Origin of the sequence: Kandleria vitulina DSM 20405 (assembly GCF_000702065.1) — a bacterium.
In the GTDB taxonomy this organism is placed as follows: Bacteria; Bacillota_I; Bacilli_A; order Erysipelotrichales; family Coprobacillaceae; genus Kandleria; species Kandleria vitulina.
Window position 1 is genome coordinate 1 of the sequence record NZ_JNKN01000016.1, and the last position, 44,989, is coordinate 44,989.

50 protein-coding genes, 1 tRNA gene and 1 pseudogene are annotated in these 44,989 nt (G+C 35.7%); 38 read left to right on the plus strand and 14 right to left on the minus strand.

The window, feature by feature from the left end; all coding sequences use genetic code 11:
- The 3 genes and pseudogenes from T513_RS12490 to T513_RS0105280 form a co-directional block, all read right to left on the minus strand.
- A pseudogene (locus T513_RS12490) lies at positions 1–222 on the minus strand (transposase); the annotation flags it as partial.
- A 93-nt stretch (positions 223–315) separates the two neighbouring features.
- Positions 316–585, minus strand: coding sequence for an HPr family phosphocarrier protein (locus tag T513_RS0105275; protein WP_029070867.1), 270 nt, complete (start codon positions 583–585; stop codon positions 316–318).
- Between the two features lie 76 nt (positions 586–661).
- Positions 662–1,018 carry a rhodanese-like domain-containing protein gene (locus T513_RS0105280; protein WP_029070866.1) on the minus strand — a complete coding sequence of 119 codons (357 nt, stop codon included), beginning with the start codon at positions 1,016–1,018 and terminating at the stop codon, positions 662–664.
- A 102-nt stretch (positions 1,019–1,120) separates the two neighbouring features.
- Between T513_RS0105280 and T513_RS0105285 the strand changes: the two genes are divergently transcribed.
- The 4 genes from T513_RS0105285 to T513_RS0105300 all read left to right on the plus strand — a co-directional run bounded on the left by T513_RS0105285 (position 1,121) and on the right by T513_RS0105300 (position 4,015).
- A tRNA-Trp gene (locus tag T513_RS0105285) sits at positions 1,121–1,194 on the plus strand.
- Between the two features lie 435 nt (positions 1,195–1,629).
- On the plus strand, positions 1,630–2,406 hold the full coding sequence (locus T513_RS0105290) for an HAD family hydrolase (protein ID WP_029070865.1): 777 nt from the start codon (positions 1,630–1,632) through the stop codon (positions 2,404–2,406).
- A 3-nt stretch (positions 2,407–2,409) separates the two neighbouring features.
- Positions 2,410–2,655, plus strand: coding sequence for a hypothetical protein (locus T513_RS0105295; RefSeq protein ID WP_029070864.1), 246 nt, complete (start codon positions 2,410–2,412; stop codon positions 2,653–2,655).
- 313 nt (positions 2,656–2,968) lie between these two features.
- Complete coding sequence (locus T513_RS0105300) at positions 2,969–4,015, plus strand: transglutaminase domain-containing protein (RefSeq protein WP_031589281.1); 1,047 nt, start codon at positions 2,969–2,971, stop codon at positions 4,013–4,015.
- Between the two features lie 12 nt (positions 4,016–4,027).
- Here T513_RS0105300 and T513_RS0105305 read toward each other — a convergent pair whose 3' ends face one another.
- The 6 genes from T513_RS0105305 to T513_RS0105330 form a co-directional block, all read right to left on the minus strand.
- Positions 4,028–4,294, minus strand: a complete 267-nt coding sequence (locus T513_RS0105305; RefSeq protein ID WP_031589282.1) for a DUF1294 domain-containing protein — start codon at positions 4,292–4,294, stop codon at positions 4,028–4,030.
- Positions 4,276–4,704, minus strand: coding sequence for a hypothetical protein (locus T513_RS0105310; RefSeq protein ID WP_029070861.1), 429 nt, complete (start codon positions 4,702–4,704; stop codon positions 4,276–4,278). The genes T513_RS0105305 and T513_RS0105310 overlap by 19 nt, the downstream gene beginning before the upstream one ends.
- Positions 4,704–6,023 carry a M18 family aminopeptidase gene (locus tag T513_RS0105315; protein WP_029070860.1) on the minus strand — a complete coding sequence of 440 codons (1,320 nt, stop codon included), beginning with the start codon at positions 6,021–6,023 and terminating at the stop codon, positions 4,704–4,706. The genes T513_RS0105310 and T513_RS0105315 overlap by 1 nt, the downstream gene beginning before the upstream one ends.
- 73 nt (positions 6,024–6,096) lie before the next feature.
- Positions 6,097–7,524 carry an amino acid permease gene (locus tag T513_RS0105320; protein ID WP_031589284.1) on the minus strand — a complete coding sequence of 476 codons (1,428 nt, stop codon included), beginning with the start codon at positions 7,522–7,524 and terminating at the stop codon, positions 6,097–6,099.
- 222 nt (positions 7,525–7,746) lie between these two features.
- Entirely contained in the window at positions 7,747–8,460 is a 714-nt protein-coding gene (locus T513_RS0105325; protein WP_031589285.1) for an alpha/beta hydrolase, read from the minus strand.
- An 8-nt stretch (positions 8,461–8,468) separates the two neighbouring features.
- Positions 8,469–9,179: a GGDEF domain-containing protein gene (locus T513_RS0105330; RefSeq protein ID WP_031589287.1), complete on the minus strand. Its 711-nt coding sequence runs from the start codon at positions 9,177–9,179 to the stop codon at positions 8,469–8,471.
- Between the two features lie 157 nt (positions 9,180–9,336).
- On the opposite strand from T513_RS0105330, the gene T513_RS0105335 reads away from it, so the two are divergent.
- The 15 genes from T513_RS0105335 to T513_RS0105405 all read left to right on the plus strand — a co-directional run bounded on the left by T513_RS0105335 (position 9,337) and on the right by T513_RS0105405 (position 22,271).
- Entirely contained in the window at positions 9,337–9,744 is a 408-nt protein-coding gene (locus T513_RS0105335) for a hypothetical protein (RefSeq protein WP_029070856.1), read from the plus strand.
- A gap of 3 nt (positions 9,745–9,747) precedes the next feature.
- Positions 9,748–10,203 carry a YcxB family protein gene (locus T513_RS0105340; protein WP_031589288.1) on the plus strand — a complete coding sequence of 152 codons (456 nt, stop codon included), beginning with the start codon at positions 9,748–9,750 and terminating at the stop codon, positions 10,201–10,203.
- A 95-nt stretch (positions 10,204–10,298) separates the two neighbouring features.
- The gene (locus T513_RS11720) at positions 10,299–10,670 is read left to right on the plus strand and encodes a tetratricopeptide repeat protein (RefSeq protein ID WP_051551150.1); all 372 of its coding nucleotides are present in this window, start codon (positions 10,299–10,301) and stop codon (positions 10,668–10,670) included.
- Positions 10,670–11,254, plus strand: a complete 585-nt coding sequence (locus T513_RS0105350; protein ID WP_029070854.1) for a hypothetical protein — start codon at positions 10,670–10,672, stop codon at positions 11,252–11,254. Before T513_RS11720 ends, T513_RS0105350 begins: the two co-directional genes overlap by 1 nt.
- A gap of 35 nt (positions 11,255–11,289) precedes the next feature.
- Positions 11,290–12,249, plus strand: a complete 960-nt coding sequence (gene pfkA / locus T513_RS0105355; RefSeq protein WP_031589292.1) for a 6-phosphofructokinase — start codon at positions 11,290–11,292, stop codon at positions 12,247–12,249.
- Positions 12,250–12,357: 108 nt separating this feature from the next.
- Positions 12,358–13,995, plus strand: coding sequence for a Na/Pi cotransporter family protein (locus T513_RS0105360; protein WP_031589295.1), 1,638 nt, complete (start codon positions 12,358–12,360; stop codon positions 13,993–13,995).
- A gap of 86 nt (positions 13,996–14,081) precedes the next feature.
- The gene (locus T513_RS0105365; RefSeq protein WP_031589296.1) at positions 14,082–14,861 is read left to right on the plus strand and encodes an HAD-IIB family hydrolase; all 780 of its coding nucleotides are present in this window, start codon (positions 14,082–14,084) and stop codon (positions 14,859–14,861) included.
- 161 nt (positions 14,862–15,022) lie between these two features.
- Positions 15,023–16,327, plus strand: a complete 1,305-nt coding sequence (locus tag T513_RS0105370) for a fused HPr family phosphocarrier protein/2-hydroxyacid dehydrogenase (protein ID WP_029070850.1) — start codon at positions 15,023–15,025, stop codon at positions 16,325–16,327.
- A 218-nt stretch (positions 16,328–16,545) separates the two neighbouring features.
- Positions 16,546–17,322: an NlpC/P60 family protein gene (locus T513_RS11725; RefSeq protein ID WP_051654402.1), complete on the plus strand. Its 777-nt coding sequence runs from the start codon at positions 16,546–16,548 to the stop codon at positions 17,320–17,322.
- Positions 17,323–17,461: 139 nt separating this feature from the next.
- Positions 17,462–18,160: a C40 family peptidase gene (locus tag T513_RS11730; protein ID WP_051550733.1), complete on the plus strand. Its 699-nt coding sequence runs from the start codon at positions 17,462–17,464 to the stop codon at positions 18,158–18,160.
- 68 nt (positions 18,161–18,228) lie between these two features.
- Entirely contained in the window at positions 18,229–18,618 is a 390-nt protein-coding gene (locus T513_RS0105385) for a hypothetical protein (RefSeq protein ID WP_031589299.1), read from the plus strand.
- A gap of 163 nt (positions 18,619–18,781) precedes the next feature.
- Positions 18,782–19,351, plus strand: a complete 570-nt coding sequence (locus T513_RS0105390) for a BRCT domain-containing protein (RefSeq protein WP_029070848.1) — start codon at positions 18,782–18,784, stop codon at positions 19,349–19,351.
- 47 nt (positions 19,352–19,398) lie between these two features.
- Entirely contained in the window at positions 19,399–20,280 is an 882-nt protein-coding gene (locus T513_RS0105395) for a DUF1002 domain-containing protein (protein ID WP_031589301.1), read from the plus strand.
- 53 nt (positions 20,281–20,333) lie between these two features.
- The gene (locus T513_RS0105400; protein WP_080703119.1) at positions 20,334–21,530 is read left to right on the plus strand and encodes a ribokinase; all 1,197 of its coding nucleotides are present in this window, start codon (positions 20,334–20,336) and stop codon (positions 21,528–21,530) included.
- 3 nt (positions 21,531–21,533) lie between these two features.
- Positions 21,534–22,271, plus strand: coding sequence for an NAD-dependent protein deacylase (locus tag T513_RS0105405; RefSeq protein WP_029073030.1), 738 nt, complete (start codon positions 21,534–21,536; stop codon positions 22,269–22,271).
- On the opposite strand, the gene T513_RS11735 is transcribed toward T513_RS0105405, so the two are convergent.
- Positions 22,266–24,704, minus strand: a complete 2,439-nt coding sequence (locus tag T513_RS11735) for a YfhO family protein (RefSeq protein ID WP_051654403.1) — start codon at positions 24,702–24,704, stop codon at positions 22,266–22,268. The two genes, T513_RS0105405 and T513_RS11735, sit on opposite strands and share 6 nt — an antisense overlap.
- Positions 24,705–25,001: 297 nt before the next feature.
- Between T513_RS11735 and T513_RS12355 the strand changes: the two genes are divergently transcribed.
- The 4 genes from T513_RS12355 (at position 25,002) to T513_RS0105430 (ending at position 28,064) form a co-directional block, all read left to right on the plus strand.
- The gene (locus T513_RS12355) at positions 25,002–25,157 is read left to right on the plus strand and encodes a hypothetical protein (protein WP_164474015.1); all 156 of its coding nucleotides are present in this window, start codon (positions 25,002–25,004) and stop codon (positions 25,155–25,157) included.
- Between the two features lie 18 nt (positions 25,158–25,175).
- Entirely contained in the window at positions 25,176–25,589 is a 414-nt protein-coding gene (gene tnpA, locus T513_RS0105420) for an IS200/IS605 family transposase (RefSeq protein WP_031589306.1), read from the plus strand.
- Positions 25,540–27,192, plus strand: a complete 1,653-nt coding sequence (locus tag T513_RS0105425; RefSeq protein WP_202961736.1) for a hypothetical protein — start codon at positions 25,540–25,542, stop codon at positions 27,190–27,192. The genes tnpA and T513_RS0105425 overlap by 50 nt, the downstream gene beginning before the upstream one ends.
- A gap of 230 nt (positions 27,193–27,422) precedes the next feature.
- Entirely contained in the window at positions 27,423–28,064 is a 642-nt protein-coding gene (locus tag T513_RS0105430; RefSeq protein WP_031589308.1) for an HAD-IA family hydrolase, read from the plus strand.
- A 12-nt stretch (positions 28,065–28,076) separates the two neighbouring features.
- Here the strand turns inward: T513_RS0105430 and T513_RS0105435 are convergent, their stop codons facing one another.
- The 3 genes from T513_RS0105435 to T513_RS0105445 all read right to left on the minus strand — a co-directional run bounded on the left by T513_RS0105435 (position 28,077) and on the right by T513_RS0105445 (position 30,563).
- Positions 28,077–28,337 carry a hypothetical protein gene (locus T513_RS0105435; RefSeq protein ID WP_029071197.1) on the minus strand — a complete coding sequence of 87 codons (261 nt, stop codon included), beginning with the start codon at positions 28,335–28,337 and terminating at the stop codon, positions 28,077–28,079.
- A gap of 12 nt (positions 28,338–28,349) precedes the next feature.
- Positions 28,350–29,651 carry a fibronectin type III domain-containing protein gene (locus T513_RS11740; protein WP_031589309.1) on the minus strand — a complete coding sequence of 434 codons (1,302 nt, stop codon included), beginning with the start codon at positions 29,649–29,651 and terminating at the stop codon, positions 28,350–28,352.
- A gap of 123 nt (positions 29,652–29,774) precedes the next feature.
- A complete protein-coding gene (locus T513_RS0105445; RefSeq protein WP_029071199.1) occupies positions 29,775–30,563 on the minus strand; it encodes a Cof-type HAD-IIB family hydrolase in 789 nt (262 codons plus the stop codon).
- A gap of 118 nt (positions 30,564–30,681) precedes the next feature.
- Here T513_RS0105445 and T513_RS0105450 point away from each other — a divergent pair, with 118 nt between their 5' ends.
- The 15 genes from T513_RS0105450 (at position 30,682) to T513_RS0105520 (ending at position 44,639) form a co-directional block, all read left to right on the plus strand.
- The gene (locus T513_RS0105450) at positions 30,682–31,533 is read left to right on the plus strand and encodes a sulfide/dihydroorotate dehydrogenase-like FAD/NAD-binding protein (RefSeq protein WP_031589310.1); all 852 of its coding nucleotides are present in this window, start codon (positions 30,682–30,684) and stop codon (positions 31,531–31,533) included.
- Position 31,534: 1 nt separating this feature from the next.
- A complete protein-coding gene (gene gltA / locus T513_RS0105455; RefSeq protein ID WP_031589311.1) occupies positions 31,535–32,929 on the plus strand; it encodes an NADPH-dependent glutamate synthase in 1,395 nt (464 codons plus the stop codon).
- Between the two features lie 100 nt (positions 32,930–33,029).
- Positions 33,030–33,689 carry a helix-turn-helix transcriptional regulator gene (locus T513_RS0105460; protein ID WP_029071202.1) on the plus strand — a complete coding sequence of 220 codons (660 nt, stop codon included), beginning with the start codon at positions 33,030–33,032 and terminating at the stop codon, positions 33,687–33,689.
- A gap of 9 nt (positions 33,690–33,698) precedes the next feature.
- The gene (locus tag T513_RS0105465; RefSeq protein ID WP_029071203.1) at positions 33,699–35,336 is read left to right on the plus strand and encodes a putative manganese-dependent inorganic diphosphatase; all 1,638 of its coding nucleotides are present in this window, start codon (positions 33,699–33,701) and stop codon (positions 35,334–35,336) included.
- Positions 35,337–35,422: 86 nt separating this feature from the next.
- Complete coding sequence (locus T513_RS0105470) at positions 35,423–35,686, plus strand: RNA-binding S4 domain-containing protein (protein ID WP_029071204.1); 264 nt, start codon at positions 35,423–35,425, stop codon at positions 35,684–35,686.
- A 53-nt stretch (positions 35,687–35,739) separates the two neighbouring features.
- Complete coding sequence (locus T513_RS0105475) at positions 35,740–36,042, plus strand: FtsB family cell division protein (protein WP_031589312.1); 303 nt, start codon at positions 35,740–35,742, stop codon at positions 36,040–36,042.
- A gap of 35 nt (positions 36,043–36,077) precedes the next feature.
- Positions 36,078–36,857 (plus strand): alpha/beta hydrolase, encoded by a 780-nt coding sequence (locus tag T513_RS0105480; RefSeq protein ID WP_051654404.1) that lies wholly within the window; start codon positions 36,078–36,080, stop codon positions 36,855–36,857.
- Complete coding sequence (locus T513_RS0105485) at positions 36,850–37,656, plus strand: Cof-type HAD-IIB family hydrolase (protein WP_031589315.1); 807 nt, start codon at positions 36,850–36,852, stop codon at positions 37,654–37,656. The genes T513_RS0105480 and T513_RS0105485 overlap by 8 nt, the downstream gene beginning before the upstream one ends.
- An 11-nt stretch (positions 37,657–37,667) precedes the next feature.
- Positions 37,668–38,501 (plus strand): Cof-type HAD-IIB family hydrolase, encoded by an 834-nt coding sequence (locus T513_RS0105490; RefSeq protein ID WP_029071208.1) that lies wholly within the window; start codon positions 37,668–37,670, stop codon positions 38,499–38,501.
- Complete coding sequence (locus tag T513_RS0105495; protein WP_031589316.1) at positions 38,488–39,141, plus strand: uracil-DNA glycosylase; 654 nt, start codon at positions 38,488–38,490, stop codon at positions 39,139–39,141. Before T513_RS0105490 ends, T513_RS0105495 begins: the two co-directional genes overlap by 14 nt.
- Positions 39,141–40,343 (plus strand): bifunctional folylpolyglutamate synthase/dihydrofolate synthase, encoded by a 1,203-nt coding sequence (locus T513_RS0105500; RefSeq protein WP_029071210.1) that lies wholly within the window; start codon positions 39,141–39,143, stop codon positions 40,341–40,343. Before T513_RS0105495 ends, T513_RS0105500 begins: the two co-directional genes overlap by 1 nt.
- 141 nt (positions 40,344–40,484) lie before the next feature.
- Positions 40,485–41,615 carry a glucose-1-phosphate adenylyltransferase gene (locus T513_RS0105505; protein ID WP_029071211.1) on the plus strand — a complete coding sequence of 377 codons (1,131 nt, stop codon included), beginning with the start codon at positions 40,485–40,487 and terminating at the stop codon, positions 41,613–41,615.
- A gap of 5 nt (positions 41,616–41,620) precedes the next feature.
- Positions 41,621–42,730 carry a glucose-1-phosphate adenylyltransferase subunit GlgD gene (gene glgD / locus T513_RS0105510; RefSeq protein WP_029071212.1) on the plus strand — a complete coding sequence of 370 codons (1,110 nt, stop codon included), beginning with the start codon at positions 41,621–41,623 and terminating at the stop codon, positions 42,728–42,730.
- On the plus strand, positions 42,730–44,160 hold the full coding sequence (glgA, locus tag T513_RS0105515; protein WP_031589318.1) for a glycogen synthase GlgA: 1,431 nt from the start codon (positions 42,730–42,732) through the stop codon (positions 44,158–44,160). Before glgD ends, glgA begins: the two co-directional genes overlap by 1 nt.
- Positions 44,161–44,204: 44 nt before the next feature.
- On the plus strand, positions 44,205–44,639 hold the full coding sequence (locus T513_RS0105520) for an LURP-one-related family protein (protein WP_029072793.1): 435 nt from the start codon (positions 44,205–44,207) through the stop codon (positions 44,637–44,639).
- A 189-nt stretch (positions 44,640–44,828) separates the two neighbouring features.
- Here the strand turns inward: T513_RS0105520 and T513_RS12565 are convergent, their stop codons facing one another.
- Positions 44,829–44,987, minus strand: coding sequence for a transposase (locus T513_RS12565; protein ID WP_338010440.1), 159 nt, complete (start codon positions 44,985–44,987; stop codon positions 44,829–44,831).
- Positions 44,988–44,989: the final 2 nt, after the last annotated feature.

The following is a 44,989-nucleotide window of genomic DNA, read 5'->3' on the forward strand; positions in this document are numbered from 1 at the left end:
ACCGAGCAGGATGCACCTCAGAAGCTTCATTGCATCATGCCCATGCAATCTGCGACTGCTGAGATCAACATACTTTCCAATGTTCATCCTTTCCGTAATCTCAATGACAGTACGTGCAATATCGTCACTAGGCACATCATTCTCAAAATTAATGTTAAAATCCAGTAGCGCATAGGTCTGAAATGCGCTATAATTTTTTTGGTATAATGTTGTGGTTTTCATAATTACATTATACCAAAAAATGCGTCGGAATTATCCGGCGCATTTTATTTTTGAAAACTAATCCAGATTATCTATCCGGGTCAGCCCCTTTATTTATTGTATCACTTTTAACGCTCTAAGCTGTTTTTCAAATTCACGAATTGCCTTGTTTTCATCATATCCATCAGCTGTGATTGTGATATCAGCTTTATTTGGAATTCCCAATGATACAACCCCCATAAAAGATTTAAAATTTACAGTTCTCCCTCCATATGAGATGGAGATATCGCTGTTGAAGTCACCAGCAAATTTGATTAATTTCTCAACCAAACCTGCATATAGACCATCGGGGTGAATAATTCTATAAGTAACTGCTTTTGACATACAACGACCTCCTTTTCAATATTTATATTATATCAAAAGGAAATCGTTAAGTAAATTTTCATTATATGAAAATTTACTATTTTTTTCTTTTTCTTCTATTTTTCTTGTGAAATCCTTCTTCAGGTCCTCTAAAAGGAATAGAAGATCCTAAATCATAAGCATCATATCCTAATTTTACAAGCTTCTTAGCAGCAGTATATGATGTACCTTTTCTTAGTGCATAGACATAATACTTTAAATCTTTATCAAGCATTTTCTTTGCTTCATCTTCAATGATGCGTAGTGGAAAACATTGTGCACCTACAGGATGACATTCATCAAATGTAACCTGTTCATCAACACATAATAAAATGATGCTTGTATCCTCTTCAAATTCTTTGTATGCCTCATTAATCTCCTTGCTTTTAATGATATCTTTCTTGCCAAATAACATAGTTTCACCTCTTTATATGTATTTTAACATTGAGTAGAATATACGTCAAAATAGTGTTGCATTCAATTTACGTTTATGCTATTATAAACAAGTACTTGAGATAGGGGCTTGGTTCAATGGTAGAGCATCGGTCTCCAAAACCGTTGATGCGGGTTCGATTCCTGCAGCCCCTGCCAGTCTAATTATTACTCTAGCGTATGCTAGAGTTTTTTTATAAGTAAAGAATGTGGAAACATTATTGGGGAAGATGAGAAAACATGTCACTTTTGTGGCTGTCCAGTAAAGAAAGATTGGTTTGGATCGAAAAGAAATAAGCTTATTATTTAATGGTGCTTGTACTTTTTGTAGGGGCAGCAGTAGGAATTGGAAAAAGAGAATAGAAGCACAAAAAATTGCGGCCTATATCAATTAAGATATTCATTGTTAATGAGAAACATTTGTGGTATATTAACCATGGCGTTAAACCTTATGTAAACGCTATTTACTATAGGTGGCTATTTTGCATTTTGTTTATAAATTGTTTCTTTGTATAAGAAACAGAAGACGGACTTTGAATCCGTCTTTTTTTCTTTTTGTCATGATGCTATAATGAACGAAATAAGGAGGTAAGCATGAATAAAATCTTTTGTTTTGACATAGATGGAACTCTTCGAGATAATGTCAATCATGAAGTTTCCTCTTCTACAAAGCTAGCGTTGGATACCTTAAAAGAAATGGGATATAAGTTGATTATTTCAACAGGTAGAGCCTATGATTCATTAAAGCGTACGAAGATCAATGAACTCATTGATTGGGATGGGTTTGTATTAAATAATGGACAACTTCTCCTTGATCATAATGAAAATGTGATTGAAGAGAAAGCTTTCGATCCTTCAACTGTTATTGAGGTAATCAAAAGAGCGGATGAGCTTAATTATGCGGTCACTTTAAAGAAAGAAAAGAGAACGATTACCAAGGAACCTGATGAATATGTTAAAACAACACAAGCCTATTTTAATAATGTCATTGGACCAGTAGAAAAATATGATGGACATGAAGATGTATGGGCTATGATTATTTATGGACCAATGGGATATGATTATGCACCATTCCTTGATATTGAAGGATGTAATGTGCTCCCTGGAATGAGTTGTTATGCGGATGTCAGCATCAAGGGGGTATCAAAAGCAAAAGGATGCCAGTATTTTGTGGATCATTTTCAATCAGAAGGATATGTTGCATTTGGAGATTCTCAAAATGATCTTGAGATGTTCAAGTACGCAGATATTTCAATATGTATGGGCAATGGCGATGAGCAGGCAAAGAAACGCGCTGACTATATTACAGATGATATTAACAATGATGGGATATTGCACGCCCTTCAACATTTTAATTGGATTAAGGAGTAGATTATGACTAAAGAAGAAGCAATGAAAAGCGGTAGAGAACTTGATGTCTACCTAGATAGTGAAATGGCTGATGAAAAGACAGGAGCTTTGGATGATTTATGGCAGTCCATCTATGATGTTGTTCAGCTTTGTACTGGTGGCATTATGGAATCTGATCCAAGGGAAATTGAAGCTGCGCTTCAATGGCTGAAAGAAGTACAGCCACTTACAAAAGACTATAAAACATTATCTTTAGACTTCGATAATTAAACAATTTTAATTTTCATGACTATTATTTTACTTTTTGTTCTAGAAGTATTTACATGACAAAAGAAAAGAACTATAATATGGCTGTAGTGAGATTTGCACGAATCATAATAATAATGTGTATCACTGCAGATATAGATCTTTAGGTGAGGGATCTATATTTATTATGGGGCAGGATTTTCTAGATTGAGATGAATGGTGGACATCTGTTTCTAGGAAATCCATTTTTTTTGCATTTTTGGTCAAAAAATAGTCAAAAACACTTGGAGATATGTGACGGGAATGTTATACTTTAAGTGAAAAAGGAGGTGTGATTATGAATCCTAGAAAAATGACGCGAAAGAAAATTATTATGATAATTACAGCGTTTTCTATCGCATTATCTTGCTTTGGAACTTCAATTAAATTCCTTGAAGGTAAAGTAAGATACGTAAAAGCTCTTCGCATTTCACAAGGTAGCAGATACAACTTCAAGATAACTGGTTTAAAGAAGAAACAAAAGAAAAAACTTTCATATTCAAGTTCTTCTTCACGCATTGCACATGTTACAAAGAAGGGAAATCTTACTGCTTCACGTGTAGGAAAGGTCAAGATTATCGGTAAGGTCGGTAAAAAGAAATATGTCACTTCGGTAGCTGTTATTGCTAAAGCTACAACAGTAAAAAAACAGATCAGATTTACCAACCAGGTTGTGAGCAGTGGCCGTGATATTAAGATTAATGCTAATTCAGCAGTGGATGCCTATAAGCAGATTGGTAAAGCAATGGCCAATCGCTATACGCGAATTGAAGTTCATGCACCAGGATTTGGTACATCAATCAATGGTGCTAAGATGAGAGAAAGCTTATTTGATCCTAAAGCAAATTATGTATCAGATTATGATTATCTTTCATATAATGCATGCAGCTATGCTATTAGCACGAATAAGCTTATTCTGACATTTACATATCGCACATCCTACAATAATGAAGTAGCACTTACAAATAAAATTCGTTCTGCACTATCATCTATGTCCGGTAGTGGGGAAACAAAAATTAAAAAGATTCATGATTATATCGTAAACAATACAGAATATGTATCAGGTGGCTATTCAGCCTACAATGCCTTGATTGATGGTGGAGCTGTCTGTCAGGGATATGCAATGCTGTTCTACAAGATGTGTGAGATGGCAGGTATTAACTGTCGTGTCATGACTGGTACAGCATACGGAAGTTCTGGAGCTGGAAACCATGCATGGAACTATGTCAATGGTAAATACATTGATGTAACTTGGGATGATACAACACGTTCTACAAATTATTATCTAAGCAGATCTCCACTTAAGAATCACTACTTAGATCATCGTTCAAGTCTTGTTGTATAAAAAGAAGAGGATTCACAGTAATTGTGAATTCTCTTTTAATATTATGAGTATAATCCAGATCATAAGAATAAAGGGAATACCGTATTTAAAGCTATTATGCTTTGTCTTATGATGGAAAACATGCATACCAAGAAGGGCACCTAAACCACCACCGATGATAGCTAATAAAAATAGCGTATTCTCACGAATACGCCATTTGTGATGTACGGCTTTATATTTATCAATACCAAATGTGATAAAAGCAATGATATTGATAAGTATTATGAATTCTTTTTCCATTCCTTGTTAGCCATCCCTTTTGAAACAAAGAGACAGATCACTAGTACAAGACCAGCGATATCGGCTGATTTAAGGCTTAACATCGTAATGATTGATGCTGCGATAATACCGCCAATAGTGATCATGAATGGTCTTTTAGAAATGGATGTAGACTCATAGAATTTATATTGATAACGAAGCTGCATAATGCTGAAGATTAGACATACAAGAGCAACAGCGCTATCGATATAGAAATTGACAAAGTAACGTTTGCTGAAATAGGCCTTGATAAAAAGTAGAACAATATAATATCCCATAGTTGAAGAGACAAGGGATATCATATATTTATTTTGTTCCTGTTCACCTAGTGCAACATTAACTTGATGCTGATGACTTCTTACTTCGTGTCTTTTAGGTCTTTTAGTAGCCATTATTTTGTAATCTTGATATTGTGACTATCAATTTCTTCAATATGAGAGTTATAAAGTTCAGTCATAACCTGAATCATGTAGTATGTATCTTTAATACCAGCAGTTTCATATGAAGAATGCATAGCAAGCTGTGGAAGACCGATATCTACTGAATTTAATGAGATATGAGACTGAGAGATATTACCTAATGTAGAACCACCGTTCTTATCACTTCTGTTAGCGAAGAACTGTACTGGTACATTTGCTTTTTTAGCAAAATCTTTAAAGATAGCAATAGAAACACCATCACTGCAGTATTTCTGTCCAGCATGTGATTTGATGACAACCCCTTCATTCATATAGACACAATTGTTTACATCTGTATGTTCAGGATGGTTTGGATGAACAGCATGAGCATTATCAGCAGAAAGCATGAAACTTGATGCGATAGCTCTATGTAGATCTTCATCATTAAATCCTAATGCAGCATTTAATCTTGATAATGTATCAGCTAAGAAAGTAGAATCAGCACCCTGTTTAGTTAATGAACCAACTTCTTCATTATCAAAGATAGCCATAACATTAATAGATCGATCATTTCCACCAGCAAGTAAAGCTTCCATAGCACTAAATGAACACTGTAGATCATCAAGATGACCAGCAGAAATGAATTCATTATTAGCACCCCAGATAGAAGCAGGCTGTCTGTTGTATAAGAATAAGTCGCTACCAAGAATAGCTTCTTCTTCAACGTTTAATTCTTTCGCAATCAATGCCTTAAAATCACCAGGTTTTGAATCTTTACCACCAAATAATGGCAATAGGTCAACCTGTCTATTATATTTATAGCCATCATTGACTGATCTGTTCATATGGATAGCTACATTAGGAATCATAAGTAGATCTCTATCAATATTGATTAAACGAGTTACAAACTGATCTCCCTGTTTTACAAGTACACGACCAGCAACACTTAAAGGTCTATCGAACCAAGTGTTATCGATCATTCCACCGTATCCTTCAGTATTTAATTTGAGATACTGGTTGTTTACCTGAATATCACAGTTTTCCTTGATCTTATATGTAGGAGAATCACTGTGAGCTGCAATGATATTGTATGAATAGTTATCAAGCTGATTACCGATGTTAAAAGCAATGATACTTGAGTTGTTTCTTGTTACAAAATACTTTTTCCCTTTTTCAAGCTGCCATGAAGAACCTTCGTTAAGTTCTACATAGTCATTTTCAAGAAGTCTGTTTCTGATGTTATCAACAGCATGAAATGCGGTTGGAGACTTCTGAAGAAATTGTAATAATTTTTCTGATACTTCTCTATACATGAAAGTATTCCTCCTTCAAATTGAATTATAAACAATAATATCCTTTTGGTAAACCCAAAAGGATATTAACGCATTATGCTTCTTTTTTCTGTTCTAATTTAGCGATTGCAGGCATGATTAACCCTAAAGCTAATAATACTAATGGAGTAGCGATCTTTAAGATCATAGTAAATTTATCAGTATCATACATACCTAAAATATCGCAGGCAGCAGTAACAGCGAAACACCAGATACCAGCTACTTTAGCTACAAACTGGTTCTTGAATGCACGATATTCTGCAGGGAATTTTTTGTAGTTGACAGCAGTTCTTAAAGCAATATAAGCTGCGAATACCCATAAGTAACGCATTGTCATGGCAACTGAGTTAAGTTTAGTTAACTGAGTTAATACCGCATCTGCACCAGGAACAAATGACTGGATTAAGATGATTGAACCAGCTAATACAACGATTAACCAGATACCGTTGATATAAGAACCATATTTGTTTTTCTTTAATAAACCACTTGGGATGAACTGTCTTGCATTTTCATTATCTAACAACATTCTTAATGGTGCATCAATACTTAATACTAAAGTAGAGAACTGACCAATTGTATTACATACGGCATAGATAATCATTAATAAATCACCCATATGATAGTACTGTCCTAATTTCTGGAATGCCCAGTATGCTCCATTGGCATTGTAAGCATCAAAGTTCTTTACAATTTCCTTTGGATCAAACATTAATCCCATTGCAACAGTACCAAGGATAGCGCAGATCATAACCATAATAGCTAAAGCAATCATACCCTTAGGGAATCCTCTTTCAGGATCTTCTACTTTATTAACATATGGAGAGATCTTTTCACATCCACCAACTGCGAATACTAAGATTGAAAGACTTGTAAAATACTGAACGTTGAACTGGGGAACTAAGTTCTTCCAGCTAAAGTCTAATGAGACGAAATGTGCATGTGGATTGATTGCTGGTGCAGCGAACATCATGATGATGTATAAGATTGACATGACGAACATAGAAGAACCAGCGATAGCTGTTAAGCTCTTTAATGGAGTTAAACCTCTAGAAGCAACCCAGCAGAAGAATAAGAATACTACAAGTGTAGCTAACTGAATCTGAAGAGTTGAGAATGATGCAAATTTTTCTGCATTTCTAAAGATTACCCAGCTTAATGCTTTTAACCCACCGCTTCCTTTAGAAGCAATGTAAGTAATGTGACATGCCCAATAAGTAAATCCTGCATAGTAGGCTAATTTAGGACCCATAGTTTCATGAATCCATGAGCTGACTCCTCCGCCAGCGTTTTTGAATGCTGAACCAAGTTCACCAACCATAAGTGCGTATGGTACGAAATAAAGAGCGAACATTAAAATCCAGCTGAAGATAACCTGAATACCATTGAAGTAAATGAATCCGTTTAATACGTTACCAAAACCCCAAACAGTAGAGAATGCCATGAAGGCCAGGTTATGCCATTTGATTTTTTTGCTATTATCCATAGAATTCCTCCGTTAAAATTAAGCGACATTTTATAGAATTGTTCCCCTTATTCTTAATAAAATGAGGCGCCGGTAAGTAATTATATCACTTTCGATAAATTAGTCATCAAAAACTTTGCTATTTTGGGTGTTTTTTTCAATTTTATATGCAAAAACACTATTTTTAACATCAATATTAATATTATTCCTTAAAATTTTTACTAAAAAATATAAAAAGAGCAATCAAAAAACGGAACTGATTGCTCTTGCAGTCTGTGCTTGCTGCTCATTGTAGCTGATGCTTGCCTTGTGGTCTCCTTTTTGAAAACCATAGTTTCCAAACTGACTATGGTTGCCACCTTGAATGACAATTTCTTTTGTGCTCTGAGGAAGGTTGTGATGATACTTTTTATATGATTTACGATTAAGCACCTGATCTTGACTTCCATATAAAGAGAGACATTTCATATGATTAGGAAGCTTGCTAGTGGAATAGCTTGCTAATAGAAATAAGCCCTCAAAATCTTTATGACTAGAAAGGTATCGCGCAGCCATGGCTCCACCAAGTGAGTGTCCACCCAAATACCATCGTTTAATTTTAGGATTATCTTTTTTGATATCGTTAGCTCTATTGAGCCCAAACATCGCAAGATGCAGGGGCATTTTTGCAAGCATGACAGCGTATCCTTCTTTTGCAAGCAGTCGCATTAAAGGGGCGTAGGATCTTTCATCGACTTTGCCTCCAGGATAAAAAATGATGCCTGCTTTCACATCTTTCCCTTTAAAAAGAAAATAGCTATCACGATTATATACTTTAATCACATTATCACTTCTTATTGCCTCTAAGGCATTGTGGTTTGGCTTATAGTAGTCAGAAACATAGATGCCAAATCCGATTGCTATCATCATGAAAAAAGCAACAAGGGTGATAAGAATTTTCTTTAATAATTTTTTCATAAACCCTCTCACTTGATAATTAAGGCATTTTCAGATTGTTTAGCTTCATATAGGGCATCATCACAAGTATCAATAAGATTAGCGACAATATCATTACGATATGCGCCCCCAATACTGACAGTAAGCTTTAAATCAGGATATTGCGTATTTGTATAAGCCTGTACAATATTGTGAATATCCTTTAATCTTTCAATAAATGCAAGTTCATCTAAGTGATAGAAAACAAGCATGAAATCATTGGTACCATAGCGAATGCCAACATCATCTGGACCAAGTCTAATACGAATAACCTGTGAAATAAATGCTATCGTCTCATCGCCCACAAGACGACCGTATTTCTTATTGATCGAACGCAAGTGATCAATATTCAAAAAAGCAAGCCCGGTACATGGGTACTTCTTTACCTGCTCATGATAATAGCGTCTATTATATAGACCAGTCTCATAATTTGTATAGCGGGCAACACTATTAGGACCATCGTCTATAACCTGATGCTTTACCTTCTCGTTAATCTTGTACCCAAATTCCAATAAACGCGGTTCACCATCAATGAGCACATGTTTTCTACATACAAAATAAGAAACGTGATCTTTAACTTCAATAGAAGATACTTCGTGCTCAATATTGTCCTTATCGAAGATATCTTCTTTAAGAATAGTGTAGTCAAAGACTTCATTCATTTTGTCGAGAAAAGCTTGTGTAATAACATAGTTCTCCATAAATATCATCCTTTAATTCTAATATAACTGTATTTTATCGATTTTATGACGTAAATTCAATCTCAAGAATAAAACGAGACGATTTTTATTGCTAAGTGTATTTTGCATTACAATACGTAATGAAGTATAATATTTTAAGAATAAAAGGAGATTAGGCATGCAAATCAAGAAGATTAAGATCTATACGAATATTGAAAAAATGAATACGGATAATAATCCTCAACTTGAAGTTGAACAGAAACTCACTTTGACAAGCGATGGGAAAGTACAGTTTTTCTCAAGTCTCTATGGTCATGGATATGGACATTATAAAAAAGGACGTAAGGTTGAAACAAATGTAGATGCAGCCATCATGAAAGAATTATTTGATGAAATAGAACATACATTTGCTGATCAGGCGACCTACAATATCATTCCTGGCTTTGGGATGTGGGAACTGACAGTTGTAGAGAAGAATAATAGAAACCATCATTATTATGGTGCTACAAGTGGTGTATACAATGCGCTCACTTCATTTATTGCGCATCGTCTTCCTATTGAGCACTTAATGACATTTGGAGAATAATCAATGTTTATAAATCAATACAGAATAGATAAGGATACATTTAAGGAGTACGCCTACAAGATTGTCTGTCGCCCTTTCTATATAAGAGGAGGATTGCTAGATCTATTTGCGATTGTTATGTGCATTATTGGCATTATGCATGGACATTACATCATTGCCGCAATAGAAGGCATTGCAGCGCTGTTATTATTAATAAGCATCATTTACTCTCCTTATCTTGTAAATGCTCATTTATCTACAGGAGAAGAAGTGTCCATTCATTTCAGTGAATATATCGAAGTCATAAAAAATAATGAGAAGATGAGTGTGGAATATCGTCAGATTCAAAAAATCATCCCTTTAAAGAACGGTATTATTCTTTCATTAGGTGAAGGGAAAATCATACTAGTAAAAAGAGATGCCTTTGTTAAAGGGGATTATGAACAATTTGAAACATTTATTTATAATCAAATCAAATAAAGCTGTTTTTCATCACAGCTTTTTTTTCATATTATATCAATATGATGTGAAAGTTACTTTTTCATGGTATTATATTAATAATAGGATGTGAGAATATGGATATTGAAACATTAAGAAAAGAGGTTACACAAGGGAATATGCAGGCGTTGTTTTCGCTTGCACAGAAGTATTGGCAAGGAGAAGGCGTAAAAAAGAGCAAGAAGAAAGCACTTGAATTATGGAATGAGGGCGCTTTAAAAGGTGATGGTGTATGTGCTTTTCATCTAGGAACGCTCTATGAGAAAGGTCTGATTGTCAAGAAGGACTATAATCAGGCAAGATATTATTACTTGATTGCCTATCGAAATCATCATAAAGAAGGAACACTAAGACTCGCTTATTTCTATGAACATGGATTAGGATTATATAAAGATATAGAGAAAGCGAAAGAATTGTATTGTGAAGTAGAAGAATGGAGTGAAAAGTGATGAATACATCCTTGAATGAATTAAAATCCTTTGTAAATAAGAGTACCGAAAAGCTTAAAGATGAAGCTAAAGAATATATGAATGAACTGCAGGATAAAAACAAGCTATCCTTATTAAGAACACATCGACAGCAGGCTTTATTGAAGCTGTTTGATCCAACTCATACAGTGGCAAACTTGCGAGTAGATGTCGATCATCAGTTATTAAGCTTTAGCATTCATAGTGATATTAAAAATGAAGGACATCGTAAGCGTATCTATGCCTTTGAAGATCTTTTAGGCTATGAGCTTAGAAGAGATGGAGAACTGATCATGGTGGGAGGTTTTCAGGAAGCAACTGAGAAGAATGCCTTATGTACGTATTTTCCCCATGATGATGTAAAAAGGCTTGATCTTAAAATATTTTTTAATGACATGGATCTACCAGAAATAGATATTATCTATATTGATCATATTGTAACAATTGATGATGAAAGCTATGTTAAAGCACTCTCTTTAGCTAAAATCACCATTGAAGCCATGGATGTTATTTTAAGAAATAATGAGAAGAAAAAGATACTAAAAGCGTTGAGAGATGTCGATTAGGACATCTCTTTTTTATAAAGAAAAGAGGAAGAAACATGAGAAGAATTGGAATATTGACATCCGGTGGTGACGCCCCAGGAATGAATGCGGCGATTAGAGCTGCTATTCGTACGGCCTTAAAGAACGATCTGGAGATCTATGGTATTGAAGATGGCTACTTAGGACTAGTTCAAGGAAAAATATTTCCTTTACGTTATAAGGATGCCTCAGAAATATTAACAAAAGGAGGAACTTTCTTAGGTTCTTCACGTTATCCTGAATTCAAGGAAGATGCTATTCAAGAAAAAGCCGTTGAACAGCTTAGAAAAAGAGGTATTGAAGGATTAGTTGTGATCGGAGGGGATGGAAGCTACCGTGGAGCTCAGGCTTTAATGAAAAAAGGCGTTCTTTGTGTGGGAATACCTGCTACCATTGATAATGATGTAAAAGGAACAGATAAGACAATTGGATTCTCTACTGCTCTCAATACCATCTGTGAATCAGTCAATAAGCTAAGAGACACATCTAGTTCTCATCATCGCTGTTTTATTGTGGAAGTAATGGGAAACAAGTGTGGCAAGCTAGCATTGTGGAGTGCGATAACCTGCGGTGCTGAAATATTGATCAATAGGGAAATTGGTTTTAATGAGCATCAGGTGATGGCTGAACTTGCAGTACATGATCAATTTCGCAAGAAGCGTCATGCTTTGATTATTGCAAGCGAGAAGCTGCTGGATATAGAAGCGCTCGCAAAAAAGATTTCATTAGAAACAAGTTTTTCTGGTCGTGCAATCTCTTTAGGACATATTCAGCGAGGAGGAAGTCCGACTCCTGAAGATCGCCTTCTTGGTTCCATGATGGGAAGAGAAGCCGTAGAAGTATTGATGAAAAATGAAAACAATAAGTGCATCTGTGTAAAAAATGATCAGATTCTCGCAAGAGATATCGATGAAGCACTTAATGAAAAAGATGATAGCTATGCACAAATGTATGCATTATTTAGGGATATGGTCTAATGTTAAGATTGTGTAAAATATCCGTAACATGCTAATAATTTATTGAGATTACAGAATCAGTTTTGATATACTGTAAAAGTAGAATAAAAAAAGGATAGGATTAATAGTATGGATATAGTCAATATCATTAATCTTGCAGGCGGCTTAGGACTCTTCCTTTTTGGGATGAGATATATGAGCGATGGAATCAACCAGGTTGCTGGTACATCTCTCAAGCGTCTGCTTGAAAAACTCACAAATAATCGCTTTAAAGGATTCTTGTTAGGACTTCTCGTAACAACAATTATCCAGTCATCATCAGCTACGACAGTAATGCTGATGGGGTTCTTGAACGCAGGAATCATGACATTGCTGCAGGCATCGGCTGTTATTCTTGGCGCTCATATCGGTACAACCATTACCGCTGTCTTGATCGCAATTGACGTATCGGCAATTGCTCCAATCTGTATTTTCATCGGTATTGTTATGATCATGTTCTGTAAAAAGAGCACAAAAAGAAATATCGGACAGATTATTTTAGGTTTTGGTATCTTGTTCTTTGGTCTTAAATACATGAGCGGCGATAGCGCTATGGGTGTATTAAAGACAAGTGCCGCTTTTAAATCATTTATTATGAAAGCCAACAACCCACTTGTGGGACTTCTTGTTGGGGGATTGATGTGTGCGATTCTTCAGTCATCATCAGCTTCTATCGGGGTATTACAGGCGTTAGCTTTACAGGGACTTATGCCAATGAACTTTGCTATTTACCTTATTATTGGGGTAAACGTTGGTAGTGCTATGCCACTATTGCTTTCTTCAATTGGGGCTAAGACAAATGCTAAGCGAGCAGCGTTTATCTACTTTATCTTTGATGTAGTAGGTATGCTGATCTTTACACCTCTTGCTATTTTGACACCATATACATCATTCTTGACAAATCTTTCAGCTAATGGTTCTGTTCAAGTAGCAAGTGGACATATTATCTTTAAGGTTGTTACAGCTATTATCTTATTGCCATTTGTCAAGTATATTGTTAAGTTATCTGAAACAGTCATCAAGAGAAAAGAACATGATTCAGATTTCAGATTCTTATATATCGATCCATTGCATGTAGGCAATACAACATCATCAGTGGCTCAGGTTTCAAGCGAAATTGTAAGAATGGCAGGAATCGTAAGAGAAAATCTAGAGTTATCTATTCAGGCATTCAACAATGGAACATTGGAACATGCACATCTTATTCGTGAAAATGAAGAAAAGATCAACTGGTTAAACTCTAATATTTCTGACTTTGCGATTACCTTGACAGCGCAACCGCTTAGTCCACATAGCTCAGAGTATGTTGGGAAACTGTTCCATGTGTTAATCGACCTTGAACGTATTGGTGATCATGCTATGAATATTCTAGAAAGAACAGAACGTACAATTGAAGATAATCTGGCTTTCTCTGAGTATGGTATGGCAGATGTACGTAAGATCTATGATGTTGTTATCAAGATCTACGATCTTTCTATTGATGCGTTCTTCAAAGAAGATCTTACTGCTAGTCAGAAAACAGAAGTACAGGGACTTATTAAAGAAACTCAGGATATGATCACAAAAGCATTGGATGATCATGTTGTAAGATTACGTAAAGGCATCTGTCATACAGCACAGGGTGTCATCTTCACGAAATTGCTTCAGGATTTAGATCGTACTGGAGATCACTCTTACAATATCGCCAAATTGGCTAAAAAGGATACAGAACTTATTTCACAGTTATAATTACGAAGGATTGCTTAATTTTAAAGCAATCCTTTTTGTTTATCTTGTAATATATCTTTCATATAATAAGGATAAGAGGTGATGGAATGAAGAAGTATATATTCTTTGATATCGATGGGACCTTGACTAGCCTTAAGACAGGCGCGTTTGTTGAGAGTGCCCTTGAGAGTATTCAGCGTCTTCAAGACGAAGGGCACTTTGTCGCTATTGCGACAGGACGCGCCTACTATAAGGCCAAGGATGCGATGAAGCAGGCGGGTATTCATCATATGGTCTGCAATGGTGGAGCAGGGATTGTCATCAATGATGAGCTGGTAGATAATCGACCTTTAGATAAAGAGAAGGCTCTTCTTATTATTAAGGAAGCAAGAAGTAAAGGATACGGTGTCCTTGTAGCCTGTGATGATAGTGTTGATGTCTATATGAAAGATGATCTATTTATAAGACAGGTAGGAGAAAGAAAAGAACCAACAAACTATATTCTTGATGAGAATCTATCTTTTGATGACTTGCCTCATATATATAAGATCTATATTGCGATTAGTGAAGAGGAAGAAAGAAATCTTCAACATTTAGATTTACTTGGACATATGCGCTTTGTTAAAGATTATCTTATGTATCAGCATGATGAGAAGCATCTTGGTATTAAGAGAATGATTCAGCATGTTCATGGCAGCTTGGATGATGTTGTTGTCTTTGGAGATGGAGAAAATGATATAATCATGTTCCAAGATCAGTTTTATAAGATTGCAATGGGGAATGGTTATCCGGATTTATTAAAGAAGGCAGATGAAATTACTGATCCACCTGAAGAAAATGGAATTAAGAATGCCTGTATAAGACATAAATGGATTAAGAATTTCTAAATGGGTAAATAAGATATTTCATATATATATCAAAGACGTAAAATTTTTACACAATAATGGACGGATAAGAAATTTTTTAAACAAATCTAATATTTTATAAGGTAAATAAAAAGGGTTTGTGCTATTATAGTTGTATATTAATTAGGAGGATTATAGAGAAAATGAAGAAATTTAGTTATGTAGTTGATAATCCAATGGGCGTACATGCTCGTCCTGCTGCTTTATTAGCTCAGTTATGCGTTAATTTAAAAAGTGCTGTTGTAGTAGAATGTAATGGGAAAACAGCAAGTGGGAATAACGTATTACAGATTCTTGCTTTAGGCGCTAAGAAAGGTGATACTTTAAACGTTAGTGCTGAAGGTGACGATGAAGAAGCTGCAATTTCACAGATTGAAGAATTATTCAACGGTGAATTTACAGAAAAAGAAGAATATGATGTTCTTAAGGTAGCATTCTTTGGAACAAAGGATTATGACAGAACTTTCTTTAGTGAATTAACTAAGGATAAAGGTCCTGGAACATATAACTGCGATATCAAATATTTCAGCGTACGTTTAACTCCTGAAACTGCTTCTTTAGCAAAAGGTTATGATGCTGTTTGTATCTTCGTAAATGATGAAGCACCAAGACAGGTTGTAGAAGAATTAGCTGCAGGTGGCGTTAAGTTAATCTTATTACGTTGTGCTGGTTTCAACAACGTAGATTTACAGGCTGCAAAAGAATGCAACATCAAGGTTGCTCGTGTTCCAGCATACTCTCCATATGCAGTAGCTGAACATGCTATGGCTATCATCCAGGAAGCAAACAGAAGATTAGGTAAAGCTTATAACAAAGTAAGAGATAACAACTTCGCTTTATCTGGTTTATTAGGTGTAGACTTACATAATAAAGTCTGCGGTGTTATGGGTACTGGTAAAATTGGTCAGTGCTTCGCTAGAATCGCTAAAGGTTACGGTATGACTGTAATTGGTTGGGATGCTTATCCAAATCAGGCTTTAGTAGATGAAGGATTATTAACTTATGTTTCTAAAGACGAATTATTAGAAAAAGCTGATTTAATTTCATTACATGCACCATTAATCATGGGTGAAGGTGGAACTTACCACTTAATCGATGCTGATGCAATCAGCAAAATGAAAGATAACGTTATGCTTGTAAACTCAGCTCGTGGACCATTAATCGATGCAGAAGCATTAATCGCTGCATTAAAACAGGGTAAATTCCACGCTGTAGCATTAGACGTATATGAAGGAGAAGATGCTAACGTTTATACTGATAGATCTGATGAAGCATTACATAGCTCTATCACTGCACGTTTACAGATGTTCCCTAACTTAGTATTAACATCTCATCAGGCATTCTTCACTCGTGAAGCATTACAGGCTATCGCTGTTGTTACTATGGAAAATGCTCGTAACTTCAACGAAGGTAATGATTTAGGTTTTGCTGAATGTAAAGCTCAGTAATCCAAAATATTTTGAACATTAGAGGAAATTCTTATGAATTTCCTCTTTTTTTTAAAATTGAAAAATGTGAAAATATCCCCTTATAAAGGGAAATAAATGGTGTTTCTTAAAAAAATCTTAAGAAAAAGTGATAAAATTCTTAATTTTGGGTGGAAATTCTTAAAAAAATGTTTATAATTATAAACAGTAACAATAAAAATGTAATGAGGAGATTATTTATGAATACCCACCAATTTATCAAGAAACATAGAAAGTTAATTATGATTATCGCTGCAATCGCATTGATGATTGTCCCTGTATCAGCTGCAAAGAATGCAATGGAAGTAGATGCGTCTACATCAAAAATTGTAAGCTTAGCTTATTCTAAATTGGGAAGTAAATATATTTATGGTGCAAGCCATTCTATGAGTGCTTTAAGAAATAAAAAACAGAGAGCTTTCGACTGTTCCGGTTTTGTGAGCTGGGTGTATTACCAGTCAGGTCACAATATTGGTGTTCGTACAACTAGTTCATTAAGATCAGTTGGTAAACGTGTATCATGGGCTAACAGACAGAAAGGTGATATCTTATTATTCGGTTCTCATACAGGAATCTATATTGGTAATAATAAGATGATTCATGCTCCAAATAGCAGATCACGTGTAAAAGTAGAAAATTTATCTGGTCATTGGAGAAGTAGACTTAAACAGATAAGAAGAGTTGTTTCTTCATCTGATAAGGCTGCTGTAGAAAAAACTATCTCTAAGGCTACAAAAGCAGTAAATGCTGCTAATACAAATACATCTTCTTCAAAATATACAACTGGTAATTGGAAAATTACTGTATCTTCTAATGTAAGAGCTAAAGCAACTGCTTCTTCTAAGAAATTAAGTAGATTGAAGAAAGGTTCAGTTGTTACTGTTAAATCTATCAAGTATGGTAGATGGGCAAAAATCTCTTTCAAAGGAAAGACAGGATGGGTATCTCTAAGAGGTGCTCATGCAGTTAGAGCTTAGTGAGAAATGTCTTAGGACATTTCTTTTTTTATGTCAAATCTTAAGAAAATCTTAAGCAAACCTTAAGAATTTCTTAAGAAAGTATTTACAAATGAATATTCTTAATGCATAATAGTGCTTGTATGAAGGAGGAGATAAAATGAATACCCACATATTCAAGAAGAGTAAGAAGCTAGTTATTACTATTGTATTATTATTCGCTGTTGTTTTTGGTTTAGTTACAAATGCGATGAGTGCAGATGCGGCTTCTTCTAGGATAGTGAGTAAAGCATATTCACGATTAGGAAGTACATATGTGTATGGGGCAGGACATTCTATGGGAGCCCTAAGAAACAAGAGACAAAGAAAGTTCGACTGCTCAAGCCTTGTCAGCTGGGTGTATTATCAATCTGGTATTAATATTGGCGTAAGAACGACAAGTTCTCTTCGCTCAGTAGGAAAACGTGTATCATGGAAAAATAGACAGAAAGGCGATATTCTATTATTTGGTTCACACACTGGAATCTATATTGGAAACAATAAAATGATTCATGCACCAAGTTCTGGAAAGAAGATTCAGATTACTTCTTTATCAGGACGCTATAGACGTCGTCTTAAGCAGATTCGTCGTGTTGTAGGTGTTAAAACTTCAAGCAAGAAGAAATCCTACAAGGCCGGTCGTTATGTCTTAAAACATTGGATGTACGTGCGTACGAAAGCCAGCGTTCACTCTAAAAGAGTTGGTAAGATCTACAAGAGAACAGTTATTCGTGTAGTATCAACTAAAGGATCTTGGGGACGTTTTAAATATAAAGGTCACTATAGATATGTGAAGCTTACTAAAGCAAGAAGGGTATAATTTGTGCCCTTCTTTTTACGTTGCACTTTTTATATTTTTGCGTTATATTCATGAAAGAGGTGAAGCGAATGGCCAAGTTATCAATGAATAAAAAGTTCTACAAGAGAGAATATAAAAAAGCGGCTTCTAAAGCTGCTACTAAGACAAGTGATTTTACACGTAGACATGAAACAAGAAAGAGTGCTAAAAAAGAAAGTTTTCATTTGTCCAAGAATATGCAAAAGTCTCTTTATACACATAAAGATAAACCAAAAACAAAACAGAAAGAATATCATGTTTCTCACCCTGATAATAAGAAAGAAGCCCCAGTTTTTGATTTACATTTCTTTTATCTTCTGACATTGGTTATTGGCATTTCTGGCATAGTGATTTCATTTATTGTGAAAACGCGCCTTACTTGCTTCTTATTTATTTTAACAACGATTGTATCGTTTATTAATTATCGTAAAACAAAATAAAAACACAGAAAAACCGGATGGGACGTCCGGTTCTTCTGTGTTTAGGAATAATTTCTTTTGAAGGGAAATTTGTGAATTGTAGTTCTCACTACAACTATAGTATAAACAACGGACGTCTTACTAACGTCAAAAAATAAAGGATTTTAAATAAAAAGGAGAAAAAATGTATAGCGTAAGAGGTCTTCTTAATGAGTATGTTATTTTGAAGAAAGAAATAAATTGTTTTCATGTGATCAAGGTGAATGAGACAGTCAGTGAGAAACAGTTTGATTCATTGGAAGATGTCTATCACTATTGTGATGGGCTATTTCTTGTAACTATGTATTTTAGTGAATTGGAAGCTTATCCTGGTGGTGTATGTCTGCTAGATGATTTTATTAAGGCTCTTAAATGGCACCATGAAGGTAGAAGTGTACATGATGATCATTTGGTTTATGAGAAGATTAAAGCTTATTTAAGAGAAGAAGGTATTGGATTAGATGAACTTTTCTTAATCAGCTTAAAAGGGGCTAAGATTGTCTTTACTGGACGTTTATCACGATATACGAGAGCTATTGCATCAAGGAAAGCACAAGCGTGTGGAGCGTATGTACAATCTTATGTCAATAAGGAAACGACATATCTTATTAAGGGGACCAATCATCATATCTCCAATAAATATAGATGTGCTGAAAGATTAAATATTCCTATTATTGAAGAAGAACAATTTTATCGTATGGTCAGTGATATTTGATTTTTTATGAGGAAGTGCTATCATAAACTTATTCAAGGAGGAATAAAATGAAAAAATTACGTTATCTACTTATAAGTGTATTAACATGTGCAATGATGATTCCGGTAATGAGTGTACAAGTTTTTGCGGATAGCGAGAAATATCTTGTCTTAGGAAAAGACCTTACTACTAGTGAAAAGAAGAAAGTTCTTGATTATTTAGGAGTTGATGATATTAATGATTATCAGGTTTCCTATGTTACTAACAGTGAAGAACATCAGTATCTTGGAAAATACTTATCAAGCAGTGTTATTGGTAAGCGTGCATTATCTTCAGTAGTTATGGAGAGTGCTGAAAAGGATGCTGGTATTTCAGTTACAACTAAGAACATTTCTTACTGTAGTGAATCAATGTATCAGAATGCGTTAATTACTGCAGGTGTTAAGGATGTTAAGCTTACAGTTGCAGGACCATTCTCAATTTCAGGTACTGCTGCTCTTGTCGCAGCGACTAAGTCTTATGAAATCATGACTGGTAAACAGCTTGATGAAGTTAAAGTAAAAGCTGCCAACAATGAAATTGCGGTTACTCAGGAATTAGGTAAAGAAACAAATCAGAAAGATGCGGCTGAAATGGTAGCTTCATTAAAACAGAAAGTCGCAGAAATGGGCGATGATTATACGCGAGAAGATGGACAGAAGGCGCTTAAGGAACTTGAAAAGGAAATGAATGTGTCATTATCTTCTTCTACTGAAGACAAGATTCTTGATTTAATGGATAATCTTAAGAATGCGGATCTTGATGTAGATACAATTAAGACGCAGGCTAAGGATCTTTATGAAAATATTAAAGATTATGCCAACAAGCTTACTGAAGATGGAGGATTCCTTTCACAGCTTGGTCAGAAGATTAAAGGATTTATTAAGAAGATTGTAGATTTCTTTAAATAAAACAAGTCGCAAGACTTGTTTTTCTTTATAATAAGAATGAGGAGATGAAGAAAATGAGAGTCCTATGTTTTGGCTCATTGAATTATGATCATGTCTATGATGTTGATCATTTTGTAAAGCCTGAAGAGACATTAAAATCAAGAGGATATAAGCTTAATTATGGTGGAAAAGGTTTAAATCAGAGTATCGCCTGTCATAAGGCTGGGTTGGATGTCTATCATGCCGGAGCCATCGGAAACGATGGAGAGGCCCTGCGTTCATATTTAAGCAAGCATAATATTAATTGTGATTATATATTGAATAAAGAAGAACCTACTGGTCATGCGATTATCCAGGTGGCCAATGGACAAAACAATATTATTATTTATCAGGGAGCGAATGCGTGCATTGATCATTCAGACATAAAAGAAGTGCTATCGCACTTCTGGGCTAATGATCTCTTGTTAATTCAAAATGAAGTATCCAATCTCTCAGAATTGATACATGAAGCACATGCTAGACATATGCGTATTGTATTGAATCTTGCACCGATGGATCAGAGTGCAAAGGATTATCCATTAGAGAAAGTAGATACGCTTATTGTAAATGAGATAGAAGCTATGGAACTTGTTGAGGCAAGTGAAGATATAGATGATATTCTTTCAAGATTAAAAGAGCAGTTCTATGATCAGGAAGTCATTATGACTGTTGGAGAAAAGGGAAGCTACCATCTTTATCAGGGAGAATGTTTCCATGTAGACGCGTATGATACGGATGTAGTTGATACAACGGCAGCAGGTGATACCTTTATTGGCTATTATTTGGCGATGAGAGAACGTTTTTCTATTGTTGAAGCAATGCGTATTGCGTCTCTTGCTTCAAGCATGACATGTCAAAAAAGTGGAGCAGCACAATCCATCCCTGAATGTGATGAAGTATTAAGCAGCTATTATTTATTAAAGACCAAGAATCTTGTCAGCTTGACTGATCATGATGTGACATGGAAACAAGGTCCATTCAAGAAGATTCCTGTTTTCTATGATAATACAAAAGAGTGGACATATCAGTTCTATAAGCATCATCTTTTAGATGAAGATTATAAATTGCATTATGAAATGATTAAAGATAAGGAAATAGAAAGCCTATCAGTTAATGAAGCACTTACCATGATTACTTATTATATTAGAGAAGAACGTACACATACGGGAGTTATGGCACATGCTTTACAAGAAGGTGTGCTTCATCAGCTTGATCAGCTTATAAGAGGTTAAGTTATGGATAAGTATGAACAACTAGAAGAAATCATTAAGACATCTTCACATATAGTCTTCTTTGGAGGTGCTGGGGTATCTACTGAAAGTGGTATTCCGGACTTCCGTAGTGCTGATGGTTTATATAATACTAAAGATGTACAGTTTGAAGGCTATGCACCAGAATACCTTTTAAGTCATGATTGTTTGTTCAATGAAAGCAAGGTATTCTTTGAATATTATCGACAAAAATTAGATACCAGAAATATTAAGCCTAATAAGGCACATAGTGTTTTAGCACTGATGGAAAAGAAAGGTAAACTAGATGGCATTATTACCCAGAATATTGATGGTCTACATCAAAAGGCAGGATCACATAAGGTATGGGAAATACATGGTTCAACACTTAATAATTACTGTTCAAGATGTGGAAAGACATATCCTTCTGATTATATCTTTAACACTTCGGGCCTTCCTATTTGTGGGTGTGGTGGGCTAATAAGACCAGATGTCACAATGTATGGAGAAGCTCTTCCTGAAGATGCCTGGACTCAAGCTATTAGGTTAATCAAGCAGGCAGATTGTCTTATTGTAGGCGGAACATCATTAAGTGTCTATCCAGCAGCTAATCTTGTTACTTATTTTAAAGGAAAACATTTAGTGATGATCAATCGTGATCAAACGCCTTATGATTATAAAGCAGATCTTGTGATCCATGATAGCATTGGAAAAGTATTTGGAGAAATTGAAAAGAGCCTATAGGCTCTTTTTATACATAAGATATAAGATGATCAATCCGATGATTGTAGTGATAATGGACAATTTGGCATATTTGACATGGTATGTCATCCTGATAACATTATGTCCTTTTTTAACCGGAATAGAATAGAAGCAGTCTCCTAATTTTGTATAGGAGGCTTTTTTATTGTTAAGGGTGATATCCCATCCTTGATCATAAGGAATGGAGATAAGAATGTTTTCATCTTGAGTGTTGTTATGTTTAACAAGGACTTCGCCATTTTTTAATGAAAGAGAAGAAACCTTATTGTTCTTTAGATAATCTGTCATTTCTTTTAAGACATCTAGATTTAAGGCATAGAACTGTCCCTTGTGAAGCTTCTTTCTTCCAGTAATAGTTATATGAACATTTTTCTTTTGGACTGGAATAGGGAAGAGGGATGGGGATAGCCATCCACCGTATCTGGTTTTGTAGTTTTCTATTTGAAGAAGACCACGATAACGCTTGATGATTGGGAAATGTCCATAGTATAGATAATGTCCCTGAGGAAGTGTTAAATCATATTCTGATTTCTTATAGGCTGATTGTCTATAGGTATAAGAAATAGGCTCATAAATATTCTTTTTGATGCCAGTTAGTGACTGATAGAGATTATTTAGATAATCAAATGGCTGATCAGCTTTCTTAAGGGCATGTGGTTTATAGCAGTATGATAACGGTAAAGCATAAGGGTTTTCATAAAGCGTGAATGCACCAGAAGAAATAGGCAGTTTCTTATAGTAAGCAAGTTCTCTTGTCGAGGAAATATACTTTACTCCTAAAAGACTGTCTGAGGCAAGGATGCTTTCATTCACAACATTGAGGTTTTCGCCATTTAAACGATATCCAATATGATCCAAGAATTCTCTTGTATTATCATCTGGAGATGATGTGTATGTCGCAACGGGCATAAGATGGAAAGCTAATCCTTCATTGTATTTTGCACGAATAGTGTTGTACTGAAGATTAAAGCAGTAATTCTGATTAATACGATATAAGCTCTTATCATAGCGTGAAAGTTTATCCCACTGTTTTTCATAGTTGATCTGGTAAGCAGGGAAGCTGGCTAAATCATGAGTAGAATGGTAATCTAACTGAAGATATACACCGTATGATGTTTCTATCAAGAAGAAGATAGAAAGACAAATAATTGTTTTCTTATGAGTAAGAAATCTTAATAAGATAGCCGTGATAAAGATGCTAATAATAAAAATATAAAGTGATGATGTATAACTACGTGAAATGGTACTTAATATAAATAAGATGAAAGTATAAATAAAAGCATAGTGAATGCTCTTTTTATAATTATCATGAAGATAGTAATCAGCACTGATGAAAACAACTGATAAGATAGCGACATAAGAGTAGCGATACCAGTATGAGGATACATATTTAAGAAGTGAAAAGATGAAATATAAAGGGTGGAAATAGAATAACAGATTAACTGTGAATAAGAAAATGAATGTAATCATTCTTTTTCTCTTAGAGAATGTGCCCGACAGCAAAGCACCTACACACCCGATTGCCGGCAATGTTCCGCAATAGAGAGTAGCGTGCCCCAAGACACTTCTTTCACCTGGTAGAGAGGCAGTGATTGTCTCTAGAGGATTATTGTAGAGTGTTAAATGGAAGAGTCGATTTAGTTCAAGAGAACCACGGGTAGAATTTGTCATTGCACCGATGGTAGGAAGAAATAAAATACTGCTCAATAAGACACCAGTAAATAGACAAAGTCCAAAATGTATTAATGAATAGAAAAATTTTTTAAGGTGAATATCTTCTTTTAATAAAGAAAGGTATAAAAAGAACATGATAGAAAACAAACAGTTGATACCACCGGTATACCAGTTAAAAAGAATAGAACATCCAGTAGAAATACATAGGAAAATACCTTTTTTATCATTTACAAGATAAGCGACACCTAAAAGCATCAATGGCAGCATGTAGACACCATCTAGCCACAATATGTTGCTGGCTTGAGCAATGCTGTATTGTCCTAAAGCATAACAAGTCGATAAAGGAATGATGATCTTTCTTGTTGACTTATAATAATGCGTAAGCAAGATACTTGCGGTGATGCTTGCAAGAGTTACCTTCAATAAGACAAGAAGATGATAGAAACTGACAAGCTGAGATTTCTTAAAAAATACGACAAGAAGATTAAGTGGACTGCTTAGATAGTAACTGAAAACACCTATCATAGGTCCACCCAACCCTTTGCTAAAGGAATAGCTGATATTATTATGGTGAGTTAATAGATCCTTAAAATATGAAAAAAAGTCAAGATATTGAAGCTTGGCATCGTGAATAACACATGAATTTGTACCAGCTGGAATAAATCGTTCAAAGTAGAAAAGAAAGGCGAGAATCAGGAATGTAAGGCATCCTGAAAGTAATGTGATGTGAGTTTTTTTCATAATAAATACCCCTTTGTAAAACTGGTCATATTATATCATCAACAAAATGTTATAAAAAGAGAAACTATGTTATAAATTGCGGCGTAAAACCCACAGGCTTGCCTGTGGGATGAAAGCCGCTTTTTTATGTAAGACTACATTTATGCTACTCGACATATACATAGACTTGATTTATAATTTATGTATAAATCAATAAAAGTTTCAGCTTATGAGGATATAAACATGCATGAATCATATAAGACAATACCTTTCACAATAACAACGCATCATGATGAAAGCATGAAGGGATTATAAACAATGGCACGTTCTAAAAGCAATAACGTACAAATCAATATTTCTATTCCGTCTGAATGGAAGACCCAGCTTGAGAACCTTGCGCGCATCTATTCTGTCGAGGAAGGTGAAACCATTACATTTCTTGACCTGATGCGCAGAGGGATTCAGGAAAAATAGCAATTAGGAGAAAAGACAGTGAGCGAGGAACAATATCATAGTGCTTCGCATTGTAAATATCTGACGCAGTATCATATCATCTGGTGCCCTAAGTTCAGATTCTCTGTCTTGCAGAAAGGCGCTGACGATAAACTAAAAAACATCCTTGCTGGCATCTGCGATCAATACGGATATGAAATCAAAGCATTGGAAGTGATGCCAGACCATATACATATATTCGTGGATTGCTCGCAGACAGTTGCTCCCTGTGATATAGCAAGGACGCTTAAAAGCATCAGTGCTGTTGAAATGTTTAAGGCTTTCCCGCAGGTGAAGCAGTTTTACTCCCGTCGTGGAGCATTATGGTCAAGGGGATATTTTGTATCAACGGCAGGACATATAAGTGAAGCTACAGTTAAGAAATATATCGAGGAACAGAAAAACCATGACTGATGAAGAATACAAGAAAACCTTGAAGCAATTTCATAAACTTTCTGATAGGCATATCTTGGTTGTCGAAACCGATATGCCTTATTCTGATGTCTTAAAGATTGTCACTCTTTCTGATAAGATACGCAAAGCAGGAAATGAACTTGTCGGGCTTATGAGAAAGAATTATGACCAGTTACTGCGTACGAAAAGATACCGTAAACTGCTTAAATTATATGGCAATACTCAAGACAAAGATAAACGTAGGGTTTTGGCAAAACAGCTTAATGAAATGCAGTCTGAATACAACGTCACATGGAATTTTTGCAGAAAGTCCATGATTCCGATAGGCAAGAAATATGGCATAGATGCCATATTCGCCCTCACCAAAGCTGAGGATGTATGGCGTGGTATCAAGAAATGCCTTTACGATAACGGCAAAATGATCCATTTTTCAAAGTATGGGGAGTTACCCTGTATAAGAGCAAAACAGATAAATCGCGGCATTCCTATCTCTGTCAAGGGTGACAAGCTGCAGTTCAGAATCGGCAAGAATATCTTTGGAATACAAATTAATGATAGATTTCAACAAGATGAAGTGGACGCAGTTCTATCTTATCATGCTGACTCTGAAATGATAGATGATAAAGCAGTCTATAGATTTGTAGAAGACGCATATTGCATTGATACATACAGACCATGCTATGCCACCCTTGTCCCCAAGCTGATAAGAGGCAAATACAGACTGTATCTACATCTGACCATCGAAGGAAAAGCGATGCCTAAATATGACAAGCACGGTAATCCCCGTCACATATACGGCAATGGCACGATAGGCGCTGATATCGGAACGCAGACGGTTGCATATACATCAAATACCGAGGTTGGCTTAAAGAATCTTTCGGAGCGTGGCAACAGCATTCAGACATCCGAGAGAAAGGAACGACTCCTTTACCGCGCCATGGACAGATCGAGACGGGCAACGAATCCACAGAATTATAACGATGATGGCACGATCAGGAAAGGCCGTAAGACCTGGAAATATTCAAATCATTATAAGAAGCTGAAAGCTAAGCACTCTGAATTGTGCCGTATCAACGCAGTCAACAGGCAGCTTGCAATAAACGAAGATGCCAACCACTTACGAAGTCTCGGAGACGTATTTGTGACAGAGCCTAAAAATGCAGGCAAGCTGATGAAGAGGGCTAAGGAGACTACTAAAAATAGTAAAGGTAAATTCAACAAGAAAAAGCGCTTTGGAAAATCCATAAAGAACAGATGTCCTTCTGGATTCCAGACTGCGGTAGAAAGGAAATTCAAGGCCACGGGTGGTACATACATAGAGGTTCCTAATAATTACAGGGCAAGCCAGTACGACCATACGGCTGATGATTACATCAAAAAGAAAATGTCTGACAGATTGTATAAACTTTTGGATGGTACTGAAGTACAAAGAGACTGGTATTCATCATTTCTGCTTTACTGCTACGATTTCAGAACTGAGGATATAGACAAAGACAAATGCAATGCAGAATTTGAAAGATGCTACAGCAAAGAAAAAGGTCTAATTACATGGATTAAAACAAATAAAATTAAAATACTGAACAGTGGAATAAAGATTGCTTAACAATTTATCATCAGGGAGATTGACTGTACTTCCTTGCCGCAAGGCAGAAATTTACCGCTAATGTGGTCGTTGGACTGCTTGGTAATGAAAGTCCTGATTCAAACAGATTTACACTTGTAACTCCAAAGCCTGAAAATGGTGTACGATTACAAGCTACACTTGGCAATCAGAACCCCACGGGCTTGCCCATGGGAGCAGTCAGACTATCTATTTGTAAAAGGAGAAAGAATATGAAATCAGTATTATTTGATTTAGATGGTACATTAACAGATTCAAGTGAAGGCATTACTAAGTGTGCACAGCTGGCCTTAACACATTTCGGTATGCCGCAATATACAACTGAGCAGCTTAAAGTGTTTATTGGTCCACCTCTTCAGGATACATTCCCTAAATTCGGGGTACCAAAAGAAAAAGTAGAAGAAGCAATTTCAGTATTTAGAAGTAGATATAATACCGTCGGTAAATTTGAAAATAGACCTTTTGATGGTATTGAAGATATGTTAAAGAAATTAAAGAATGATGGTTATCATCTTTTTGTAGCAACATCAAAGCCAGAAAGAACAGCGATTGAAATCATGAAGCATTTCCAGATTGATCATTATTTTGATTTAATATGCGGTGCCTCATTTGATCATAGCAGAGAAACAAAATCGCAGGTGATTGCCTATCTTTTAGAGCAAGTGGATACTCATCAGTCAGTGATGATTGGTGATACAGTCTATGATGTAAAAGGAGCCAATCATTTCGAAATACCGACTATCGGTGTATCCTGGGGATTTGGCAAGAATGAAGACCTTATTAAAGAAGGGGCAATTATGATTGCTCATAGCCCAGATGAACTTTATAGAGACATAAAAAGAAGCTGCCAATAAGCAGCTTCTTTTCTATTTGATTGGATGAAAATCAAGATAGTAGGCATAATCTACAATGTACATATTGTCAGAATAGCCAAGACCAATAGGTAAGGCATGATGTGGTACATCATAGGCAATATGATTATAGATTGTTTCTACATCATAATGACCATTACCGATATTGCTATAATCGATGACATAACAGAAGAAGTCATCGTAATAGCATTCGATCATGTAATAATCGTTATCCTGTTCATCATAGTAATGTGAAACTTGTACTTTTTTCTTCATGATAATCTCTCTTTATGCAATATGTGCTGTAATAGTTTTTGAATAAGAACCATATGCATCATTTTTATAGGCTCTTACTTTGATCTGATAATCTCCGGGAACAGTTAATGTGTAAGATAAATCATCAGTCTTTTTAGTCTGCCAATTATCTTCACCAGATTTTTTATAGGCGATTTCATAAGATGGGGATCCAGCTACTTTACTGAATGATACAGTATTGTTTGAAATGGAAAGATTGCTTACTTTATCAGGAAGAACATAGTAGACAATCTTCTTTTCTCCATCATAATCATTTGTCCCATAGATTGTAACAGCGTATTTTCCAATATCAACACTGTCTTCATATTCAACATTGTAGTTAGCGCCAATATGCAAGATTTCACGATCATATCTTACTAAAGCACCCGGTGTCTGTAGATTGCCATCGTATTTGAACTTAGTAGAAGATAGAGTGACATCCGCATTGTTGATATCACGGTTCTTGATCTTAAAAGATTTCGTAATCTTTCCACAGTAATTATTGATACCGTGAATGATAATCTTGTAGTTTCCTGCCTTGATACGATCTCCTTCATATTCAAGAGTGTAATCCTGACCTTCTGTAAGGATCTTATCTTTATACATGATTGTAGCAGTAGGTCTCTTTTCAGTACCATCGTAGATGTATGAAGCATCATTTAATGTAGCATAGGCATTAATAAGATTTGTCTTGCCTTTATTTTTAAGATCCTCTACATGAGATACATACCAGTAGCTTGCAAAGTTCTGGATTGTAACTTTTCGAGCATACTTGATTGGCATTTCTTTCTTAGTCTTCTTGCTGGCAGGATCGCCACAGTAGAAGACACCGTCTTCATAGCGTGTCAGCAAGATACAGTGATTACCCTGATGGAATCCATTGTAGCCATCTCTTGCATAGATTGCTAATCCTTCAGGGTGCTGATTAAGAAGGCTGATGACCTTCTCTTTCTTTTGCGCCATTGTCATGCCAGAGTTCATATCAAAGTTCTTATGTGTGATTGTGTAGGCATAACGAGAAGTACGATATGTAAATTTATGAGAAAGACCTGCGCCCCATCCAATTTTTCTCATTGATTCTTCAGTGATGGATGACCATTGAGGATCTTCAGCGAGAAGAGCTTTACGACGTACTGCCATCGTTGCAGATGCAAGCGTACAGGTTACTGATGTCTGCTGTGTTAAAAAAACATTCGAGTCACCAAGGTTAGTGGCACTTACGATTTCTGGAATAAATGTGAAACCGCCCAATCCTAAGAGGATCGCTAAGCCGACTGCGATAAGCTGTCTTTTCATAGTTTCTCCTTCCAATTCTTAAGAAATTCTTAACATACAAGCTTTATAATACTCTATAACACCTTTCGCCGTCAACCAATTTTCATAGTCAAAAAATGCAAAAAAACTGCAGATTATGCAGTTTTAGAAAAGTTCGAAATGTTTGAGAGCGTTGTAGACGCCATCATCATTGATATCAGTTGTTTTATAAGTAACATGATCAAAAATGACAGGATTGCTATTTCCCATGGCAATGCTTTCTTTTGTGTATTCTAGCATGGCTAAATCATTTGTTGAATCACCGATAGAAATAGTGTTTTCCCATGGGATATCAAGCATATCGATGATTTTCTTGATTCCTGTGGCTTTTGAATATCCTAAAGGAATATTTTCTATAAAATTATCAGCGCGCTGAATAAATTCGAGGTCATTCTTGAAGGCGTTCTTGAATGTATCAATATCACTTTCTGGATAATACCAAAGGGCCATCTTATCAAATGGAACATAGTCTCCTTTGTCATATTCATAGACTGGGAAGCCCTGGCTCTTATAGCGATTGCGGAAGTTGATATTTTGTGGATCTCTTAGATTGTGAGGATACCATGTCCCTTCTTTTCCTTCTAGAACATTTTCTACGTCAGTAGCAATTGAGAGGTCTACTATTTTTCTTCTTAGTTCATCATCTATTTCATGATGGAAGACTTCTTCTCCATGATAGAAGATGTTTGTGCCACATCCACAAATAAAGCCATCTACATCAAGTTCACGGATCTGCTTTTCAATACTGCAGTAAGTACGTCCAGTATTGATAAAGAGAAGATGTCCGTTTTCTCTTGATTTCTTCATAGCTACCTTTGTGCTTTCAGGAATTGTAAATGTGTCTTCTGTTGAGATTGTTCCATCAACATCAAAAAATACGATTTTTTTATCCATAAAGTGCTCCTTTTTTTCATTTTATTATTTTACATCATAAAACGATTCGTTGCTAAATGCAATTGTTTACATTTTTGTATTGTGATAAAATAAAAAGCTATAAAGGAGTGTAGCGAATATGTACGAAGTGAAAAGAAAAGTAATATTGAACGATGCTGCCTTTGAGATGGACGTTTATGCACCTTTGGTTGCAAAAAAATGTGAACCAGGGCAGTTTATTATTGCTCGTGTAGGAGAAGATGGAGAACGTATTCCTCTTACTATTGGTGATTATGATCCAGAAAAAGGAACAGTAACTATTGTAGTACAGGCTGTCGGCTTTTCTACAAAACAGATGTTAAAATTAGAAGAAGGAGATTGCTTTACAGACTTTGTTGGACCTTTAGGTGTACCAACAAAATTAAATCCTGAACATAAGCATGTTATTGGTGTTGCTGGTGGGATTGGTAGTGCCCCTGTTTATCCACAGCTAAAAAAACTTGCTGAAATGGGATGTAATGTTGATGTTATTATTGGTGGTAGAGAAAAACAATATGTATTATGGGCAGAAAAATTTGAAAAATTCTGTGACCATGTCTACATTGCCACTGATAATGGAGAAGTAGGTACAAAGGGATTTGTTACTGATGTACTTCAGAAGTTAATTGATGATGGTGAAAAATTTGATGAAGTTATCGCCATTGGCCCTGTTATCATGATGAAGAATGTTGTAAGAGTCACTAAACCTTATAATATCCCAACTTCAGTTTCACTTAACCCAATTATGGTTGATGGTACTGGTATGTGCGGATGCTGCCGTGTTACTGTTGATGGAAAGATTAAGTTTGCTTGTGTAGATGGTCCTGACTTTGATGGATTAACTGTTGATTTTGATGAACTTATGGCAAGACAGAGAATGTTTAAGGAAGAAGAACATCATGTCAATGAAAATGCTGATCGTATCTGCAACTTAATGAGGGGAGTGGAGTAATATGCCAAATATGTCTAAAGAAAAAGTAAAAATGCCTGAACAGGATCCTCAGGTTAGAAATAAGAACTTTGAAGAAGTCGCTCTTGGATATACTAAAGAAATGGCAATGGAAGAAGCAACTCGTTGTTTAAACTGTAAGAAACCATTCTGTATGGATGGATGTCCAGTTAATGTTCCAATTCCTCGTTTTATTCAGGAAGTTGCTAAAGGTGACTTTGATAAAGCTTTTGATATTATCACAGAAGAAAATGCATTACCTGCTATTTGTGGACGTGTCTGCCCACAGGAAAATCAGTGTGAAGGTAAGTGTGTACGTGGACGTGCTAAAGGTTCTGAATCAGTTGCAATCGGACGTCTTGAAAGATTCGTAGCTGATTATCATCGTGATCATGGTAAAAAGGATGAAAGCAAGATTGTCAAAAATGGCAAGAAGGTTGCTGTTGTTGGATCAGGTCCATCAGGTATTTCTTGTGCTGGTGAACTTGCAAAACGTGGTTATGATGTAAAAGTATTTGAAGCTCTTCATAAGACAGGAGGAGTTCTTTCATACGGTATTCCAGAATTCCGTTTACCTAAAGCATTAGTACAGTATGAAATTGATACTGTCGCTGATATGGGTGTAGATTTTGAAACAAATGTCGTTGTTGGACGTACAATTACTGTAGATGAATTGGAAGAAGAAGGTTTTGATGCTATCTTCGTAGGTTCTGGAGCTGGTCTTCCACGTTTCCAGGGCATTCCTGGTGAAAACCTTAATGGCGTTTACTCAGCTAATGAATTCTTAACTCGTGTCAATTTAATGAAAGGCTACATGTTCCCAGATCGTCCTACACCAGTAAAAGTCACAAATACTGTTTGTGTTGTTGGTGCCGGTAACGTGGCAATGGATGCTGCTCGTACTGCTAAACGTTTAGGAGCTGAAAATGTCTATATCGTTTATCGTCGTAGTGAAGAAGAAGCACCTGCTAGAAAAGAAGAGATTCATCATGCTAAAGAAGAGGGCATCATCTTTAAGTTCTTGACTAACCCTATTGAAGTCAAAGGTGAAGATGGATGGGTTAAATCCTTAGTATGCCAGGAAATGGAACTTGGTGAACCTGATGAATCAGGAAGAAGAAGACCTGTTCCTGTAGAAGGAAAGACTTTTGAAATTGAAACAGGTACATTCATTGTAGCTATCGGTCAGTCACCTAACCCATTAATCAGACAAACTACACCTGGATTAGATACACAGAAATGGGGCGGAATCATTGTTAATGAAGAAACAAATGAAACAAGCCGTGAAAATGTGTATGCTGGTGGAGATGCGGTAACTGGTGCTGCAACTGTCATTTTAGCAATGGGTGCTGGTAAGAAAGCTGCACAGGCTATTGATGAAAAATTATCTAAGAAATAAGATTTAGAAGAGTACAGATGTGCTCTTCTTTTTTTATTTCCTTTTCATTTCTTTATTATCATGATAAAATTGGGCTACAAAGTAGTAGGAGGTATGGAAAATGTACAGTCTATTGAAACCCTATGAAGCCATTGTAGATTTTTTAGGGGAAGCACTTGGTGATAATGTTGAGATTGCTTTGCATGATTTGACATCTCCTGAACAGGAAGTCGTAGCATTAGCTAACGGACATATTTCTGGCAGAACTGTCGGTGCTAAGCTTTCCAATCTCTCTATTCACTACCTAGAAACGAAACAGTACTTAAATAATGATTACGTGGTCAACTATAAGACCGCTGGACCTGATGGAAAGCTCTTAAAAGCTGCAACTTATTTCATTAGGGAAGAAGGACGAGAAATGCCTATCGGCATGCTTTGTATTAATGTCAATATTTCAGATCTTGAATATATTCAGACGACACTTTATAAGATTCTTGGTATCAAGGAAACGACTAAAGTTGAGTTTAAAAGAGATAACCCAATTGAAATTCTTTCCTCACCACTCGATGAAATGGTCGATAAGTATATTAAAGAATGTCTAACAGAAATGGGTATTCCATCTTATGTCTTGGTGGAAAGACTGAAAGTTGATGAAAAGATTAGAGTTGTAAAGTATTTACAGGCAAAAGGTACATTTAAGGTGAAAGGTGCTATTGCACTTGTTGCCGAAAAGCTTGATGTATCTGAACCAACGATCTATAGATACTTAAAGAAAATGTAGGAGGAAATTATGAGCGATCTTGTTTATGTAAGTGGACACAAGAATCCTGATACAGACTCAGTATGTGCTGCTATTTCTTATTCTTATTTATTAAATAAGACAAAGAAATACAATGCTGTGCCAGTGAGACTTGGAGAGATTAGTAGAGAGACAGAGTATATCTTAAAAAGATTTAATAAGGATATTCCTATGCTTCTTAAATCTGTTAAACAGAAAGTAGAAGACTTGGATTATGATAAGGTAACTGTATTCTCTAAAGAATTAACATTAAAGACAGCTTGGTCTTTAATGAAAGCCACAAATTTAAAATCAGCACCTGTTATGGATGATCAGGGTAAATTATTAGGACTTTTATCATCTACAAATATCATTCAGGGATATATGGATGACTGGGATAGTGACATTTTAAAGAAGGCTCATACCCCAATTGAAAATGTTGTTGATACATTAGCAGCTAAAGCTTTGTATCTTAATGAAAACTTAAGAAGAATTCAGGGAACAGTGCATATTGTTTCTATGACAACTAATGGCGCAATGAACTATATTGAAGAAAATGATGTTGCTGTTATTGGTGGAGATAGAAAAGAAATGATCCGTCATTTAGCGGATACTAAAGTTGGATTAATCATCTTAACTGGTCAGTTTGATATTGATGAAGAAGATTTATCATACTGTCGTGAACGTGGTGTTTCTGTTATCAGCACACCATACAATACGTTTGTAACATCTCAGCAGATCATTCAGTCAATTCCAGTAGAATATGTTATGCAAAAGGGCGGATTAACAGTATTCTCAACTGATGACACTGTTGAATCTTTAAGAGAAGTTATGAGCAAGACAAGATATAGAAGCTATCCTGTTGTTGATCTTAACGGTAAAGTAGTGGGTACAATTTCTCGTTATGCATTAATCAACGGTGATCGTAAGAAGATCATTCAGGTTGACCACAATGAAAGAGGTCAAGCTGTAGATGGTATTGAAGAAGCTGAAATTCTTGAAGTTATCGATCATCATAGAATCGCTGACTTCCAGACAGTGGGACCAGTATATTACAGAGCAGAACCTCTAGGATGTACATGTACAATCATCACAAAGATGTTTGATGAAGAAGGTGTAGATATCCCTGCTGATATCGCTGGATTGATGCTTGGAGCTATCATTTCTGATTCATTGTTATTCAGAAGTCCAACATGTACACCATATGATAAGAAGACAGCTTATCGATTAGCTAAGATTGCTGGTGTTGATCCAGTTGAATTTGGTATGGATATGTTCAAGGCTGGTACTTCTCTAGTTGGTAAGTCAGTAGAAGAAATCTTTAACCAGGATTACAAGAAATTCAATATCGGTGATGCTAAAGTTGGTGTTGCTCAGGTTAACACAATGGATATTGAAGGATTTGCTTCATATAAGAAAGATATGCTTGCTTATATGGAAAAAGTTTGTGAAGAAAATGAATTTGATTTCGCTATGTTATTGCTTACTGACGTTATCAATGCGACAAGTGAAGTCTTTGTTGCAGGAGATAAGCCAGAATATGTAGAAAAGGCATTCAATTGTCATTTAGTAGATTCTCAGGCTAACTTGCCAGGCGTTGTTTCTAGAAAGAAACAGGTTGTACCTGCAATCACAAATGCTATTGGATAATGATTAAAGTTGACAATCACAAAGATTGTCAACTTTCTTTTTTTCACAAGACATGCTATATTTTATAGTACGTAAGGGAGAATTATATGCGATTAGATAAATTTTTAAAGGTGTCCCGTATTATCAAAAGAAGGACGCTATCTAAAGAAATTGCGGAAGCAGAGCGTGTTAAGGTTAATGGGAAGATGGCTAAGCCATCTACGAAATTAAAGATCAATGATGAAATAGAAATTGCCTTTGGACGATCAATCTTGAAAGTACGTGTCAAGGAATTAAAGAATCATGTATTAAAAGATGAATCTGGCGATCTATATGAGATTATTGAAGAAATAAAGATCCCCTATGAATAACATTCTTTGTATTCATAATCTTTAGTGATATAATAAATAAGAGGTGATTGTTTATGTCTGCTAAGAAAAAAGTTGCTGTGTATAACCTGATATGGACAGTATTATTGTTTTTTATTGCTTTTATGTGCGTGTTTACAGTTTTTTCTAGAATAAAGACAATCTGGGATAAGCAGGCAAGTTATAATCATCTGCTAGTAACAGAGAAGAAATTGAAAAAAGAAAGGCAGTCGCTTGAAACTGAGGTCAAGAATCTTGATGACGATGACTATGTTGTCAAGTATGCGCGAGATCATTACATCTTTACTGAAGGTGATGAAAAAGCGGTCATTCTGCCAGAGAAGAATCATAAGAAATAAGCGTTGGCTTATTTCTTTTCGTAAGGGAGCTTATTATGTTTACAAATGTGTCGTATAGGTTTTCTAAATATAACAGAGTAAAAAATATTACCATCTATGTTCCTGATGATGCGAGTGAAGAAAAGCGTTATCCGGTTCTTTATATTAACGATGGTCAGAATGCTTTTTTTGATGATAATTCATACATGGGAGTATCATGGGGATTTTATGATTATGTAAAAGAACATGGGGATTGCTGTATCATGGTCGCCATTGACTGTGTTTTTGATGAAATAGGACGTATGGATGAATATGGTCCATGGAAAGTGAAGCGTTCTATTAGAAAAAAATTGCATATAGAAGAGAAGACAGGCGGTCAGGGAGATGACTATGTGAAATGGATCATTAATGAATTAAAGCCATTTATTGATGATAACTATCCTACTATTAAGCATGATTGTGCAATGGTAGGTTCTTCGATGGGAGGCGTCATTACTGCCTATGCCTGCTTTGCTTATCCGAAGGTTTTTAAGAAAGGGGCAGCTCTTTCAACAGCCTTCTTTATTTATCCTCATGAATTTAAGCGCTTACTAAAAAGAGCTGATCTTTCTTCATCTTCTTTCTATTTTGATTGTGGTGATGAAGAAGGACATGAAGATAGTCAAATGAGTCAGATTTATATTGAATCACAAGATGCAATTAGAGCACAGCTTAAGAATAAGGAAGGAAACTTCGAGTATCATTTCTTTACGCATACGACTCATAATGAAGAAGCTTGGCGCAAGCGTGTGCCGCTCTTTATGCATTTTTTATTTGAGGAGGATCATCATGTATAAGCTGGTCTTATCAGATTTAGATGAAACATTGATAGTCAATCACCGTGTTCCAGAATTTAATCAGAAGGCTGTACAGAAGGCTAGAGAAAAAGGTGTTAAGTTTGTAGTCTGTACAGGAAGAAGTCAGATGATGATTGATGATATTCTTCGTGATCTTTCTACTTATGATCAAAAAGAAGAATATTCTATCTGCTTTAACGGAGGATTGGTGATGGAGAATAAGAATAAAAGAATTCTTCATTTTCATCCACTGGATTATAAGAAAGCAGAGATTATTCATAGAGAAGGAATAAGAAGGGGTCTTTGTATTATCTTGTTTACTATTGATCATTGTTTTCTTATTCATCCTATTGAAAGTGAAATACAAAGAAAAATTGCTCAGAAGGCAGCTTATACCATCATCGAAGATGATGATTTTACACGTTTTAAGGACAAGAAGATTGCGAAGATTCTTCTTGTAAAAGATGATATGGATTATCTAAAGCAATTAAGAGATGAAGTTGCTCCCCTTGTAGAAGGAGTAGAACTCTCATTTTCTTCTAATCGCTATATGGAATGTACTAGCGAAGGGGTTAATAAGGGAGAAGGACTAAGATGGCTGGCTGATTATCTCCATATAGATATTAAAGATACCATTGCGATTGGTGACAATTACAATGATGTCACAATGCTTGAATGTGCTGGTATTGGTGCTTGTGTTTCTAGCAGCAATGATGATATTAAGGCTATTTCTGATTATATCTGTCAACATGATTACGGGGATGGCGCAGTCAAGGAAGTATTAGAAAAATTTATTTAAGGAGAATGTGTATGGCATACAAGTTGGTAGCGATGGATCTAGATGAAACATTACTTAATGATGATCATGTAGTTCCCGAAGAAAACTTAAAATGGATTCGTAAAGCCAGAAAAGATTATGGCGTGCGATTTGTGGCAGCGACAGGAAGAGGATTCTGTCAGATTGTACCGGAATTAAAACAGCTGGGCATTTATGATGCTAAAGATGAATATACACTTTCTTTTAATGGTGGTGCCATTACTGAAAATAAAGATAATAGAATGATTTCCTGGAGGGGGCTTTCTTTTGATAAGATGAAAGAAATTTTTACCTTCGGATTAACTAAGGATGTCTGTATTCACGTTTATACTGATACGACCCTTTATGTCTACAATTTAAGTGAAGATGAAAAGGAACGTTTAACTAAACAGAAGCTTGGAGAAGTCTATCCTAAAGAGAATAGTGTCGAATTTTTAAAAAATGAAAAAATTGCCAAAATTCTATTTCAGAATGTGAATGTAGATTATCTTAAATCATTAGAAAATGAAATTATGCCCATTACAAAAGGATATTGTGAAATAAGCTATTCTTCAAACCGCTATATGGAATTCAATGCCAAAGGTGTAGATAAAGGTAGCGGTCTTAGAGAACTTGCGGAAAAGTTAAATGTTTCTATTGAAGAGACGATAGCTGTGGGTGATAATTATAACGACTTAGCCATGCTGAAGGCGGCGGGATTGTCAGTAGCTGCACAAAATGCGGTGGATGAAGTCAAGGATATCTGTGATTATGTAACGATAGCCGATAACAATGAAGGAGTTATTGCGGAATTAATTCGTAAATATATTTATCATGAGAACATTTGAAAAAATTATTAATGAAGAATCTCAGCAGTCTTATTTTAAGACACTTAAAGCATTCGTTGATCGTGAGTATGAAGAAAAGACCATCTTTCCACCACGCAATGAAATATACAGTGCTTTTCGCTATGCTGATTATGAAGATATAAAGGTCGTGATTATTGGGCAGGATCCCTATCATGAACTGCATCAGGCAAACGGCTTGGCTTTTAGTGTAAGCAAGGAAGTGAAGATTCCACCTTCACTAAGAAATATCTATAAGGAAGCTATGCAGGATGTTGGCATTCCAGAACCCCATTCTGGTGATTTAACACCATGGGCTAAACAAGGAGTGCTTCTTATTAATACTGTATTGACAGTAGAAGAAGGAAAAGCTAATGCTCATAAGGGAAAAGGCTGGGAGATTTTTACTGACCATATTATTGAAAAGATGAATGAAAGAGAAAAACCTTTGGTTTTTATCTTATGGGGAAGACAGGCCCAAAATAAAGCAGGCATGATTGATTCACGTCATTGTGTAATCAAGAGTGCTCATCCCTCACCGCTAAGCGCTTCGCGTGGTTTCTTTGGTTCTAGGCCATTCTCACGTGCTAATGCATTTTTAGAATCAATACAGGTTGAACCGATTGACTGGAGGATAGAGTAATGTTTGATAATATTAAAGACGCTGTGGCATACATCGAGTCAAAAAGAAATAAAAGAACTGTTGATCAATTTAGAGATACTTTACGCTCTTTAGAAATTAATATGAAACAGCATAATATGATTCATGTTGCGGGAACAAACGGGAAGGGATCAACGGTCAATTATCTGCGTGCTATTCTCAATGCTAATGGGTATCGTGTAGGGACATTTACTTCTCCTTACCTAAAGAAACACAATGATCGCATCTGTATTGATAATGAGCCAATCAGTGATGAAGATTTACTCAAGTATATTAATAAATACTATGATGTAATTGAAAAAGAAGATATGTCGATGTTTGAAATTGATACGATGATATGTCTTGCTTATTTTCAAGATCAAGAATTAGATTATCGTATCATTGAATGCGGTATTGGGGGAGAACATGATAAGACCAATGTCATTGATCCAATTATCTCTGTTATTACCAATATCGGATTGGATCATATGGATACAATCGGTCCTTCTCTTTATGATATTATCAATGAGAAGATGGGAATTATTAAGCCTGGTCAGCTCTTTATCACATCTGAAATCTCAGGTACTGTTTTAGCGAGATTACAGGAACAATGTGATGCGATGGATGCCCGTATGATCGTTGTGCCAGAATATGAGATTTCTGGTTATCCATTCTATTTTGTTTATCGTGATATGGAGTTTACTTTAAAGAATCAGGCTGCCTATCAGGTAACAAACGCAAGATTGGCTTTAACGATAGTCAATCAGCTTATTCGTGTGGATCCTGAAGCGACTGTATCAGCGGTAGAGAACACCATCTGGTCAGGTCGTTTTGAAACAATAGAACGTGATGGACACACTTTCATTATTGATGGTGCACATAATATGCCAGCAATTGATGCCTTGATGAAAACATTGAAATTCTACAAGGATAAAAAGGCGTGTATTGTGTATGCAACACTTCGACAAGAGCAGGCAGCATTGATGGTTTCAAAGCTTGAAGAACTAGGCTTGCCTTTAATCATGACTTCATTTGAAGATGAACGTATCGTGGACTTAAGTCAATTAGAAACAGATGAAAATGTTTCATATATAGATGATTTTAAAGTGGCCCTTGAAAGTGCACAAGAAAAATACGAAATTGTATTTGTGACCGGATCACTGCATTTTATTTCTCAGGTAAGAGCTTTTCTAAAGGAGAACTAGAGTTAATCTAGTTCTTTTTTCATTAAGGTTACATTTGTAATAAATATTAATAATATGAAAAATGAACCTATCATATCATTTTATATTGTGATAAAATGAAATAGTAGGTAAGCGATTTCAAGTAAACAGGAGGAATGAAAAATGGGAAAAGAATTAGTTGCAATGATTCTTGCTGGAGGCCGTGGCTCTAGATTAAAAGCCTTAACAGCAAAAGTTGCAAAACCAGCCGTTCATTTTGGCGGAAAATATCGTATTATCGACTTTCCTTTGAGTAACTGTGCCAACTCAGGGATTGATGTAGTCGGTGTTTTGACACAGTATGAATCAGTTGAATTAGGTTCATATGTTGGTGTTGGAACGAAATGGGGATTAGATGGCAATAGCAGTGCTGCTGCAATTTTACCAGCTCGTGAGAGAGACGAAGTTGGTGCTACATGGTACGCTGGTACAGCTGATGCCATTGCACAGAACATTGAATTCTTGGATGCCTATGATCCAGAATATGTATTGATCTTATCTGGGGATCATATTTACAAGATGGATTATGATGAAATGTTAGCGGCACATAAGGAAAAAGGTGCTGACTTAACTGTTGCGGTACTTAATGTATCAATGAAGGAAGCAAGTCGTTTTGGTATTATGAATACTAATGATGACCTTTCAATCTATGAATTCGAAGAAAAGCCTGAGAAGCCTAAATCTACATTAGCTTCAATGGGGATCTATATCTTTACTTACAAACAGTTAAGAAAATATTTGAAGGCAGATGCGAAGAAGAAAGATTCACATCATGACTTTGGTATGGATATTATTCCAGCTATGCTTGCGGATAACAAAAAACTATTTGCATATGAATTCAAGGGTTACTGGAAGGACGTTGGAACTGTTGAATCATTATGGCAGGCAAACATGGACTTATTGCATGATACAGAATTAGATCTTTATAATATCAAGAAAGATTGGAAAATCTATTCTGAAGATACTTTAGCTAAACCACAGCTTATTGGTCTAGATGCTAAAATCAAGAATACTCTTGTTACTCAGGGATGTATGGTTGATGGTGAAGTAGAAGGATCAGTTCTTTTCAATAATGTAAGTGTTGGAGCCACTGCAAAAGTTGTTGATTCTGTCTTGATGCCAGGTGTTCTTGTCGAGGAAGGTGCTGAAGTGTATAAGGCAATCATCGATGAAAATGTGATCATTAAAGCTGGTCAAGTGATTAATAAAGAAGCAAAGGAAGTTGCTCTTGTCAGCAACAATGATAGGGGGTAAGCAAGATGGCAAAAGTAGTAGGACTTGTCAATTTACATTCAAACGTTGATTTAAAGGGATTGACTGAAAGAAGACCTGTAGCCTCTGTTAGCTTCCTAGGTCGTTATGGAATTATTGATTTCGTGCTTTCTAACTTCTCTAATTCACAGATTGATAATGTAGGGATCTTGATTAAAGAGAAACCTAGATCATTGTTTAAACATTTAAGCAATGGCAATGCATGGAACTTTAACTCTAAACGTGGTGGTGTGCAGCTTTTATACGATGAAAAGTTTGCAAATAATAATATGTACAACCACGATATTAATAATATTCTTGAAAATATCGCTTTCATCGAAAAAAATAAGCCTGATTATGTAGTAATCTCTCCTGCCCATATCATTACAACAATGGACTTTAGTGAAGCTATCAAGGCACATCGTCAATCTGGTGCTGAAATTTCTATTGTCTATAAGAAAATCAAGAATGCGAATGAAACATTCATTGGTTCTGATTTCTTAAAAGTTAAAGATGGTGTTGTACAGGCAATTGATAAGAATAAAGGAAATATTAAGAATCGCGCTATTTCTTTGGAAACTTATATCTTCAATACGAAAGCATTAATTAAATTGTTGAAGGAAGCACAAAAAGTATCGACATTCTTTGATTTAAGAGATATCTTATCTTATGTATTGGATGAAAAGAAAATCAATGCATATGAATTTAAAGGGTTCGCTGCAATCATTGATTCATTTGAAGCTTACTTTAAAGTATGTCAGAGTTTCTTGAATATTGATGTTTCTACAAAAGTATTTAAGAATAACTGGCCAATCTTTACAAATACAAATGATACACCACCAACAAAGTATTTAAAGAATGCAGATGTTCAGAATTCATTTGTAGCTAATGGTGCTGTTATTGATGGTACTGTTTCAGGATGTATCATTGGACGTGAAGTTTCAATTGGCAAAGGTGCTGTTGTTAAGAACAGTATTATCTTCTCTGGTGCTAAAGTTGAAGCTGATGCAGTGCTTGAAAATGTCATTGTAGATAAGGATGCACGTATTAAGAAGATTAAGGAATTAAAAGGATCTGCAGATGAACCACTGTATGTAAAAGAAGGAGACGTTGTTTAATGAGAATTGTATTCGCTGCTGGGGAAGCTCAGCCCTTCATTAAATCAGGAGGTCTTGCGGATGTCATTGGATCATTGCCAAAATCTTTAGCTCAAAAAGGTCATGAATGTTATGTTATTTTACCAAAGTACGCAGACTTGAAAATGTCTGATCGTTTAGAGTATGTGACAAACTTCTACTTATGGGTCGGATGGAGACGTTGCTATTGTGGTGTTTTCAAGGCTGTGGTAGATGGTGTTACTTATTTCTTTGTAGATAATGAACAGTATTTCAAGAGACCAGGACTTTATGGTTATGATGACGATAATGAAAGATTTGCATTCTATGACTTTGCTGTATTGGAATGTTTATCTCGTCTGGATATTATGCCAGATATTCTTTCATTGCATGATTGGCAGGCTGCCATGATTGCACCGCTTTATAAAGAAAAATATTGTTATTACAATTTCTATGGTGGCGTAAAGGTGACTTTCACAATTCACAATATTGCCTACCAGGGAAAATGTGATCCATCGCTATTGCAGGATCTGTTTGGTTTAGATAATTATCTTTACTACAATGGAAATGTCAGAAATGATGGCTGCATGAATATGATGAAAGCAGCTATTGTATATGCTGATGCAGTAACAACTGTTTCTCCTACATATGCCAACGAAATATTGACAGATGCTTATGGAGAAGGATTACAGAGCATTCTTTCTATGAGAAGACACGATCTTTATGGTATCTTGAATGGAATTGATTATGACTTAATTAATCCTGCAACAGATCCAGATATCGCATTCAACTTTGATGCGACTGATGTAAAAGAGAAGAAGAGAGAAAACAAGATGGCTCTTCAAAGAGAAGTAGGTCTACCAGAAAATCCTGATATACCGCTTATCGGTATTGTTACAAGATTAACATGGCAAAAAGGGCTTGACCTTATCATCAATCAGTTCGAAGAACTAATGAATAGAGATGTACAGGTTGTCGTACTTGGTGCAGGTGATGCGAAGTATGAAGAACCACTCAAAGGTTTTGCTGGCTACCATAATGAAAAGTTCTCTCTTAATCTAAAATATGATGCTGGATTGGCACAGCGTATCTATGCCTCTTCAGATATCTTCCTGATGCCTTCACTATTTGAACCATGTGGTTTATCACAGATGATGGCATTGCGTTATGGCTCAGTACCAATTGTACGTGAGACAGGAGGACTTAAAGATTCTGTTGAATCATTTAATGAATATGATCAGACAGGTACAGGCTTTAGCTTTACAAACTATAATGCCCACGAAATGATGCAGATCATTGATTATGCACTTCGTATCTATAATGAACACAGAGATATGTGGGATGGCATTGTACAAAGAGCTATGGCTTCTAAACTTGACTGGGATCAGTCATCAGATGAATATCTAAGAGTCTTTGAATCATTGTTATACTAATAAAGACAGGGCTTATGGCCCTGTCTTTTCATGAAAGGATTAATATGAAGTACTATTATGATGACCATATATTAACGTGGCCAGATCATTTTGTGATCTGTGATGAAGATGGCAATCAAGTATTTGAAGTATCATGTAAGCTCTCGATAGGACATGTGATGACCATTTCATCAAGTGAAGGAAAACGTGTCCTCTCAGACACCATTTCCTCCTGGTTGCCTGCTTTTAAGATTTCAGAAGAAGATAAAGAGATAGGTGTCATGAAAAGAGTCTTTAGTTTGCGTTTTGAAAAATATGACTTCTTGTTTCATGGATTATATGTTCGAGGAGACTTTCTTGATTCCAACTACGATATCATGAAAGCAGGGCAGTGCGTTGGTCACTACGAAGTTGTGAATAATCGTATTATCATCAATACTGATGATTTGGATGTCATTACTTTTGTATTAGGTATTGAAGCATTAAAAAGTTTAAGATAAAAAGGGGCTGACCCAGTAAAGTGATTTATGGATAATCACTGAGCTGGACCAGCTCTTTTTTCTTTTTTTGACTCCCTACAGCCAGATAAAATCTGTTTACGGGCATTTAGACATAAAAAAGCCCCCATTTTTGGGCGCAATATCCCTATATAGCTGTGAATAACGTTTTTCAGTATGTGAACAACTGTTCTAGCAGCACTTCATGCTTTCTTCGCTCGGCTTTCTTTTACGAATCATATTGTGATATTTCCTGATATTGAATCCGATTGCGATCATGAATATCTCAAAAGATACATTGGAATTGCCTCTTCGTCGTAATCTGTCATATCCGTAGTCCTGCTTGATGATTC

Coding starts and splice junctions, on each gene's coding strand:
- T513_RS0105275 (WP_029070867.1), bottom strand. CDS start 585: ATGTCAAAAGCAGTTACTTATAGAATTATTCACCCCGATGGTCTATAT.
- T513_RS0105280 (WP_029070866.1), bottom strand. CDS start 1,018: ATGTTATTTGGCAAGAAAGATATCATTAAAAGCAAGGAGATTAATGAG.
- T513_RS0105290 (WP_029070865.1), top strand. CDS start 1,630: ATGAATAAAATCTTTTGTTTTGACATAGATGGAACTCTTCGAGATAAT.
- T513_RS0105295 (WP_029070864.1), top strand. CDS start 2,410: ATGACTAAAGAAGAAGCAATGAAAAGCGGTAGAGAACTTGATGTCTAC.
- T513_RS0105300 (WP_031589281.1), top strand. CDS start 2,969: ATGAATCCTAGAAAAATGACGCGAAAGAAAATTATTATGATAATTACA.
- T513_RS0105305 (WP_031589282.1), bottom strand. CDS start 4,294: ATGGAAAAAGAATTCATAATACTTATCAATATCATTGCTTTTATCACA.
- T513_RS0105310 (WP_029070861.1), bottom strand. CDS start 4,704: ATGGCTACTAAAAGACCTAAAAGACACGAAGTAAGAAGTCATCAGCAT.
- T513_RS0105315 (WP_029070860.1), bottom strand. CDS start 6,023: ATGTATAGAGAAGTATCAGAAAAATTATTACAATTTCTTCAGAAGTCT.
- T513_RS0105320 (WP_031589284.1), bottom strand. CDS start 7,524: ATGGATAATAGCAAAAAAATCAAATGGCATAACCTGGCCTTCATGGCA.
- T513_RS0105325 (WP_031589285.1), bottom strand. CDS start 8,460: ATGAAAAAATTATTAAAGAAAATTCTTATCACCCTTGTTGCTTTTTTC.
- T513_RS0105330 (WP_031589287.1), bottom strand. CDS start 9,179: ATGGAGAACTATGTTATTACACAAGCTTTTCTCGACAAAATGAATGAA.
- T513_RS0105335 (WP_029070856.1), top strand. CDS start 9,337: ATGCAAATCAAGAAGATTAAGATCTATACGAATATTGAAAAAATGAAT.
- T513_RS0105340 (WP_031589288.1), top strand. CDS start 9,748: ATGTTTATAAATCAATACAGAATAGATAAGGATACATTTAAGGAGTAC.
- T513_RS11720 (WP_051551150.1), top strand. CDS start 10,299: ATGGATATTGAAACATTAAGAAAAGAGGTTACACAAGGGAATATGCAG.
- T513_RS0105350 (WP_029070854.1), top strand. CDS start 10,670: ATGAATACATCCTTGAATGAATTAAAATCCTTTGTAAATAAGAGTACC.
- pfkA (WP_031589292.1), top strand. CDS start 11,290: ATGAGAAGAATTGGAATATTGACATCCGGTGGTGACGCCCCAGGAATG.
- T513_RS0105360 (WP_031589295.1), top strand. CDS start 12,358: ATGGATATAGTCAATATCATTAATCTTGCAGGCGGCTTAGGACTCTTC.
- T513_RS0105365 (WP_031589296.1), top strand. CDS start 14,082: ATGAAGAAGTATATATTCTTTGATATCGATGGGACCTTGACTAGCCTT.
- T513_RS0105370 (WP_029070850.1), top strand. CDS start 15,023: ATGAAGAAATTTAGTTATGTAGTTGATAATCCAATGGGCGTACATGCT.
- T513_RS11725 (WP_051654402.1), top strand. CDS start 16,546: ATGAATACCCACCAATTTATCAAGAAACATAGAAAGTTAATTATGATT.
- T513_RS11730 (WP_051550733.1), top strand. CDS start 17,462: ATGAATACCCACATATTCAAGAAGAGTAAGAAGCTAGTTATTACTATT.
- T513_RS0105385 (WP_031589299.1), top strand. CDS start 18,229: ATGGCCAAGTTATCAATGAATAAAAAGTTCTACAAGAGAGAATATAAA.
- T513_RS0105390 (WP_029070848.1), top strand. CDS start 18,782: ATGTATAGCGTAAGAGGTCTTCTTAATGAGTATGTTATTTTGAAGAAA.
- T513_RS0105395 (WP_031589301.1), top strand. CDS start 19,399: ATGAAAAAATTACGTTATCTACTTATAAGTGTATTAACATGTGCAATG.
- T513_RS0105400 (WP_080703119.1), top strand. CDS start 20,334: ATGAGAGTCCTATGTTTTGGCTCATTGAATTATGATCATGTCTATGAT.
- T513_RS0105405 (WP_029073030.1), top strand. CDS start 21,534: ATGGATAAGTATGAACAACTAGAAGAAATCATTAAGACATCTTCACAT.
- T513_RS11735 (WP_051654403.1), bottom strand. CDS start 24,704: ATGAAAAAAACTCACATCACATTACTTTCAGGATGCCTTACATTCCTG.
- T513_RS12355 (WP_164474015.1), top strand. CDS start 25,002: ATGGCACGTTCTAAAAGCAATAACGTACAAATCAATATTTCTATTCCG.
- T513_RS0105430 (WP_031589308.1), top strand. CDS start 27,423: ATGAAATCAGTATTATTTGATTTAGATGGTACATTAACAGATTCAAGT.
- T513_RS0105435 (WP_029071197.1), bottom strand. CDS start 28,337: ATGAAGAAAAAAGTACAAGTTTCACATTACTATGATGAACAGGATAAC.
- T513_RS11740 (WP_031589309.1), bottom strand. CDS start 29,651: ATGAAAAGACAGCTTATCGCAGTCGGCTTAGCGATCCTCTTAGGATTG.
- T513_RS0105445 (WP_029071199.1), bottom strand. CDS start 30,563: ATGGATAAAAAAATCGTATTTTTTGATGTTGATGGAACAATCTCAACA.
- T513_RS0105450 (WP_031589310.1), top strand. CDS start 30,682: ATGTACGAAGTGAAAAGAAAAGTAATATTGAACGATGCTGCCTTTGAG.
- gltA (WP_031589311.1), top strand. CDS start 31,535: ATGCCAAATATGTCTAAAGAAAAAGTAAAAATGCCTGAACAGGATCCT.
- T513_RS0105460 (WP_029071202.1), top strand. CDS start 33,030: ATGTACAGTCTATTGAAACCCTATGAAGCCATTGTAGATTTTTTAGGG.
- T513_RS0105465 (WP_029071203.1), top strand. CDS start 33,699: ATGAGCGATCTTGTTTATGTAAGTGGACACAAGAATCCTGATACAGAC.
- T513_RS0105470 (WP_029071204.1), top strand. CDS start 35,423: ATGCGATTAGATAAATTTTTAAAGGTGTCCCGTATTATCAAAAGAAGG.
- T513_RS0105475 (WP_031589312.1), top strand. CDS start 35,740: ATGTCTGCTAAGAAAAAAGTTGCTGTGTATAACCTGATATGGACAGTA.
- T513_RS0105480 (WP_051654404.1), top strand. CDS start 36,078: ATGTTTACAAATGTGTCGTATAGGTTTTCTAAATATAACAGAGTAAAA.
- T513_RS0105485 (WP_031589315.1), top strand. CDS start 36,850: ATGTATAAGCTGGTCTTATCAGATTTAGATGAAACATTGATAGTCAAT.
- T513_RS0105490 (WP_029071208.1), top strand. CDS start 37,668: ATGGCATACAAGTTGGTAGCGATGGATCTAGATGAAACATTACTTAAT.
- T513_RS0105495 (WP_031589316.1), top strand. CDS start 38,488: ATGAGAACATTTGAAAAAATTATTAATGAAGAATCTCAGCAGTCTTAT.
- T513_RS0105500 (WP_029071210.1), top strand. CDS start 39,141: ATGTTTGATAATATTAAAGACGCTGTGGCATACATCGAGTCAAAAAGA.
- T513_RS0105505 (WP_029071211.1), top strand. CDS start 40,485: ATGGGAAAAGAATTAGTTGCAATGATTCTTGCTGGAGGCCGTGGCTCT.
- glgD (WP_029071212.1), top strand. CDS start 41,621: ATGGCAAAAGTAGTAGGACTTGTCAATTTACATTCAAACGTTGATTTA.
- glgA (WP_031589318.1), top strand. CDS start 42,730: ATGAGAATTGTATTCGCTGCTGGGGAAGCTCAGCCCTTCATTAAATCA.
- T513_RS0105520 (WP_029072793.1), top strand. CDS start 44,205: ATGAAGTACTATTATGATGACCATATATTAACGTGGCCAGATCATTTT.